Here is a 54758-nt window from a genome sequence, read left to right as displayed (position 1 = left end):
TTCATGTGCTTCGTGATTCGGTGTCGGTGGCAACGGATATCCATGCGTCCGTTGAGGCTGTCTGGCGGTTTTTGACCGCTGGCCGAGGCACATGGTGGCCTGAGATGCTTTTCGAGGCGTCCGTGGGCTCCCCGCTCGTTGAGACCTGGGTCGAGGAAGGCCACCAAGTAAGCGCGACGGGAAACGTCACGCGATGCGACGAGCCGCATCTTCTCGGATTCAGCTGGATCGAAGAAAGCTGGGATCATCCTCTCGACGTAGTGATCGACCTCGTCGCGCACGAGGAGTCGACTTTGGTCACGCTCACGGAGTCAGGATTCTTCCGCGCGCGGACTCCGCACTCGTTGCCGGCGGAACACGAAGAGGGCTGGCGATACCACTTGGCGCGCTTGAAGCGGGCCAGCGAGGGTGAAGCAGTCGACGTCGATGCTCAGTAAACGCCGCTGGAGAGCCAGTGGAGTGTTGCAGCGAGGCAGAGTCCGGCGTGGTAGTTGCGGGCGGTCTTGTCTGAGCGCATCGCGATTCCGCGCCACTGCTTCAGTTTGTTGAAGCACCGTTCGACGACGTTGCGACCGCGGTAGCGGGTCCGCTGCTGGCCACCGAAGTCGATCGGTCGCCCGCGACGCTTGCGGCGGTGAATGATCTGATCGTCACGCTCAGGGATCGTCGCGGCGATCCCGCGCTCGCGTAGCCAGGCCCGATTCGCCTTCGACGGATAGCCCTTGTCCGCCATCACCCGGTCCGGCCTCGACCGCGGCCTACCTCTCGCGCCTTGGACGCGGATCTCGCTCAGCGTCGCGGCCAGCATGCTGGTGTCCGCCGCCTGCCCAGGCGTGAGGATGAACGCGAGAGCACGTCCCTTTCCGTCGCAGACCAGGTGACTCTTCGTCGTCAGCCCGCCCCGGGAGCGGCCGATCGCATGATCAGGCGGCTCAGCCCCGAACTTCCTGTAGTTCGACAGAGCCCCCCGTGACCCGCGGAAGGGTGGCGCCGTGCTGATGCACGCGCACGATCGTCGAGTCGATCGACGCCACCCAGTCCAGGTCCCCCGCCTGCTGAGCAAGCGACTGCGTATTCTCCAGCACCCGAGCCCACACGCCCTGCTCAGACCACCGGTTGAAACCCTTGTAGATCGTGTTCCAGTTCCCGAACCGCTCCGGCACGTCCCGCCACGGCGCCCCGGTCCGGAACCGCCACGCCGTCGCCTCGACCACCATGCGCCGATCCGCCGGCCGCCGTCCCGTCGACTTCACCGTCGGGAACAACGGACTGATCACAGCCCACGCCTCATCAGAGATCACATCACGCGACACACGGTTAAGACTCGCCCACGAGGAACCCAAGGAGGTTTAGCAACACGGCCTAGCGGGCACCCCGGACCCACGCATAGAAAACCGATCCTGTCCTGCCAGAAACGATCGTTTGCGGGACGTGCACACGGCTCCTCATCGCGGCGTGCCGTAAACGGTTCCCGTATCGAAACCAGGTTGCGGGACAAGGCGTTTCGGCCCGGAGTTTTGGGACGCAATCAGCGAGGGTGGCGTCGCTCGACGAGGATCGTGTCGCGCCACTGCCCGGCCCAGGGGCCGTAGGTCATAAGGGCGATGCGTTCTCGGTGACCCACGCGGCGGAAGCCCGCTCTGTCGTGGAGGGCGAGGCTCGCGGGGTTCTCGGGGAAGATGCTCGACTGCACCGTCCAGACACCGGCGCTGTCGGCAGCTCGGAGGAAGGCGTCGAGGAGTGCGGCGCCAGCGCCGTGCCCGCGAGCCCGGTCCGCGACATAGACCGAGTGCTCGACCACGCCCCGGTAAGCCTCGCGAGACGACACGGGTGAGGCGGCGATCCATCCGACGACGGACCCGGCGGCGTGCTCGGCAACGAGTCGTCCCAGGGCGAGTTTCCCCGAGTCGAAGGCCGGCCAGATCGGCGGGTCCGGTTCGAACGTTGCGTTGCCGGTGGCGATGCCTTCGCGGTAGATGGATTCCACGGCTGGCCAGTCGGCGGCGGTCATCGCGCGTATAAGAACGCCGCTCATGGGCGCAGCGTGCGGGAGGCCTGTTCGAGGGCGTCGGTGACGACGCGATAGTAGGCCCACCGGCCGCGCTGTTCGCGGGTTGCTAGGCCCGCGTCGACGAGCAGTTTCATGTGGTGGGAGACGGTCGGCTGGGACAGTCCGACGGGCTCGGTGAGGTCGCAGATGCATGCTTCGCCGTCGACGGATGCGGCGATCAGCGAGAGAAGTCGCACACGGGTGGGGTCGCCCAGCGCCTTGAACGTGCGCGCGATCCGCTCGGCCTCGTCGGGCGTCAGCACCCTGCCGGTGACCGGCGAGCAGCACGCCGCCGCGTCGGGCGGGAGGAGGGGAAGCGTCGTGGGCATGGAACGATTCTGGCACGTCACATTGACATTCGTCGATACATCGACAATTCTCGATCTATCGAGTTCTGTCGATGCGTGAGGAGTGAGTGTGATGGAGAGGGCGTTGCCCGTGGTTGTCATCGGTGCCGGCCCGCAGGGGCTCGCCGCTGCTGCACACCTGGTCGAGCGAGACGTGCCAGTCGTTGTGCTGGAGGCTGGAACCGGCCCAGCATCGGCGGTTGCCGAGTGGGGACATGTGCGCCTGTTCTCGGAGTGGCCCGAGCTGATCGACACGGCCGGGGCGCGGATTCTCGAGCCCACCGGATGGGCAGCTCCGGCGACGGGGTACCCGACCGGCGCACAGTGGATCAGCAGCTACCTTGCCCCGCTCGCTACCGAGCTGGGCGACCGAGTGCGCTACGGCGCTCGGGTTGTCGGGGTGTCCCGCCTGGGCCGCGACCGCCTTGTTGACGCCGGCCGCGGCGATCAGCCGTTCATCGTGCACGTGCAGCCGAACGAGGGAGATGAGTACCGGTTGCAGGCGCGCGCGGTGATCGACGCCTCCGGTACGTGGTCCTCACCCAACCCCGCGGGCGCGGACGGTCTGCCCGCGCTGGGCGAGCGGGCCGCTGCCGGGTCGCTGTCGTACCGCATCCCCGACTTCCGCGACCGGGAAGGCTTCGAGGGCAAGCACACGGTCGTCATCGGCTCCGGGCATTCGGCGGTGACCGCGGTCCTCGCGCTGGCACGCATGGCGCGCCGTGACCCGAACACTACGGTGACGTGGGCGCTGCGCCGCGCCACCGCTGGGAACGCTTTCGGCGGCGGTGAGGCCGACGAGCTGCCGGCACGCGGGGCGCTGGGGATCAAGGCGAAGGAGTTCGTCGACGCCGGCCTGGTGTCGCTCGTGACCGGGTTCCGCGTCGAGCGTGTCACCATGGATGGAGACCGCCCGGTCCTGGTGGCAGAAGATGGCCGCACACTCACCGCAGATCGCGTCGTGGTGCTCACCGGGTTCCGTCCCGACCTGTCGTTCCTGTCGGAGCTGCGGTTGGAGCTGGACCCCACGTTGCAGGCCCCCGTCCGTATCGCTGCGGAGGTCGACCCGAACGTGCATTCCTGTGGTTCGGTCGCGGCGACCGGCGCGGCCGACCTCGCCCAGCCGGAACCTGACTTCTACCTTGTGGGCGCGAAGTCCTACGGGCGGGCACCGACTTTCCTCGCCCTCACCGGCTACGAACAGGTGCGCAGCGTCGTTGCGGAGCTCGCGGGCGACCACGAGGCCGCTCGCCGGGTGGAGCTGGTGCTGCCCGACACGGGCGTGTGCGGCGGCGCCGGCCTGTTCGATGCTTCCGGGGCATCCCTGGGCGGTGCCTGTTGTGCCCCGCCGGCTCAGGTGCTCCAGATCGGGCGCGCTCCAGCAACCGTCTGACCAGACACATGAGAGGGGGCGGGTCGCGTCAGCGATCCCGCCCCCTCTCGCGTTGCTCAGTGTGCGAGGAGCGTGGTCTGGATCTTGTCGGAGACTGCTTCGCGCAGTGGCCTCACGGCGTCGGCGTCCCAGGCCTCCGGGTTGGGGAAGGACCACTCCAGGACCTCGCCGCGGGGCGTGGTCGGCAGGGCGAGGCCGGGCTTCATCAGAACCACGACGTCGGCCTGATCGAGGTCGTCCGCGGTCACGGCGCGGGGCACCCGATCGGTGATGTCCATGCCCAGCTCAGCGACCGCGGCGGCAACGGCCGGGTTCACTTCGCCTGCGGGTGATAGTCCCGCCGACGTCGCGGTGAATCGGTCGCCGGCCAGGTGCTCTAGGAGCGCGGCGCCCAGCTGCGAGCGGCCAGCGTTGTGCTGGCAGATGAACAAGACGGTCGTCTTCATGTCGCGCCCCTCGGTGAGTGTTGCTTGCATCAATCAGGATTGCGGCCTGCATAGCCATCTGTCAATATAGATACATGTCGATTCAAGAGGTTGAGCTGGTAATCGTCGGGTCGGGCCCTTCGGGTTACACGGCCGCGGTGTACGCCGCACGGGCAGGGCTCGCTCCCGTCGTCATTGCGGGCTCTGTCACCGCTGGCGGCGCGCTCATGACGACCACGGAGGTGGAGAACTTCCCGGGGTTCGTCGACGGTGTTCAGGGGCCGGAGCTGATGGACACGATGCGCCGTCAAGCCGAGCGGTTCGGCGCCCGCATCCTTCTCGATGACGCGATCCGCGTCGACCTCGCACCTGAGATGAAGGTCATTGAGACAGGCGCGGGGGAGACGTTCCACGCCCGCGCCGTCATCCTCACCATGGGGTCGGCGTACCGGAAGCTCGGGCTTCCCGACGAGGAGCGCCTGTCGGGCCACGGGGTGTCGTGGTGCGCCACGTGCGATGGGTTCTTCTTCCGGGACCAGGACATTGTCGTGGTCGGTGGTGGGGATTCGGCTATGGAAGAAGCCCTGTTCCTGACGCGGTTCGCGCGGAAGGTCACCGTCGTTCACCGCCGTGACTCGTTCCGGGCATCGAGGATCATGGCCGAGCGTGTGCTCGAGCACCCGAAGATCGACGTCGCGTGGAACAGCGAGATCACGGCTTTGCAGGGAGAGGAGAAGGTGCAGGGGGTTCGCCTCCGCGACACTGCCACCGGTGCTGAGCGCGACCTTCCTGTGACGGGCGTGTTCGTCGCGATCGGTCACGACCCTCGCTCTGAGCTCGTTACCGGACAGGTCGCCACAGACGCCGATGGGTACGTGCTGGTGGACCACCCCTCCACCCGCACCTCACTCACCGGAGTGTTCGCTGCCGGTGACCTCGTTGATCACACATACCGGCAGGCGATCACGGCCGCCGGGACCGGATGCGCCGCAGCCCAAGACGCGCAGCATTACCTCGCCGCGCTCGATATGCCCGTCCTCGCCTCGGCGGAGGCTTTCGCGTGACCAACGCAGCGCCCGCAACCCGCCGCCTCTCGACCCTCGACCGGTGGCTGCCGCTGTGGATCGGGTTGGCCATGGCCGGCGGCATCCTCCTCGGCCGGTTCATCCCGGGCCTGTCCGAAGCGCTGTCACACCTCGAGGTGGGTGGGATCTCGATCCCGATCGCGCTCGGGCTGCTGGTCATGATGTACCCGGTGCTCGCGAAGGTCCGCTACGACAAGGTCGCCGCCGTCACCGGCGATAAAAGGCTGCTGATCTCGTCGCTGGCGTTGAACTGGGTTGCGGGTCCGGCGCTGATGTTCGCCCTCGCGTGGGTGTTCCTGCCGGACCTGCCCGAGTACCGGACGGGCCTGATCATCGTGGGCCTTGCCCGCTGTATCGCCATGGTCGTGATCTGGAACGACCTCGCCTGCGGCGACCGGGAAGCGGCGGCCGTGCTGGTCGCGATCAACTCGGTGTTCCAGGTCATCGCGTTCTCGCTCCTCGGCTGGTTCTACCTCACCGTCCTCCCTGGATGGCTGGGTCTCGACAGTCAGGGCTTGGACGTGTCGATCTGGCAGATCGCGCTCAACGTACTGGTGTTCCTCGGGGTACCCCTGATCGCCGGGTTCGCATCCCGTTTCATCGGGGAGCGCCGCAAGGGCCGCGCCTGGTACGAGAACTCGTTCCTGCCCAAGATCGGACCGTGGGCGTTGTACGGTCTGCTGTTCACGATCGTGCTGCTGTTCGCCCTGCAAGGCGAGCAGGTCACTTCACGGCCGCTGGATGTCGTCCGGATCGCGGTCCCACTGCTGGTGTACTTCGCCGTCATGTGGTTCGCCGGTCTCGTCACTGGCAAGGCCCTCGGCCTGGGCTACGCCCGTTCGTCGACGCTCGCGTTCACCGCGGCCGGCAACAACTTCGAACTCGCCATCGCGGTCGCGATCGGCACGTTCGGCGCCACGTCCGGGCAGGCCCTCGCCGGGGTGGTCGGTCCGCTGATCGAGGTGCCCGTGCTCGTGGGCCTGGTCTACGTCTCGCTGTGGGCGGCGCGAGCCTGGTTCCACACCGACCCCTACGCAACACCCGAACCCGTTCTGGAGAGGACTCGATGATGAGCGCCACCATCACCACCGCAGACGACACCTGCGCCGCGGCCCCCACGCACGCGATCGGGGATGAGGCGGCCACAGCAATCGCGACCACGTTGAAGGCACTGTCGGACCCGCTGCGGCTACGGATGCTGTCTGCGATCGCGACCGACGCGCGCGGGGAATCGTGCGTGTGCGACCTCGCGGAACTCGCCGACGTGTCACAGCCGACCGTGTCGCACCACCTCAAGGTGCTCCGCGACACCGGCGTGCTCACCTCTGAGCGCCGCGGCACCTGGGTGTGGTACCGAATCGCGCCCGCTCTCCGCCCAGCCGTGACGACGCTGCTGGACTCGTTCGCCCCCGCCGCGATCGCCCCGGTTCGCCCCGAGCATGCCGGGCTTGAGAACGTCGACGATGCTCTCACCCACCTTGGTGATGCTCTCGCTCAGGACTACCCGCAGCTCGACCGCAGTCTCGTGGCGACGATCGTCCGGGAGTCGTACACGTCCCTCGCCAGGAGCGCCCGGGTGAAGAATCACCTGCTGGCCCTCACCGAGCGGTTCGCCCGGCAACGACTCACCGACATCACCCGCGACCGCACACACGGGCAGCCGCAGGTCTTGTTCGTCTGCGTCGCGAATGCCGGCAGGTCGCAACTCGCAGCCGCGCTCGTGAATCAACGCTCCGGCGGCGCCGTCATCGCACGCTCGGCCGGATCGACCCCGGCCGCCGAGATCCACCCGCACGTACAGCCCCTCATCGACGAGCTAACTACGGGCAACGACGAGCCACGGTTCCCCAAGCCGCTGACCGACGACGCCGTGCGCGCGGCGGATGTCGTCATCACGATGGGATGCGGCGACGTGTGCCCGATCATCCCCGGTGTCCGCTACGAGGACTGGACCGTCGGTGACCCCGCCCTCGCCTCCGCAGAAGGCGTCGCAGCGATCCGCGACGACATCGCCCGACGCGTCGACGCCCTCCTCGCCACACTGACCCCCACCCGCTGACCGGAGCAACTATGACTGACACCACGCCCTCCGTCCTTTTCGTCTGCGTCCACAATGCAGGTCGCTCGCAAATGGCCGCCGGTTTCCTCCGCGACATCGCCGGCGACCGCATTGAGGTCCGCTCCGCCGGGTCGATGCCCGCCGACCAGATCAACCCCGTCGCCGTCGCGGCGATGGCCGAAGTCGGCATCGACATCACGGCGGAACAGCCGAAGGTGCTCACTACCGAGGCGGTGCAGGCCTCTGACGTCGTCATCACGATGGGATGCGGCGACGCGTGCCCCTTCTTCCCGGGCAAGCGCTACGAGGACTGGAAGCTCGACGACCCCGCCGGGCAGGGCATCGACGCCGTTCGCCCCATCCGCGACGACATCCGCGCGCGCATCGAGCAGCTCGTGAGCGAGCTCGTCTGACGTAGCAGCACGCCATACATGACGGAGGCCCGCACGTCTGAGCGTGCGGGCCTCCGAGCGTCATCAGACGCAGCGCGCTGAAACGACCGCCGGAAACGTGGTTCGGGACCTGGTTTCGGCGGGCGTTTTCGGGTTGGGTCAGTGGCTGCCGCCGAGGTTGCCGGTGAGGCGTCCGTGGAAGGCGGTGGCGGTGTCGTTGAGGCCTTCGATGTGGACGGTTTTGCCGAGGTGTTCGTATTTGGTGACGATCGCGTCGAGGGCGGCGACGGTGGAGGCGTCCCAGACGTGTGAGCGGGTCATGTCGATGATGACTCGTCCGGGGTCATCGTTGTATTCGAATTGGGTGGTCAGGTCGTTGCTGGACGCGAAGAACAGTTCCCCGTCGACCATGTAGTACGCGGTGGGGATCGCTGCGGTGTCGTCGACGGTGCGGGTGACGGTGACGAAGTGTGCGACGCGGCGGGCGAACATGATCATCGCGGCGATGACGCCGAGGATCACGCCGATGGCGAGGTTGTGCGTCCAGACGGTCGCGATCACGGTGATGAGCATGACCGCGGTCTCGCTCTTGGGCATTCGCTTGAGGGTGTTCAGGCGGATGCTGTGCCAGTCGAACGTGGCGATCGCGACGACGATCATCACCGCAACGAGGGCTGCCATCGGGATGATGGCGACGACGCCGCCGAGGGCGAGGACCAGGACGAGCAGGAACACGCCGGCGAGGAAGGTGGAGATCCGGGTGCGGGCACCGGATGCTTTCACGTTGATCATGGTCTGGCCGATCATGGCGCAACCGCCCATGCCGCCGAACGCTCCGGAGAGGACGTTCGCGACGCCCTGGCCCCATGCTTCGCGGGTTTTGCGGGAGTGGGTGTCGGTGATGTCGTCGACGAGCTTCGCGGTCATGAGGGACTCGAGGAGCCCGACGACGGCCATGGCCAGTGCGTACGGGCCGATGATCTGCAGCGTTTCCAGGTTCAGGGGGACGTTGGGAATGAACAGGGCCGGGAGGCTGTCGGGGAGCTGGCCCTGGTCGCCCACGTTGGGGACGAGCCACCCTGTAGTGACGACAACGGCGGTGAGCAGCACGATCGCGACCAGCGGTGCCGGGACGATCTTGGTGAACCGGGGCATCACGAACATGATCACCAGGCCGACGGCGACCAGTGGGTAGACCAGCCACGGAATATTCGCCCCGAACAGCTGGGGGAATTGCGAGGTGAAGATGAGGATCGCCAGCGCATTCACGAACCCGACCATCACCGACCGCGGGATGAACCTCATCAGCTTGGCCACGCCCAGAACGGCGAACACGATCTGGATGAGCCCGCCGAGGAGAACGGTCGCGATGAAGTAGTCCATCCCATGCTCACGAGCGACGGGAGCGATGACGAGCGCGATCGCGCCCGTAGCGGCGGTGATCATCGCGGGCCGGCCACCGAGGAACGCGATCGCCACGGCCATCACGAACGAGGAGAACAACCCGACGCGGGGGTCTACGCCCGCGATGATCGAGAACGCGATCGCCTCGGGGATCAGAGCCAGAGCCACAACGAGGCCGGCGAGGACTTCACGGGTGAGGAGCTTCGGGCTGCGCAGCGCTTGCAGCACAGTCGGTTCAATTCGGTACCGCGCTTTGTTATCGCGCGCAGGGCTGACAGCAGTCAACATGCCTCCATGGGTAGAGCTCTCCCCAGGAGAGCGGTCGATGAGGGTGCGCCCGTGAGCGCGGCGCCGGCTGCCCGACGCAGAAGAATGGGGAGGGGGAGGATCGCGCCCCGGGCCAAACGTCACGTTACGTGAGAGTTCAAATGTAACGTAACGTGAGGTTTGCTGTCGAATCAGGAAGGATGCGGCCGCGATGCACGAGGAAACCGCCCGCATCGGTGAGGTCACCGAGCGCACCGAGCTGTCCTCCCGGACCCTGCGTCACTATGACGAGATCGGGCTCGTCACCCCATCCGCCCGCACCGAGGGAGGGTTCCGGCTCTACACCGAGGCCGATATCGCGCGCATCCTGCTGATCCGCCGGATGAAGCCACTCGGGTTCACCCTCGATGAAATGCGTGAGCTACTGGACGTCGTTGACGCCCTCGCGGCGTCTCCGAACGACGTCGACCTTCGGAAACGACTCGACGCGATCCGTGATGAGACCGCGGAGCGGCGAGAAAAGCTCAGCAGACAAGTCGCCATGGCCGACGAGTTCATGGAGCAGCTTTCCCAAGTCTGATTCGAGACCCGCCGAGAACGATGGTTCTTGACGGGCGCGCCGTGGCTCGGGGAGCGGCCGTAGACGTGGCGGCGTTCGTAGTATCCGACGTCGAACAGGTGACTCAGTTATCGGCGCGGGATAGTGAAGCTGCACCGCAGGGGTAGCTCACAAAGTTCGATCGCGTTGCCGTGTCCGTGTCGCAGCCTGTGCATCCCTACGCGGCAGCTGCGAACTTGAGCTGTAGGTTCTCGTAACGGTCGGTGCCTTTGACCCAGCTGACACGCAGCAAGAAAACAAGCGCCCCCCGCGCAGCTTGCATCAGAGCTCGAAGCTGCTCGGCCTCTTCAGGCGTGCCGCGATCGGCGTGTTTGATCTTCTGTGCGGCCGACCTCACCTTGATGATGCTGCTCGCGAGGACATCGTTGAGCTGAGAACCTTCAGTGGGCGCCTGCCCGGCATGCGCGAAACAGAGAACCTCCGCCCTCTTAGCAGGCAGCACCTTCCCATCCTTCTGGTATGTCAGTGATGCGTCATCGGGCCGATGCGCCCGCACCCAAGCGAGTACCTCCGCGGTAGAGAAGGCGGTACGTAGAAGACGGTCGATGAGCTCAATGAGGCTAGTCGCGGCCTGGCCGACGCCGTCGTCGGAGTTGACGAGCGCCTGCTCAAATCCTCGGAACTTGCGACGCAGGATGTCGCTCAGTTCTGCAGCGTGCGTCTCCATATCGACGTCGAGAAGCTGTTGAAGCGAACGGATCAGGTCGCCGAGGCCGATATCGAGGATGTTGAGCTCAGTCGAGCGGGCGGGGTATCCAAGACCGGAGAAGTCCATCGAACGGTTCTCTAGGAAACCGTCGATCATGTCGTCGATCTTCAGCAGAGTCCGCAAGTAGGCCGCATCCTGCTGAGTGGAGGTCTTCGAAATGGGGAGACGTTCCTGAGCGCTAAGAGGAGCGAACGCGTCCTCAAGCGCCTGGGCGAAGGGAAGAGCGATCCGAAGGACTCTGCGCATGCCCAGGAGACAGAGGGCCCAGTCCCTCTCTGCTGCTTGCTTCAATCGCCGATAGCGGCCGGCGCCCAGAAGCCGCTCGAGAAACCGCGGCAAGCTACCGTTCTTGAACCGGCGCGCATATCGCTCAACCGTGGCCTTCAGCTGTTCCTGCCCGTCTGCATCAAGCCATCGAGCGATCGCTTCGAGGCGGGTCTCGAGGTTGCTTTCGAAGTCGGCGGTTTCGAAGTACTGCATCGCATCCGCGAGTCGTTGTTCCCATCGCCGCGGGTCCCCGTCCGCGAGGAGATCGTGGATGGTAGCCGTCACCGCGTCGAGCATCGGAATCAGATCCGTGGGGATCTTCAACAACTTCAGCACGCTAGGCGGGATGGCCCGGAGTTCCTCTGCCAAAGCGGAACGTTTGGCCTGTGGGATGTCGGTTCGCATGGCAGCTCCTGTCTCGGCTCGAGAAAGGGCTCGCACGCCGACTTAGTAAGTGAAGATCACGCTCCAAATTTTATGCGAGGGGCCCGACACTGCTTGGTCTCGGGCGGCGTGTCGGTCGCGCCTGCAGAGGAACCACCTAGCGGAACCGGCTGGCGGCCGGTTCGCCGAAAACGATCGTTTACGGCGGGCTCGTCGACGTCGACGAGCAGCGGCGCGACATGTGGAGTTGCTCGCTTGATGGCGGTGTTCTGTGATCGTTCGGTGGCGCCGGTCAGCTCCCGATGACGAGTACGCTGGCGGCGGCTTCGACGACGTCGTCGGTGATTGTCTCGAGTTCGTTGATCTTGAGGATGCGGTTGATCTGGGGGAACAAGCGCTCGAGGAGGCGGAAGTTTCCGCGGGTGATGCGTTCGATGGCGGCGACGGCTTGGGCGTCGGTGAAGTCGTCTGGGTTGAGGGTGCGTCCGAGGCGTGTCCAGTGTCGGTCGAGGACGAAGAGGAGTTCGTCTCGGCCAAGGGCGCGGTAGCGGTGGGAGAACCCGAGGCGGCTGTAGAGCTGGGGGTAGTGGCGGAAGCGTTGGTCGATGCCGGGCATGCCGATCAAGATGATCGCGAGATGGGTACGGTCGTGTTCGTCGCGAAGCAGCTCGAGCGCGGTGGGCGTGAGGCGCTCGGCTTCGTCGACGATGAGCAGTTCGACCCACCGTGTGGTGTCGGCGGTGTTCACTCCGGTGACTTTCCCGATGGTGCGGAGGTGCTCGTCGATACAGATGCCGACTTTGACACGCCATCTGCTGATGTCTCCCATGAGGTCTCTGGGTCGCGGGAGGACCTCGGGTGTGTAGAACACGGTGCGGGAGCGATGCGCGAGCGCGTAGTGTTTCGCGTCGTCCTCGCTCCTCGGGCCCCACGCGGTGATGAAAGGCTGGAGGGTGTCCCAGTTGGCGTAGCGGCGGGCGGAGTTGGTCTTTCCGACTCCAGCGTCACCGTGGCAGATGCCGATGGTGCGTTCCTTCTTCACCGCGTTCGCGAACTCGGTGAAGCGGCGGTGTTCCTTCGTGACGATGAAGCTCTGGGTCATCACTCCTCCTCGTAGGTGCGGAGTCGTTTCTTGGGCGGGGTCGAGTCCGCGAGGTGGGGTTCTTCGCGGTGGGCGATGGTGGGGATGCGGTCGTTGATGGTGCGGCGGAGTTCGTGGCGGCGGGCGCGGCGGGCGGCTTCGATGTCTCGGAGGCTGAGGCGGGTGTTGGGGTGGGCTTCGTCGACGGCGACGCAGATGAAGGTGCCGTGGTCGTAGACGCGGATCTCGGAGAGGTCGCGGGGGTCGTAGCGGATGGTGACTGCGTGTCCGACGAACGGTGCGAGGGTGGTCGCGAGATAGCGCTGGCCTTGGAAGTGGATGCCGTCTCGTTGCACGGTCCGATGCGTGGGCACGGTGAGCAGCAGGCCGTCGAGCTCGTTGAGGGTGTCGGGCATGCGGGGTATCCAGCCGTCCGCGACCCATGCGTCGCGTGGGGAGATGCCGAGCGCCTGATGGGTGCGCTGGTTGTAGGTCGCGATGAAGGCGCCGATCGCTCGGTCCAGGCCCGGGAGGTCGAGCACGGGCTGCGGGTTGCGGTTCCCGGGGCCGAGGTGGCCGGGGAGGGTTGGGAGGACTTCGGTGTTGATGGTGCCGAAGAATCGCTCGATTTTGCCGCGCCCCTGGGGCCTGCCGACGGTCGAGAAGATGAGCCGTAGGTGCAGCTCGATGGCGGTGCGTTCGAGGTGGTGGCTGGTGAAGTCGGAGCCGTGGTCGACGTGCAGCACATCGGGGATTCCGCACATCGCCCACGCGGGGTCGGTCTTTCGCCAGATCGCCTGCCGCAACGCGAGCGCGGTGTTCAGTGACGAGGGCGCTCCGGTGAAGACCATGTATCCGCAGATCGCGCGGGAGTGATCATCCATGACGGTTGTCAGCCAGGGCCGGTCGGGCTTCCCGTTCGCGCCGATGATGAGGATGTCGAGTTCGGTATGGTCGGCCTGCCAGATCTGGTTCGGCCGTTGTGCGCGACGGCGGAACACCAGCTCGTGACGATCGCGGTAGGACGCGGGACCCTCCAACGCGAGGGTGACGAGTGCGGGGTCGAGGGCCTGCACGATTTCTCGGACGGTCGCGTAGCTCGGCGCCGGCCTACTCTCGCGTAGGCACTCTTCGACGATGAGTCGATGCAGCGTCGCGATTGACGGACGAGGCCGGGTCAGGGCGAGCCGCTCGATGGCGGCGACGGTTGCGGGGTCAGTGCGTCGGCTGCCCTTGTCTCTTCGTGCGGTGTCGTCGAGTCCTGCGAGCCCGTGTTTCTCGTAGAGCTGATGCCAGCGTTGGAGCGTCCGCGTGCCGATGCCGCTCTCGCGGGCGAGGGCCGCGAGGGGGATCTGATCTTCGACGTGAAGTCGGAGGATCCGCCACCGCTCGAGGCCGTCCATGAGCCGCTACATCGCTGCGCTCTCGCGGGCCGCATGGACCTGCTGATGGCGGTAGAGCGTCGCGCGACTCCACCCGACGAGACGAGCGGCGTCCTCGGCGGTGCGGCCGCGCGCTCGCGCATCCGCGGCAATCGCGAGCTTGTCCGCGATCACGACCGGGTCCGACAGAGGCCGGCCAAACCGGGTCCCGTTCGCTCGGGCGGCTGCGATGCCGGCGTTGACCCGTTCGACGATGAGCTCCCGCTCGTACTCCGCGAGCGTGGCCAACATGTTCAACATCAGCCGGCCCGTCGACGTCGACGGATCGATGCCATCCGAGATCGACCGCACCTGCACGCCGCGCTCGCGCAGCAGATTCACGGTGTTCAGCACGTCGATCAGGGAGCGGCCGAGGCGGTCGACTCGCCAGACGACGACGGTGTCGCCGTCTTCGGCGTACTCGAGGAGCTTCTTCATCCCGGTCCGCTCGATCGCGGTCTTGCTCCCCGAGGTGACATCCGCGAAGACGTCGCGCTTTTGCACCCCGGCAGCAACGAGCGCGTCGAGCTGCAGCTGCGCGTCCTGACTCGACGTACTCACGCGCGTGTATCCGAGAAGCCTCACGAGCCCATTCTGACTCGGAAACACCCTTTATGACCCCTGCTGAGACGAATTATGGCGAGACGCCTTTCTGAGACGACGCGCATCCCGAGATTTCGGGCAAAGGGGCGCTGTCGAGGGCCACTTGGTCCGGCGTCTCAGAAAGCTACTGGTTTTTGAGGCGCGCGCCGATCCTCCGCTGTTGGAGCGTGGGTGAAGGGTTCAATCGGTCTGAACGACCGGTAGCCCCGTCGCGGCTGCGGCGTCTGCGAGCGAGCCGAGGTTGCGTACTTGGGTGAAGCCTGCGTCCTCCATGAGGTCGACGGCGGCTGCGGCGCGTTGACCTGAACGGCAGTAGACGACGTAGTCGGCGTGGGGGTCCAGGTCAGGGATTGCCGTTTGCAGCTCGCCGGCGGTGACGTCGAGCAGGAGTGCCCCATCGAGATGCCCTTCGGCGTGTTCGGCGGGTGTGCGGACGTCGATGACGATCGCATCCGAGCTAACCGCAGGTTGGGCGGTGGTCGGCGCGGTGCAACTCGTGAGCGCGAAGGCGGCGACGAGTGCGGTGACTGTAACGAGGGCGAAGCGACGCATGGGGTCCTTTCGGGGGTTTGGGGTTAGAGGTTGCAGGAGCGGTCGGCGCAGTGATGTGTGGGGTGTCGGCTGAGACGGCGGTGGAGGTGGCAGCCCGCGCACCAGCCGAAGATCGCTTCCAGGGCTAGGAGGATGAAGCAGACACCGCACAGGGCGAGTACCCCCTGGAGGGGGATAGCGCCGGAGCCCAGCGCGACGCATGAGACTGTGGCGATGCCGACGGCTAGCCACCACGCGAAGGCCTTCTGCGGGGCGCCGACCCAGCGCGGGAAGTGGGAGCGGCTCGCGAGTCGTCCCAACGCCAGGGTGATCGACAACCGATCACTGACGAGGAGACGGGTCAGCATGTCGAGCAGGAAGAACATTCCGAACATCTGCAGCGGGCGAGTCGTCCCGAACGCGAGTGCGGCGGTGGCGGCGAGAAGTCCGAGCGTCAGCAGGAGACCGGCCGCGATCCGGACCGCACGTTCATCGATGACAGGCCCCTGGTAGCCCTCGATGAGGGCACCAACGCGCGGGAGGACGACAGCGGGGGTGACGGACATGAGCGATTCCCGGAGGGTCATAGAAGAGGTGCGAGGCGCAGGATCGTCGCTGTGAGCATGATGATGCCCACGCCCAGGACGAAGAAGCCGAAGCTTTTGCGGAGCGTGGGGGCGGACAACTTTCTGGCGAGCAGCATCCCGGCGACGGAGCCGACAACGGCGAAGGCGGTGAAAGGAAGAACGGTTTCCCATGGGATCGCGGTGGCGAACACCTGTGCGGCGAGTCCTGCGGTGGAGTTCAGTGCGATGACGAGGAGTGATGTGCTGGTGGCCGCGGCGATGGGCAGACCGAAGATCAGCAGCGCGGGGACGATGAGGAAACCACCTCCCGCCCCGAGCAGCCCCGTGAGGAACCCCACAGACACCCCCATGATCACGACGCGCAGGACATGAGAGCTGCGCGCGCGAGGTCGCTCGGGTGGGGCGGGTGTGCGACGGCCGCGGATCATCGCGAGTGCCGTGGCGATCATGATGCCGCTGAAGAGAATGGCGAGGAGGGAGTCGGGCACGAACCGCCCCAGAGATGCACCGCCGAGCCCGCCGAGCATCCCTGTCGCCCCGAACGCGACACCGACCCCCCATTTCACGGTCCCCGTTCGCGCGCGTATCAGGACGGCGATGGCGCTGGTCACTGCGACCACGAAGAGCGAAGACGCGATCGCCTCTCGCGTTCCCATGCCCAATATCAGGGTGAGGACGGGGACGGCGAGGATTGAGCCGCCTCCGCCGAGGAGCCCGAGCGCGACGCCGACCACGGTCGCGAGGATCATCGCGGTGATGATGGGCAAGGTCAGTCGGGCTCCTCGAGGGGTCAGGCGGCGTTCGCGGCGGGCTGCGCCGTTGCGGCGAGCCAGGCGCGGTAGCTGCCGTCGATCTCGATGACGTCGTGACCGGCTCGACGCAGGGCGCTGGCGACGACGCTGTTGCGGACGCCGCTCTGGCAGTAAGTGAGGATGACGCCCGAGCTGGGGAGCTCATCGGTGTGCCAGAGAGCGCGACCGCCGGAGAGTTGGGCGGCACCGGGGATGTGTCCCGCGTTGTATTCGGTGCGGTTGCGCACATCGAGCAAGAGGGCGTGCTCCACCTGGTCGATGTCCGTGGGGGCGATGGTCTTCGGCTGAACGAGCCGCAGTCCGTCGAGGGTGTCGGTGAAGCCGTGGACAGCGTCGATCCCCACCCGCAGCAGGTGGTCGCGGAACCGCCCGGCCGCGTCAGTCGAGTCGGCCAGAATGACGAGGGGGCGTGTTTCCGTCTCAGGGTCGTAGACCCAGGCGGCGTAGCTGGCGGCTTTCGCTTCGCCGGGGACGTTGAGCGCGCCGGGCACGGTGCCCTGGTGTACCTGCGCGTGGTGGCGGGTGTCGATGAGGATGACGCTGTCTTCCTCCAGCGCAGCGGACAGGTCGGAGGCGTCGATTTGCGGCAGCGGTGCGAGCTTGCCCAGCAGAGCGGGCCCGGTGCGGTTCTGCCGCTTCATCCGGGCGAAGTAGGCGTGCGCATCAGGTTGATCATCGAGGAGGGAGTTGATGAAGCCCTGCTCGTCGCCGGCGGCCAGGTACGGTGCCCACCAGGCAAAGCGTCGCTCGTATCCGACCGTGGAGGTGGGGACAGCGCCGAGGGCCTTGCCGCAGGCCGAGCCGGACCCGTGTGCGGGGAGCACCTGGACGTAGTCCGGGAGGGTGAGGAAACGGTCGCGAAGGCTGGCGAACAGATCGCGCGCGCCCTGGAAGCGGGTGTCGATACCGCCGGCGGCTTCATCCAGCAGGTCGGGGCGGCCGATGTCGCCGACGAAGACGAAGTCGCCGCTGAGGAAGTAGCCCGGGTCGGAGGTGGCGGCTCCATCGGTGACGAGGAAGGAAAGGTGCTCGGGGGTGTGGCCGGGGGTGTGCACTGCTTCGAGGGCGATGTTGCCGAGGGTGATGCGCTGACCGTGCACCATCCGGGTGGCGTCATCGAATCCGGAACCGTACTGCCAGTCGGGCCCGCCCTCGGCGGAGACGTACATCGTCGCTCCCGTGCGGGCAGCGAGTTCGCGGGTGCCGGAGAGGTAGTCGGCGTGGATGTGAGTCTCGGTGACGGCAGTGATGGTCATGCCATGCTTCGCGGCGAGGTCGAGATAGACCTGCACGTCGCGGCGGGGATCGACCACAATCGCTTCACCGTTCCGCTGGCAACCGATCAGGTAGCTGGCGTGCGCGAGGTCGTCGTCATACAAGCGTTCGAGGAGCACGGGGATCTGCTTTCGCGGGGTCAGTGCGCGCAGGTGCAGCGCTGGTCTTCGGGAACGTCGGCGAGGGCGTCGTCGATGTGTTGGCCGCAGCCGGCCCACGTGGGCTTGCCGCAGGAGGGGCAGGTGATTTGAGCGCACACGGTCAGGCAGCCGTCTCGGCAGCCGCGATCTGGCGGCGGACATCATCCATGTCCAGCTCGCGGGCTTTGGTGATCAGTTGCTCGAGCTGCGGGGCAGGCAGAGCACCGGGCTGCTTGTACACCAGCACGCCATCGCGGATCACCATCAGCGTCGGGATCGAGGTGATGCGGTGAGCCGAGGACAACTCAGCTTCCGCTTCGGTGTCCACTTTCGCGAACACGATGTCGGGGTGCTTCTCCGACGCCGCCTCGAATACCGGAGCGAACGAGCGGCACGGGCCGCACCAGGCCGCCCAGAAGTCGATGAGGACGATCCCGTCTGCCTGGACGGCCGGGCCGAAGGTCTCGTTCGTGAGCTCAGTGGTGGCCATCGTCGGTCACCGCCCGAACAGGCGCGAGAAGAACCCGCCCTGCTTCGACTGTGCAGCCTGCACCTCACCGCGCGTGTGGTTGCCATTGCACCACTGCGACGCGGGCACCGACGCGCGTACCGAAGACACGTGCTGGCCGCAGCCCGCCCACGTCGTCTTCCCACAGGTCCGGCACTTCGTAGCTCGACACATGTTCTCTCCCTTTCCGGTGATACCCCAGGGGGTATATCTGAACCTGGACGCCCAGGATACTCCGGGGGGTATAGTTGTTGTCAACTCGACGGAAGGAACCGCTCATGGGCAGTGACCCGCAAGGCCCTGACTCGCTGCTGCACGATCAGGAGGCGAAGCGAAAGGTGCTCAACCGTCTGAAGCGTGCGCAAGGACAGCTCGCCGCGGTGATCGGCGCCGTTGAAAACGACGCACACTGCCGCGACGTCGTTCAGCAGCTCTCCGCCGTCTCTAAAGCTCTGGATCGGGCCGGCTTCCTCGTCATCTCCACCGCTCTTCGCGACTGCATGACCACGCCGGAGGCGGATAACGTCACCAACCCCGACGAGCTGGAAAAGCTCTTCCTCTCCCTCGCCTGATGACCACGCGAAACACGCTCGTCATCCACGTCTTCGCCGAGGACGCCGCGGTTCTCACCGCCGCGCTGCGCGTTGCCCGAAACGCCGTTGACGATCTCAGTCCCGACGGCATCGTGCAGCTCGTCGTCCAGGGCGGCGCGGTGCGGGGCCTGGTCGCGGACGGTGCCTATCGAGACGATCTCGTCGCAACGATCCGCAGTGCGGGCGTACAGGTGCTGGCGTGTCAGAACAGCATGAGCCGAGAAGACGTGGACGCTGATTCTTTGCTCGAGGGGGTGTCAACCGTTGCCGCGGCCGTGGGCTACCTCGCTCAACAACAATGGGCAGGCGCCGCCTACGTACGACTGTGATGCATCCAGCACCTGTCACGCCATCCGCACGCACCGGTATCGCAGCTGTGACCTCTTCTGCGTGATGGCAACTAGTCCGAGAGCGACATTTCTGCGCAAAACTCTGAAGTCCCACCGACGAGCATCCCTCCAGCAAGGCGGCCCAGCCCCGACCTGAGCCCTGCGAGAACCGAGCTGCTGTAGACACGTCACGTAGCGAAGTCAGAACGCCGCCACGGAGCGCTGTTATTCACAGGCGCGACACGCCGAAGATGGATCCGCCGAAACCCCCTGCCGAAACCTAATCGCGCCGGAACCTCGGCAGTACCGTTTTCGGCATGGCACATGAAGTCGGATACGCCCGAGTCTCGAAGCGGGAGCAGAACCCAGACGCTCAGGCCGCCGAGCTCCGCGCCGCTGGCTGCGAGAGGGTCTTCGTCGACCACGGCGAATCGAGCCGCGTCACCGATCGCCCGCAGTGGGTTGCGTGCCTCGACTATCTGCGGCCGGGGGACACGTTGAAAGTGCGCCGGCTCGATCGTCTCGCCGGCAGTGAGCGCATCCTGATCGAGACGCTGCAGGACCTCGACGCGCGCCAGGTGAACATCGTGAGCCTCACAGAGCCGATGATCGACACGACGTCGCCTATGGGCCGCGCATTGTTCGGGATCGTGGCCGTGTTCGCGCAGCTGCGCGTCGACACGATCCGCGACAACACCCAACGCGGCCTCGAGTACGCGCGCGCGCAGGGGAGGGTTGGTGGCCGGCCAAGCGTGATGACACCGGAGCGCATCGCGACGGCTCGCCAGCTGCGCGCCGAACGACATAGCTGGGAGAGCATCGGCCGAGTGCTCGGTGTGGGGGCGTCGAGCGTACGCCGTGCCCTGTCCGGGGATGCCTAAGAGGCGCTGATTCCGGGCCTAGTTCCTGAACCCCACCTGCATAACGACGTCGAGCGCGAAGGTGGCCATCGCCGCCACTACGAGGGCGGCCGCCCCAACCGCGAACGCCGGAATGCTGGCGAGCAGCAGTCGTCTAGGGGCAAAGGGGTTGCCCGCGTTCTCAGGCGAGGGACGCACGTGTCGCACCTCAATGTCGATGAGGGGGGCGCGATCCTCGATGACGATTCTGGGTTTGCCGGCGCTCACGAATGTGATGGACCCGGATGCTCGCTTCTTGATCAGTTGGGGAGTGATGGGGAACGTCGCCCATTCGAAACCGTGTCCTGAGGAACCTCCGAAGCGGATGCCATCGTCCGTCTCCGAGAGCAGTAGAGCACCACCGGGCTCCACACGGAACACCAGCGGCCGTCCATCGTCAAACGATCCGGACGGGATATCAGCCCGACTGTTTGAGAACAGGCGCAGCGTGACCAGATGAGGATCCTGAATCTGTAACCCGTTCACTCGAACGTCGAGGTTTTCGATCGCGGTCGGCGCCGCCACTAAGCGCACCACCTCGACCGCGTACTCGAGGCGCCTCTTAGGGTTGGCTCGGTAGTAGGTGATCACGGTGTAGAAACCGACAATCACCGTGACCGCGACGCCGACTATCGCCCAAACAACCCCAGGTTCCATGAGCGCAACCGTAGTGCTGGTGTGGGCGGGCGAGGCGCAGCGAAGCACCTGTCCGACGTTCGATTGGTCAGTTGCGAGAGATCTCGCGCGGCCCTTCAGTGGGCGAGTCGAGCAGCTGCCGCGGCTGCACATGCAGCGCTGTCCCCGCGATCCGACAGCGCGCCCGTCATTTGCGGCCCCCTTTTTGTGTCCCATTTTTATGGTAGAGTCGACACATGACGCCGCGATGGGAGCCCTCGACTGAGAAGCACGGGGTTCCCCGGGGTGATGCGATATACGCGATGCTGAACGCCACCTTCACGGCGCTGCTCACGGACCGGGGGGATGGCAGCGTTGACCGGCTGTTCATTGGGCCGGCACATGCGCAGACGGCACGCGAGATCGAAGTGATTGTGCAGGTCTGGGAAGACGGTTCTGGGCGAGAGGCGAAGGTGTTCCACGTGATGCCGCTTGGCCCGAAGTTCCGCAAGCTGCGAGAGGAAAACCAATCATGAGCACCCGTGACTACGAAGCGGCCAGCGCGGCATACGCCGACCCCGCGCAGCCCGTGTCTGTCGTCGGACCAATCCATACCGGCGCCGCTGCGGCCCAGATTGGGCGGGACTTCCTGGTCGAGCAGTATGGCTCTCTGGAGAAGGTCAACGCCGAGATCAAGCGGGGGCGTCCGCGTGTCGGTGAGAAGCGCACCCCAACGAAGATCGTCAAGGGCCGGGTTCCCGAAGCCGACGCGCATGAGCTCGAGGCGATCGAGGAAGAGACAGGGCTGACGGAATCCGAGCTCGTCCGGCGGGGCATCGCTCTCCTCATTAAGAGCCACCGGGAATCACGCCGGCCAGTCCGCGCGTCATAGAACGCTGGACGCCCGACTCGGTCGGTGGGCGGCCGATCTGCCCGACTGCCGTCCGCGACCTCACCGCGTCACCGGAACAGCAAGATGCAACCGATGATGACAACCCGCCAGGACGGCGAGGGCAGGAACCGTCCACCGCCGGGTCACGCGGTCAAAGAAGCGCCCTCCACCTCAGCCGCCGCGGGCGTGAGAGGACCTGATCACGCCGATCACCATCAACACTGCGCTGACGAGGAGAAGTCCGAGCAGCATTGATGGTGCTCGCCTACGGCTATGCAGGCGTGATGTCGCATCACACTTGGGGGCGGGTACGTCGTCCGCCATCCGGGGCACTGTCCGCTTGCGATAGTGGTGCACCGTACTGATCGTCGACGGATTGCACCAAGCGGTCGGCCTCTTTCATCGAGTTGACGAGAGCCTTATCTAGCGATCGCGCGAGATGGCGCAGCCGCCGCACGTGTGCGATCCGGTAGATACGCGCGCGGCCTTGGATCTTGTCAATCTGGAACAGCCGGTAGACCTGGCGGGCGTGATACTCACGCCAAACCGCGCACGCATCCGCCGCCGCCGCAAGGTCCTCCGCACGAGTGGCCCCGTTCAAACTCTTCACGACGATGTCGCGCTGCTGATCGAACGCGTACAGGGCCTCGGCCAGCTTCCCCGTCGTGTAGAACTGCGCCTCGGCGAGGACCGAACGCCACTCGTCAGTAAGCAGCTCTATCTGCTTGGAGCGCACGGGGTCTAAGCCGAGCATCACAGTGACAGGACGGCCGTCCGCAGCAGCGGCGATCTTCTGCCCCCGCTGTTGAAGATCCTCAATGAGGTGGTGGGTCGCGATTCCGAGGTTCGTGACGATGGCCACAGCCCGGATGCCGAACGCGCGTTCCGACGCTGCCTCCGCGCCGTTTAGATCCATGAGTCGGCTTCGGAGGGCGCTGCGTGCCGCTATCCAAGCACCGATGGCCACTCCGATGATTCCCAGGAGGGCAAGAATCAACGGCACGACATAGACCGTGACTGGATCGCTGATCCTGTTGGTGGGAATCGTCATCAACGCGAGCACGGCCGCATCTTCCCACGCGTGAGGTACGCCTGGGGCTCATTCGACCCATCGTAAGGTTTCGTCCTCGATCCAGGCATCGTCGCCGCCGGGGGTGATCGTCACCTCCGCCTCGAGGGCGACCGTGGAGGTGAAGTCCACACCGATCATCGGGTCGGAGTACTCACCCTGCATCCACTCCACGGCGTCGGAGTACTCCTGCAGGTACTCATCGGTGCGCATGAATCCAGAGATGGTGATCTCCGCCGTCGCCTCCACCGTTTCTGGCGGAACCCCGACCGTCCTTTCGATGTTGATCGAGTCGACAGCGACGACCAAGCCCTCTTGCACCCCGTACTTCATCGGCGCCTCGTTCGACGCATCCACGTACGCCCAGGTCTTTCCCTCGAAGTCCGCTAGGTGGTCGATGACGGCTTGTATCGCGATGCGTTCCTGGCGCGTCAACAAGTCGCGACGCTCCTCCACCTCCGCGATCGCTTTCTCAAGGCGGTCGACGACTCGTAGTTGCCCGGGGTCGACCCAGTGCTGCTCGAGCTCCTCAACAAGGGAGGGGGCAAGATTACCGTCTGAAAGAAAGCCTCCGTCCGCGCAGATGAACAGCACCTCGTCGTCGTCGCTGAGCGTCTGCATCAGGTCGACTAGGCCGTGCCAGATGATGGTGTCCCGAAGGCCCACGGTTTGCGCGCCCTTCAGTGAGGTCGGCGCTCTTCGTTCGAGTTCGCGCCGCACTAGCTCCTCACTCGATGTCAGCGGCCAGGGACGCACGTGGCATGCGGAGTGCTCGAGCAGCGGGCCGAGCGCGCGCGATGATGCCTGCAGCACGTAGGTAGACAGGGCATCCACGGTGGCCACGTAATCGTCTGTCGGTACGTGATTGCCATACTTTCGCGGTAGGTCTCGGAGGGGGGCTTGAAGTGCTCGAACCGTGTCCTGTCCAAACTCCCTCGCTTGCCGCTCTGCCTCAGCAATAACAACGGGTGACAGAGCGACCTCGACCTGTCCTGGCAACAGCGCGTTGATCAGCTTGCGGCTCGTGGGGCGCAGTATGAGCAGATCTGCGTGGAAAGCGTTGGTGTCCGGGTAGAGGATCAGCACGACGCCAGTATGTCGCTGTTCTTGTCGCTCAGTTCGGCACACCGCATCCGTTTTTTTCGTTTCTCACCGGCGGCTCGGAAGAGCGCCATGGTTCGAAACTGACATAACGTAGATTATCGGTATAAATCCCAGGTCAGAGTATGTTTCGCAAGCGGTGCGCGGCAGCGTGGGCGGACAACCCCGGATGGGCAGCTAGCGCCTCTGAGCGATCGAGAACCCGGCCTAGCGATCGCCGCGGCCGCGGCGCAGCTCGACGATCTTGTCGATGCGCAGACCTGTCCACCTGTCGCCGTTGTCTGTGACAACTAGCGGCAGCTCACAAATGCCGGCGGCTCGCAGCTCGTCGACCAGGCCCGCGGCGTTGACGTCGATGAGATCGAAGGCAATACCGGCCAGGCGCAGCGCCGTGTATGTATTCGCGCAGCTCCCGCAGCCCTCGGCCCCGTACACCGTGACGTGAATGCTCATCGCTCGTGATCCTCTCTGCGGTCCTCGGCCTGTCAGCCGATGCCTCGCCATCGGCTGACACTTGCCGCCCGCACGTCGGGTCGGAGCGGGTCAAGGGCCGGCATCGCCGGGATTCCGCAGGAATCTGCGCAGCACCCTTGATGCGTTCTGAGCCGACGTGCTCCCCCGGTGCCGCCGGCGCCGGCAGCTTGAGCAGTTGACACGTACGTGTCAGTAGTGGTGTTAACAGCACTTCGTTCGGCGTGTTCGCTGACACGTGGTGTTGACACCGCTATCGTCGCCGGTATGACCAGACGGCAGATCCCCCGAGGCACGCGCGTAGCGTCGGCCCGGTTGTCACTGATCGTGGAGGAAGAGCGCAAGCGCCGCTTCGATCAGATCGCCGCGCAGGCGGGTATGTCCTCCGCGGGATTCTTCGAGGCGGTCGTCGCTCATCTTGAGGAAGATCTGAGCGACCGTGGCGTGCCGAACTGGCTACCTCAGCCCGAACCACACGACGGGGAGCTGCCTATCAGCGACGTCGCATAAAAGACTTCGCCCCCCGCAGATGCGAGGGGCGAAAGAGTCAAGTCCGATCCGATGAGTTTGGCGACCTAGCGGATCGATAGTCCCAAACACCTGCCACGAGTGGCGGGCCTTTGGCGTACCTACCTGACGGGAGGAAGGTATGTGCACACCTTAACGCACAGCGACCCAACTAGCCATAGCGCGAGAGCTATTGAGACGGGCGTGTCGCACGAGTCCACGCGGTCGTGGGCTCTGCCGGCGCCCTCTGGGGCCTACGCGCCGCTGCGGGCTTGGGTATCGGGTAACGCGTGGTTTGACGCCGTGATGGACGCTCTGGCCACGCCCGAGGGCGAGGCGCTGCGGCGTGCCGCTCGGGTGGCTCCGGGCACGCTGCTGCGGGTCGCGTACGACGATCGCATGTCGGCCGATCGGTCGACGGGCCGGGACGTCACGACGGCTCACGAGACGGTCGCAGAGCGGCTGGGCATGAGCGCCAAGACGGTGCAGCGGGCGCGGCTGCTGCTGGAGGCGATGGGGCTCGCGGTGACGGTTGTGGGCGGCCGGTATCTGACGAACGAGGAGCGTGAGCGGGCCCGGCGCGCTCACGGCGGCGACCAGGTGCGCGCGGCCTCGACGCGGGCGCTGGTGATGCCCTCCACTCCCCCGCCTGCGCGCTCGACGTCGACGCCGGCGAAACCCGAATCTGTGGAGAATGTCCACCTACCTGTCTCTCCGTCAGGAGAGCAGGTAAGTCACCTTCCTGAATCATCACCAACGCGCGCGATGCGCGCTCGGAAGGGCACCGCTCCGCGGCGCCCCGCAATGACGAGAAGAACCATCGAGGGGACGCCTCGGAGCTTGGCCGTGCAACAGCTCGCAGCTCGTCTCGTGCAGCGGATGCCGTGGCTCGGAGAGCAGCAGCACATCGGCCGGCTGTGCCGTCTCGTCGACCGATTGAAGCTGGTCGAGCGAGGCTGGACCGCGCAGCAGATCGTCGATCAGATCGAGCGGCACAGCCGCTCGGCGGGGCTGCACGTGGCGTCGAGCGGCGCCCAGCGGAACCCGCTGGGCTACTTCGCTTGGCTCGTGGATCGAGCGATCTCCGCCGATGAGCTGGCACCGTTCGAGCAGGTCGCTCAGGAGCGTCAGCAGCGGATCGCGGCCGCTCAGGAACGAGCTGCCGCAGAGCAGGCGCGCCGCCAGCAGATCGCCGCCGAGGCGGCCGAGATCGACGCCGTGATCGCGGCGATGCGTCAGCAGTTCCCGAAGCGAACGAGCACCCCACGCCTATTCGTCTGAGTATTCACTCAGAGCGAATAGGTAAACGAACCAATTCGGTTTGTTTGCCCTTGTCCTGCCGTCCCCGCCACGCTTCGCGCTTCCCAACCTCCGGCCCTCAGCAGATACTCTGTTCGGGACGGAGGTTGGCAAGTTCTGGCGGGGACGGCAGGACAAGGGCAGTTCCAAAGATGGAAGGGATTGTGTGGTGGTGAGGGTGGGTGTGCGGTGCAGATAACGGCTCGGGATGAGCGGCTGTTCGAGTGGCTGCGAGAGGTGCGGCTGGCAGATGCGGAAGCGCTGCGGTGGGCTCTGGCTGCTGCTGATGGACGGAGCGAGCCGGTGACTGCACGGCGGGCTCAGCAGTGGATCGCGCGCGGCGTCGAGGCCGGCGTGATCGAGAAGGCTCGGCCGATCTTTCGCGATGGCTCGGTCGTCTGGCTCTCTCACGCGATGTCGGGTCGAGCTGCACCGAACCTGTTCCGTGCGACGACCCGTCACGAGGTCGCGGTGGCCGCGATCTCAGCACGCTTCATGGCTGCCGGCTATGCGTGGAGCCGGGACCGCCAACCCGCATCGACGAGGGAACACGCGGCCGACGGAATCGCCCGCCGCGGGGAGCGCGTCGAACGGGTCGAAGTGGAGCTGACAGCGAAGACGCTGGCGCGGTACCAGAGCATCCTCCTCGGTCACGCTCGGTGGCTCACCGGGGGTGTCGAGCGGGTCGTGTACGTCGGCACGTCAGCAGCGATGCGGGCCGTCTCCCGGGAGGCGGACAAGTGGGTTCACCCGGCGGTCCGCGACCGCCTGGTAACCGTGGCCGCGCTCGACGAGCGGGGCCACATCATGGAAGATCTCGATGCCCTCTGGGCATCGTCGAACACCGCCCCGACCGAGGGTCGGGGCATCGAGGACGGAGCCGCAGAGGCGCCGCCGGCACTGCCGGCGCCGACCCTGCCGGTATGGGGAGGTCGCGACTGATGAGCCAGCAGAACGCCCAACAACCGCAGTCCACAGACGCGCTGACCGAGGCGCTGTTCGCCATTATCAAGATCGGCCTGGGGGCCGTTCTGGTGTTGGTCTTCCTTCCCCTCGCCGTGCCTCTCCTCGCTGTCGCGGTAACGGGTAACCGGGTAGCTAAGCGTCATTGGTTCTGGGTCACTCACCGCTGGCACCCGTGGGTGAACACGGCGGCGATCGTGATCGTCGCCGTCGCGTTGACGTGGGAGGGAATCGCCCTGACGGGGTGGATCGTCAGCGGCGAGGCTCGCGCCTTCGTGCAGAACGAGGGATGGCCGGCTGCCCTGCTCGGGCAGTGGTGGCCGATCCTGCTGGTGAACCTGCTGCTGGGCGCGCTACTGCTGCCGGTCGCGTGGGCCTGGCGCCGCCGCCAGCTCGCGGAGCTGGTGCGCGCACGCAAGATCCCCGATGTGCTCACCCAGGAGCACATCGAGAGCGCCCGCAAACGGGCGGCCGATATCGTCACCGCCCGCAAGCTCGGTCTGAGGCTGGACTCACACACGGGAGCGCTGACGGCGCTGCCCGGTGGGACCACGATCGTCGCCCCGCATCCCGTGCCGTCGACGCGACCGCGCAACGGCGGCGGCCGGGAGAAGGTGACCTTGCAGGGCATCGGAATGATCGAGCGCCCCACCATCCGCACCTTCGGTGACCGGATGCAGGACACCCGCCGCGTTCCCGACTGGACCGACCCCGCCGGCCGCTACGTGGTGCTGCCTGAGAGTGCCGGCGCTCAGCGGGTGCTGCTGTTCGCGGAGAGCGGTTCGGGTAAGTCCGTGCTGCTGCACGATGCGATCTTGGCCGTGCTCGAGGTGGGGTGGCCGGTGTTCTTCATCGATGCGAAGGGCGACCCCGACGATGCCGAGAAGCTCGCCGCCGTCGCGGCGTCTCGTGGGCACTCCGTGCTCGTCGGTGAACCGTGGAATCTGTTCACCGGGACCGCGGCCGAGATCACCACGAAGCTGATGCGCACCCTTCCTCAGTCTTCGGGCGATGGCCAGTTCTACAACGACGAGGTGGAATCGGTGCTTAACGCGATTCAGAGCCTCCGCCCGCTCACGGGCATGCGCGACCTGTTCACCCGGCTCAGCAGCATCACGCCCGAGGACGTGCGCGACGGGGCTCAGTTCGCGATGCTCACCGCGCCCGTCGACAAGCAGGGCACGCCCCGCGTGTTCCGGGTGCGGGACCGGCTGCTGCTGGCCCTCGGCCCGCTGGAGCCGCACCTGGCGGCGTCGGGGTGGAGCTTCGAGAACCGCACCGCGGATCTCACCATCGTTCCCCTCGCCCCCTCCGACCGAGCCCAGGCCACCGTGGGCGACCTGATGCTCGTCGACCTCCGCCGTTACATGAGCGCAAGGCTCGCCCGCAGAGACAAGACACCCGCTGTGGTGTTCGTCGACGAGTTCCCCCAGCTCGTCACCGACGACAGCGACCCCGGCGACATTGCCGCATCGATGTTCGAAACTGCGCGGTCCGCGGGCCTCGGGCTGTGGCTCGCGGCGCAGTCCGTCGCCGGTGTCTCGCAGGACGAGACGCGGCGACGGCGCGCGCTCGCAAGCGGTGCCGCCCTGATCGTGGGCCGCTCGAAAGACCCCGAGGACATTGTGACCTTCGCCGGTACGGCGATGCGGCTGGAATCGTCGGGCGCGGCGACCGGTGAGGAGCTGCGATCGGCGCGAGCTCAACACACCTACGTCATTCCACCCGATGACGTGCGTCGAGCGGCCGTGGGGCAGTTCTGGATTGTCCAGGGCGGCGCGATCGCGCCGTTCCGGGCGCTCCCCTCCCCCACGATCCCTGCCGGCGCTCAGGCGGCGCCGGCAGCGAGTGAGCCGGAGCCCGCGGCCCCGGCCGAAGATGTGCCAGCCGAAACCGGCGGCTCGCAGACCTGAGCCAGCGCCCGGGGCGCTGGGCGGGCTTCGCCCGTAGCCGACGGCCGCGATGCGGCCGCAGCCCAGCGCCCTCCGGGCGCACCCTTTTCTGCCGTGAAGCCTTCGGCAGCATACGGTCGGCCAGCCTGAGCGCAAGCGACTCCCCCGAGATTTTCGGCACGCGGTCGCTGCGCTCCCTTATTTCGCGCCGAAATTCTCTCCTCCGCTGCTTGCGCTCAGGCCGTCCTCCCTAGCGGCGACAAGTCGCCTTCACGGCAAAAAAACGTGAGGGGGAGGAGAGAAGATCATGGGCGCAACAACCACAGGCCGGGTCACGGTGTTCAGCCGTGAGGGGTGCGTGCAGTGCAACGCCACATATCGAGCCCTCGACGATCACGGCATCGACTACCGGATCGTTGACGTCGACGAGCTGCGCGAGGGCGCGGCCGAGGAGCTGCGAGCCCTCGGGTTCACCCGCCTCCCCGTGGTGAAGGTCCCCGGCACTTCGGCATGGTCCGGGTTCCGCCCTGACCTCATCGCGGAGATCGACCCCGAGGCGGTGAACGCATGAGCGCCACCGTCGCCGCTCCCCTGGTCGCCGCAATCGAGCAGGCGTGGGCCGATATCCGCGAACGTCACCCCGAGGTTCCCGAGGTCGTCGTCACGATCGGCAGCGGGAGCGAGGCAAAGGGGATGAAGCTCGGACACTTTGCCGCAGCGCGATGGGTGCGCGGTGAGGACGAGCTGCACGAGCTGTTCGTCGGCGGTGAGGGCCTGGCCGGGGGCGCCGCGTCCGTGCTCGCGACGCTGCTGCACGAGGCCGCACACGCGGCCGCACAGCCCCGCGGCATCCAGGACACCAGCCGTCAGGGCCGCTACCACAACCAGCGATTCAAGAGCATTGCCGAAGGCCTCGGGCTCACCATCGAGCACGATCAGAGCATCGGATGGAGCGTGACGACACTCCCCCGTCACACCGAAGCCGAATACGCCGAGACGATCGCGACCCTGCACACCGCGATCACCGCTCACCGCCGCGCCGAAGCGATCGCCACCGGCGGAGGACGCAAGAGCAACAACAACGGCGCCGCCGTCGTCTGCGGATGCGGGCGGAAGATCCGCGCCTCTCTCACCGTCATCGAGGCAGGCCCCATCATCTGCGGCATCTGCGGCACCCCGTTCGAATCCGAAGAAATCAGCTAGCCCCCCTTGCATTGCGGTGCTAGGGGGACTAGCATAGTCTTATGACCAAGCGACAGAAGCACCGGGACGTAGCGAAGTTCCTGCGCTCGAAGGGCTGGGAGCACGTGCGAACCAAAGGCAGTCACGAGACGTGGAAATCGCCAGACGGCGCTATGACGCTAGTGGTTGCCGCCCACGGCGGCGAGGTATCGGCGGGCATCGTGCGACAGATTCAGAACGTCTTCGACGACACCCCGAGCAGCTGGAACTGAGAGGAGCCCCCATGACCACCGCAGTCACCATCGACGAGTTCGGCCTGTCACTCAGCGTCGACGACGCGGAAGCTCTCGCAGTGCTCCGCGAGGCTGTGCACAACTTCGCGATCCACGAGGGCAACCGCGTTCAGGACGTGGGCGAGGCAGGGATCGAGGCCTACGGCAACGACGCCTTCGACATGATCGCCGCGCACATGCGTCGCGAAGAGATCGCCCGCACCATCCTGGCCAGCATCAAAGCCGCAACCGTCGAGAACCGAGAGAGGGAGAACGCATGACGCGCCAGCTCGCCGCACGCGCCTTCCGAGACGAAGACGGGTGGTGGACGATCGAGATCCCCGAACTCACAAGCCCCTCCCCCGCAGGCGGAACGATCATCGCGACCGGCGCGGCAACAACCTTCCGAGGCATCGAGAAGGCCGCTCACGAACTCGCAGCAGCCTGGCTCGATGACGACTCGGTAACCGTCGAGGTCGACGTCGTGATCCCCGAAGACGTCGCCCAGCTCTGGAAAGACAGCACGGCCGCCGAGGAGGCCGCCCGCGAACAGCAGGCACGAGCTGCCACACTCCGCCGTGACGCCGTTCGAGCGCTCCGCGCCCAGGGCTACCCCGCCGAGGCCGCAGCGGCAGCGCTCGGCGTCAGCCGCCAACGCATCGACCAGCTCGGCAAGTCCGCGCCCGTGCGGACCAGCAAACTCGCGTCGTAAGAACCCCAGGCGAGGCGCCACGAAGCAAGAGCGGTAGCTAGCTTTCGTTCTAGAAAGCTAGCTAGTCAGATAGGCAGAAAGAAAGCTAGCTGGAAGGCTAGCTAGAAGGTAGGATGGAAGCATGCAAACCGTGATGGTCTACAGCGAGGCGGGCGGAGTCAGCAAGACGACCGCGGCGGTATCGGTGGCGATGACCTCGGCCGAAGCCGGACATCGCACGGTGCTCATCGACCTCGACCCCCGTGCGGCATCGACGAAGTGGACGCGCACCGAGCCGGTGGGGGAGGGGCTGCACGTCGGAGCGATCCTCGGCGCCAAGGAAGAGCCCACCGGTTGGGCGCAGGATCTCGCCGTGCCGAGCCGTTGGCACGAGCTGCTGCGCGTGATCCCCTCCGCTCGCGACCTCAGCAACCGCGAGAGCGAGCGCGACGACTACGCCGAGCTACGGCTCAAGGCGTCGCTGGTCGACCTCGACGCCGACGTCGTGGTGATCGACTGCGCGAACCGCCAAGGCGGCCCCCTCACCCTCTCCGCTCTGCACGCCTCGGATCGGGTGCTGTACGCCGCTACGGCGTCCGATTCGGGCATCGATGGAGTGACTGGTGCGAAGCGCACCGTAGAGGCGTTCAGGCGCAGCATGGCGCGGCTGGGAGCGGCGACCGGGATCGAAGAGGCCGGCGTCACGATGACTCGTGACGGGACGGGCTTTCTCTCCTACGCCGAACAGGATGCGATCGACCAGGTGCGCGAGCTCGCGCCGATCATCGAGCCGATCGTGCCGCACCTGGCGATCGTCCCCGAGGTTCGCATGGCGGGGGAGTGGTACGGCGCCTACCGCAAGGGGACGCCGGTACGAGAGGCATACAGCGAAGTGATGCGAAAGGTGATCCGATGACCGCGAACCAGCCCGACCGGCCCGCCCGCTCCCGCCCGCGTCCCGCTCCCGATGCTGGGGTCGACCCGATCGATTACAAACCCAGCCCCGCGCCGGCGACAGCGCCCGCTACCGCACCTCACAGGCCCGTCGAGGGCAAGGGCGCCGAGGCGCCCGCGGCAGCTCCGTCGCCGGCTACGACAGCGAACACGCGCCTCAACGCGCCGACCGCGCCGGCCCCCCTCGCTGGGGGTGCGGAAGTGACCGTGCAGCTCGCGACACGCATCAGCCCCGACGTGGCGGCCGTGCTCGATGCAGCGGTCACGCGCGAGAAGGCAAGGCGCGGAAGCAAAGCGTCAAAGCGCGTCCTCATCGAGGAAGCGATTCTTGCGCTCTGGAGCCAGTAACCCGCAGCCCCGACGCTCATCGCCCATATGGATGAAATTTCGGGCCTAACGTCCCGACCGCGAGAGCTTCTCGCTGCGCCCGGTTGACACGTACGTGTCAACCTCGAGCCCCATGTCGGCGGGCGTGACTACCTGAGGACCCAGCTCACGAACGCGAGAAGTTCGGTCGTGACACGTTCCCTGTTCGCCTTGTACTGCGGGCGCCTGCCGGCGCGCGAATGCGCGGGCATGTTGGGGTCCGTCACGTAACCGCGCTCTTCCAGCTCTGCGAGAGCTTCGACAGTCGTGGTCACTGCAAGGCCGGTGGCTTGCGTGATCTCGGCGCGGGATGCGGACTCGACGCTGAGGAGATACCGCAGGCAGATCAGGCGCGATTCGTTCTGAATGACCCGATGCGCGTTCAGCGGTTCCCCCGTCAGGTCGGGTATCGGGGTGCGAATCGGCATGGCTTCATTGTGCCAGCAACGGCCTGACCCGGATTGTTAAAGCACTCTCATCCAACATCTCGGGTAACGCGTTACCGTTGATTCGAGGGCGAGTTTTCGCTTCCCGTGGGGAGCGCGTGATCGCCCGTCGTTAGCATGGTGCACGCAGGGGGTGCGAAGTGACTGAAAAGGTCGAAAATACAAGCTTCCGAGGCGCGTCACGCGCCGAGGGCTATGTCGAGTCGGTCGAGTTGTCGACATCGCCGCGAGAGGGTGAATCTGTCCCCCAAATGGGGGACAAGACGCATAAGGCGCAAGCTTCATCATCGGATGATCTGCTTAACCGGTTCCGCAACGATGTTGCACCGGCCGAGCCTCCGGCGGTGATCGACGATATTCCCCTGCCGGATGAAGCGCAGGGTGAGCCCGAGGCGGCCGGCGGCGTCCCGTCGGTAGATCTCCGCATCAACCGACGCGAACGTGCCGCAGAGGCGCCGTCGCTGGGCTGGCGGGCCGTCGCACGAAACCTGGGCTTCAAGGTGAAGCAGGGCCCCGCGGAACTTGCCGCAGCCGAGCTGGGAAGCGCTCGATCGCTCATCCGACTGTCGCGCTGGCAGCGCAGCGTCGGGATCCTCGTCGCCAATCCCAAAGGCGGCGTGGGGAAGACACCCCTCTCACTCGCGATCGGTGGCTGCTTTGCCACCACCCGCGGGGGAGGGGCTGTGGTTGTCGAGGTAGCGGACGACCCCGGCGCACTGTCGGTGCGTTCCGAAGGCCGCGCGAGCGTCGGCGTCGCCGAGCTGCTGCGCGACCTCGACCAGATCCGCGGCGCCGGCCACCTCGCCGGCTACGTCTCGCAGCAAACCAGCTACGCATCCGTGATCGGCACCGTGGGCGACCGCGAGCCCCTAAGCGGCGAGGACGTGAAGCGGATCACCAGCAAGATCGACGAGTTCTTTCCCGTCCGCGTCATGGACACCGGCAACCAGCCCAGCTCGAGCGCGTTCCACGGGGCACTCGACGTCACCGACGTTCTCGTGATCCCCGTGCTGGACGCTCTCGACGCGCTGCAAGGCGCAATGCAGCTCCTCCGGCACCTCCACCAGGTCGGCGGCCACGCCGCGCATCTGGCACGAAACGCGATCGTCGTCCGTACCCACGACGGCCGGCCCGAGGATGCCGAGGTCAGCGCTTACGCAGACGAGCTGATCGAGAAGGCCGGCATCCGAGCGGTCTACCACCTGCCGATGGATCACCACATCGCTGAGCGCACAACGCTCGTCTACGGCCAGCTCGCGCCTGCCACGAAGGACGCAATCACCCGACTGACAGCCGGCGTGGTCGAGCAACTCAACACCGAACTACGAAAGGCGCAGTGACATGCAGAATCCGCTTGACGGGATCATCCCCGACTTCACGATCTTTGGAGCGCAGTTCACCGAGCTGTGGCAGAAGATCCTCGCCGGTGTCTGGGCGATCGCAATCGTCATCAGCATCGTCTTCCTCATCCAGGCGATCGTGAAGGTTGGCCAGAACGGCGAGAGCAACCCCGCCGCCGTCGCAGAGGGCAAGAAGCAGGTGCTGTGGGCCAGCATCTCTCTCGGCGTCTTGGTCGCCCTCGCCGTCGTTGTCGGCGCCATCATCGCGATCTTCGCCTGACCATGAGCACGCCGACGACAGCACCGCGCCGCCGCTGGGTATGGGTCGCGGTCATCGTGGCCGCCGCGCTCCTCGTCGCCGGCGGCATCGGGCTCGGCGTATTCCTCGGCAGCCGCGGGGACGACACCGCGGCGCCCGCTCAGCCCACAACCCCACAAACCCCGTCGACGCCCGCCACGACCTCCCCCCCTGCCGTGGCGGGCGTCGACGGCTGCCTCGGAGGCGACTCCCGCGGGCCGCAGGCCGTGCTCGACGCGCAGGCCGCAGCACCGCAGACGCCCGAGGGCGCCGTCTCCTTCGCGATCGCGTTTACGCGGTGGATCGGGCAGAAGCCGGTCGTACCCGCCGAAGAGGTTGCGCTCATCGACGGTGTTGCGTCTGTCGCGCCGAACCTCGCGCAGTCGGCTGCATCTGCCGAGAAGGTCGATGCGTCGCAGTTCTACCTCACCAGCCTGAACGGCTACTACCGGGTGGACAGCTTCACGGATCAGCGCGTGGATCTCACGCTGATGATGCCGCTGGTGCTCCAGGGCGCGATCAATCCGACGCTCAACTTCATGCCTTCCTATGGCGTCGTCTGGACCGATAACGGGTGGGCGATCGAAGACGGTGAGTTCAAGGACGATGCGAACACACTTCGCACCACAGGAACGGTCATCCCGGGGGGCTGCTGATGCGCCGCATCGACCTTTGGGGTGACTTCACGGACGGTGTGTCCGGTGCTGTCGACGCTGTGGGCGGGGTCGTCAACTTCTGGTCCGACCCGTTCGGGAACATGTACAAGTCGGGCCGTGACGCGACGATCAGCCTCAGCCGGGACGTCATTCCGGCGATCACCGAGTCGACTCTCCCGGATCTCACGTTGCAGTCGTTCCTGAGCACCTACGCCGTGTCGTTCGCGCTCGCGTTGATGCTCGCCGTTCTGCTGCTGTTCCCGCAGTTCGTGCGCGTCGCGAAGGGCGACCAGAGCGGGCAGGAGCTTTTCGAGTCGATCGGGCTCTACTTCCCCGGTTTCATCATGGGCGCGATGTTCGGCCCTCTCATTGGGCTGTCGATCATCGAGCTGCTGCGACTGCTGACCCGCAGCATCATCGATTGGGCCTATGGCGGATCGATCGATCAGATGGTCGAGACGTTCTCGACCATCGCCCCGGACGACCCCGCGAAGATGACCGGCGCGGCCGTCGTGGGCATGATCGTCATCTGGGCGATGACGCTGGGCATGCTCATCATCCCGTTCATCTTCATCTTCCAGCTCGTCGTCCAGTACTTCACCGGCGCGCTCATCCCCATCGCTATTGCATGGATGGTCGACCCGCGTCGCCGTGCTGCCGCGTCGCGAGCCGTTGGCCTGTGGGTGGGGATGCTCCTTGTGCAGCCTCTGCTCTTCCTCGCACTCGGATTCGCGTTCCGGTTGCCGATCGACTCGGTGGCCGCATGGGGTAACGACGGGTTCAAGAACCTCGCCCGCGTCATCATCGCCGTCATGGCGATCGTGCTGGCCGTCTTCCTGCCGTTCGTGCTGATCACGTGGGCTCGAAAGAGCATCGCCGCGGCGCCGACGTCGGACTCGACGCCGACGACACCGATCGGGCCGACGTCGCCCGGCCGGTCGCACCGCGCTCCCAGCCGTGAGGCGCCCGCAGCGCCCACGCGTCAGACCGTTCGCACATCTGCGCGACCGAGCGACGCTGCGGGCTCCATTGCCCCCAAGCTCGGCGCACAGAACGCGGGGAAGGTACGCGCGAAGCAGCCCACCGGCGCCGGCTCGCCCTCCCTGGCCAGTGCGGGCACCAAGGCGTCAACGGCAATTAGCGCGGGGACCGCCGTGGCCGCGAAGGGTGCGCAGACCGTCGCGAGGAAGGCAAGCGAGACAGCACACGAATCCGTCACACCCCCGCCCGTTCAAGGTAAGGAGCGCCCGCAGTGAGCGAGTCACAGTACGAATCCGAGCGCGGCATCTACATCCTCGGCGGCGAGGGCCGCCACCGCGGATTCTGGGGCACCCAGAGCAAGTCCCGCGGATGGGGCACGGTGGCGATTATCGGTGTCGGCATGGTCTTCACGCCGGCCCTCGGGTGGGTCGCGATCGTCTCCGCTTTGGTGGGCGTGACGGTCCTCGTCATCCTCACGAGCGGCACCCATAACGGGAGCATCATCGAACGTCGGCGCCGCTCGCGACGGCACCAGCTCGCGCAGCGCACGCACGCGGATGAGTTCATTCCGTACGACGCCGATCGTGCGGCGCTGCTGACCACCGCGCTTGAGCAGACGAGCAAGACCAAGGACAAGGCTGACCGGGCCGGCCGCATCGAATGGGCGCGTGAGCTGAACGCGATGCGAGCGAACCCGGACGGCTGCGACGGGATGGGCTGGTTGCAGTCCGGCCGTGGCGTCCCCGGGATCGCCTGGCACGGCCCGACCGGGGAAGAGCCCTACCTGAGCGTCGCGTTTTCGGTGAGCGGCCAGTTGCGCGGCATGGAGTCGTCCGAGAACGTCGTACGCGGCGCCGAAGCGTTCGGCGCCTTCCAGGCCAGCAAGGCCGCTCCGGGCTCGCTGATGCGCATGATGCAGTCGGTCACCCGGGTTCTGCCGGCAGACACCGCTTTGCAGGAGTTCTGGGTGCTCAACAACATCGACGAGGACGCACCCGATTGGGCGAAAAAGTCCTATGAAGAGGTGCTGATCGAGTCGTCTCGTGGCGCCATGGTGCAGCGTCACTACGTCGTGGGCCGCTGGCCCGTGAACGCCCGGTTTGTCGAACAGGCACGCAAGTACGGCACCGGTCGTGAGGGGTGGCGCAAGCTCATGGCAGCCGAGATCGAGTCGTTCCGCCGCGGGCTGCTCGACTCCCGACACTCGTGGGCGGAACCGCTCACCGCTCGCGGAACTGTGGCGGTGATCCGCCACATGCAGAATCCCTCACGGCCCCTCGACCTGGTGCGAGACATGGAACCCACGAGCACCGGAGAACGAGCCCGGGGCGGGGAGTACTCCGCTCACGTCGTGGAGGGCATCGACCCGGAATCGGGCGAGCACGTTGAGTGGTGGCACCGCACGGCGGTGATCCGCGCGGAATCACTCACCGTCGCGCAGCGGCGCCCGCTGTGGCTGCTCGAGCTGCTGGTCGGCCGCGAGCTGGACATGATCCGCACCGTCAGTTTCCACGTCGAGCTGATCCCCGCGGGGGAAGCCCGCCACGCCGCCCGCCGTGACCTCGTGTCGGACATGGCCGCGGAGATCTCCGAGACCTCGAACGGGAAGATCCCGCTGGACGAGGGCAAGGTGAAGATCCTCGCCGCTCAGCGTCGACGCAGCGACCTCGCGGAAGGCAGCGGACACCACGGCGCGAACTGGGTCGGTTTCATCACCATCACCACCGACAGCCGCGACCGGCTCGCCTCAGCGAGCCGGGAGCTCGCGGAGGTCTGCGCCAACGAAGTCGGCATCCAGCGGTTGGAGTGGCTGGACTCGTACCAGGCCGCAGCAAGCGGCACGACCTGGCCCATCGCGCGCGGGCTGCGCCCGCACGTACCCACCTTCGGTGCACGAGCTATGCGCGTCATCGCGGGCGGGGGAGACAAGGAGGCGATCGCGTGAGCGAGAGCACGACGCCCCGCCGGTCGCGGCGGAGCAAGAAGCAGTCCGACGTTGCCGTTGCGGAGATCACCGCCGACGTCGACGAGACGCACGGCGAGATCTCGCCCTATGAGCTGCCCGGGCGTAACCGGCGTGTGAACACTCGAAAGGCGGGACGTGGGTACTACGCGCCGGTGTTCGAGGGAGCCCCCTCGACGACCCGGCAGACCTCCGTGCTGAACACCGCGCTCATCGGCCCGGTCACGGGAACCGCCGGCGTCGCGAACGGCCGCGACATGCTCTCGCACACCCTCATCGCCCATGATCCGATCACCGCATACAACTCAAATCCCCGTCTGATCTCCTCCCCGAACACCGTCGTTGCTGGCGGTGTCGGCGGAGGTAAATCGTCGTTCGTGAAGACGGTCTATGTCATCCGTCCGCTGCTGATCCGCCGCCGGCGCGCGGTGATCTTCGATAAGAAGAACCGCGGCGGTGAAGGCGAGTACGCCGAGCTGGTGCGCGAGTGGGGGACTGGTGAACCGATCCGGTTCACCACGGACGGTTCCGGGTCGCGGCTGAACCTGCTCGATCCGCTCATCGTGAACCAGATCGGCTCTGCCGGCACCTACCGGCTGCTGCACGCGATCCTCCGTATTGCTCGTGACGGTGAGCGCATCGACGAGTGGGAGGAGAAGGCGGCGCGCTCGGCCCTCACCCGTGCTCTCGTGCAGTTCGAGGACGCGCGGCGGGTGCCGACTATGAGCGACCTGCTGCCGCTGCTGGGCGACGTTGATGCCGAAGAGCTGAACGGCAGCGAGCAAGCCCGCGACCGGCTGCATCAGGCGGGCCTTGGGGTCCGGTTCACCCTCGAAGGGCTGTTGGAGGAGTACGGCGGCCTGCTCGACGGCGACACCAGCAAAGAGGTGGCGCTGACAGGGAAGCTGACCAGCTTCGATATCTCACAGCTTCCTGGCGAGGGGCCGTCGTCGCACGTGGTCCGCGCGATCGGCAACCAGTGGATGCTGGGCCGGCTCCGCGCCGATCCCGGATGGCAGACGACGTGCATCAACGAGGAGGGGTGGGACATGGTGCAGGGCCCCACGGCTCACCTGTTGAAGTCCAACCAGAAGCTCTCCCGCGGGCTCGGCCTGAGCAACGTCTTCGTGTTCCACAAGGGCGCCGATATCCCCGCTGATTCCCCCGGCCGCACTGTCATCAGCGAAGCTCAGAGCATCTACATCTTCCGGCAGGACCGTCAGGAAGATGCCAATTGGGCGGTGCAGACGTTCGGGTTCGACCCGTCGACCGCTGAGACGTTGCAGAACCTTGCCCCCGGACACTTCGTCTTCAAGTACGGCAGCGTTCCCGAGACGCACGTGCAGCACGTGCGCTCATCGATCGAAATCGGGTTGACCGACACCGACGAGGGCATGCGAGGCGACGGCCAGGCCGAAACCGCCGAGGAGACGCGAGGGGACGGCCAGGCTGACGCATGAAGATCAAGCTGGTTGCGATCGTCGCGGTGGTCGGGTTCGTCCTGACCTTCGGGGTGGCGTTCATCCTCGCATCGGTGCAGCGCGCCGATGCCGCCGGCATGTGTATGGCCGACACCGGCTCACTGCCGGCCGAGGTCAACGGCTACAAGCGTGACCAGCTCACCAACGCCGCGGCGATCGTCCGCGCCGGCATGGATCTCGGCATCGACCAGCACGGCCAGATCCTCGCGGTGATGACCGCGATGGGGGAGTCGTCACTGCGGAACGTCACCTATGGAGACTGGGAGACGTCGGGGGTGACGAACCCGGACGGGTCGCGTACGACGTCGATCGGATTGTTCCAGCAGCAGGATTCGTGGGGCACCGTCCAGGAGCGAATGGACCCCTCGCGCTCGGCCGCGCTGTTCTACGGTCGGCTGACGAGCGTGGATGGGTGGCAGACGATGCCCGCGACCCTCGCGATCCACGCCGTGCAGGTCAACGACAATCCTCAGCACTACGCCCCGTTCGAGGCCGACGCGAAAGCGATCGTTACGGCGTTGACCACGGCGTGCAGCGCAGGCACGGGGGAGTGGGTCGTTCCCGCCCGGGGGAAGATGACCGACCGATTCGGCTCGTGCGAAATCGACCGCCCAGGCGAAAGCTGCCACAAGGGGACCGACTTGGCCACCGGGTCATGCGGAAGCCCGATCTGGGCCGCTGGCAGCGGCACCGTGACCTTCGCCGGTGTGCAGCCCTACCGCGGAAACGTCGTGTGGATCGACCACGGCAACGGCATCGAGTCCGGGTACTTCCACATGGAAGACGGCAGCCTGCGGGTCACCAAGGGGACCCAGGTCACCGCGGGAACCCAGATCGGCACGATGGGCGAGACAGGGTTCTCGTTCGGGTGCCACCTTCACTTTGAGATCCACAACAACGGCAAGCCGATCAACCCCGAGCCGTTCATGCAGAACGCCGGCGCGCCACTGCCGCGCTGACCACCGAGAGAGAGGAACCCCCATGTCCGTACGATTCGTCACCGGCCGGCTCTCCGCTGACCCCGAGGTGCAGCAGGCAGGCCGCATCCAGATCACCAAGTTCACGGTGCTCGAGAACACTTACGAGTACCGCGGCGACGAGCGAATCGAGGGGCACCAGCCCCTGGCTCACTACGTCGAGGCGAAGTTCGAGCTCGGCGCGAACGCCGCGAGCTCGCTGCGCAAGGGTGACGCGGTGATCGTCGTCGGTGCCGAGCGGGATGCGTCGTTCGAGGGCCGCGAAGGCACCGTGTACCGGCGCATCATCGACGCCTCCGCGATCGGTCCCGACCTCGCCCACGCGACAGCCACCGTCGAGCCCGTTCGGCGTGGCCCTGCTACAGCAGAGCCAGCGCCGGCGGGGAACTGACCCGCGATGGTTCCGCAGTCCGGCATGCCCGACATAAAGCCGCAGATCCCACCCATCCCCGGACTTATCCAAGCGCTCACAGGTTTCGCGACCGTCGCCGCAGGCGTCGCATTCATTGCGGTCGTCCTCGCCGCGCTGTTCGCCGCCCTGGGCGGCTACACGCAGTGGGCGATCCGAACCGGCTTCGTGGCCTTCTTCGCTGCCCTAATAACGCTGCTGACGTGCGCGATCGCGGGGGAGTGGCGCCCCGCGATCGCTCTCCTCGGCGGGGTCGTCCTTGCCGCTTTCATCGCGCTGGCCGCGCGCTGGCAGCGCAGCCGGGTTTGACCACGATGAGCCCGCGACGCCAGATACTCGCCCCGATCCTGCTCGGGGCGAGTATCTGCGTCAGCGCATGCGTGCCACTCAGCGGCGCTGACGCCGGCAGCTCGTCGACGAGCGGCGTCGTGGTCGCAGTCGTCGACGGCGACACGATCGACGTCGACACCGGCGCCGGCGCGCAGCGGGTGCGGATCATCGGGATAGACACCTCTGAGATCGGCCGGGGTGGGAAGACAGACGAGTGTTTCGCGCAGGAGGCGCGGGCGATGCTCGACGAGCTGATCTATCGCAGCGACGTCGAGCTGATCGCGGACCCCACCCAGGCCGACGTCGACCGGTACGGCCGGCTACTGCGGCACGTCCACCACGAGGGTCACAGCGTCGCCCTGACCCTCATCAAAACCGGCGCCGGGTACGAATACACCTACGGCGCCGCCTATGACGGCCAGGACGCTCACAGAACCGCCCAGGACGCCGCCGAGCGCGACCGCCGCGGCCTATGGGCAGCGTGCGCGACGGGCGGCGTCAGATGAGCGCATTCGCACTCACCCGGCCGGCGGCTTCGCGCTGATAGGCGTCACCGCGGAGGCCCACACCCAGCCCTGCTGGAAGTAGGCCTCCCACGCGCTCGTGATGTTGCTGCACCATTCGACTTGCTCGGGCGCATAGTCCTGCCAGTCGGGCTTGGTGGCCGCAGAGGCCGAGGCAGCCGCGGGAGCGGCCTTCAGGTTGCCGACCATTCCGCGGCAGGTGCCGTTCGCAGCGGCCAACTCCGAATCAACGATCCGGCCGCCGTAGGTCACGGCGACCGAGGACGGCGAGCCGTCGTATAGGTCGTCGGCGCGGGTGGCGAGATCGATCGAGCGCTCAGCGGCGTTGTCCTCGAAGTAGGCGACCCAGGCGGCGTCGATCAACATGCAGCGGTAGATACCGTCCACGCGCTGAGCGGCGATCGGCTGTAATGCGAGAGGGAGGTCGGCACGTGGGACGTAGGGCGGCGCGATCCGGTCAAGCCACACCTGAGTCAGTTCTCGTCGTTCACCGCGCTGGACGCCATGTCCACTGCGCCGAGCAACTGCTCGATAGCCTCGTCGATGTCAAACGAGACGTCTGCACTCTGCTGCGCGAAACCAAGGATGGTCCGTAGCGGCATGGAACCAAAGAGTGGCAGCGATTCCTCGTTGGTCAGAGCGTCGGCAGACTGGCCCAAGTTGGTCATCGCCTCCTGAAGGACGCGAAGACCGACAGGGTGGTCTGCCCACTCTTGCAAGGTGGAATAAGAGTTCAGCGGAACGGTCGGCACCTCGGTATTGAGAGTGATGACTTCCTGCAATGGGAGATGCTGCGAGTGGGAGCCGACGTGCACGGTGAATTCGCCCGGTTCCACTGTCCAGCCCGTCAAACCCCAGAAAGCGAACGAGCGCTCGTCGAGGGAGAATGTCACGACCCGCTCTTCGCCTGGCTCGAGCCAGATCTTCTCGAACGCTTTGAGCTCACGCAGGGGTCGAGCAACGGACGCGGCGTTATCGGTGATGTACACCTGGACCACCTCGGACCCAGCGCGACGGCCGGTGTTCGCGACAGTCACCGTCACGGTTGCTTGTGCGACGCCGGCGTCCGGGACATCCACGGTCAGGCCGTCATACGAGAAGGTCGTGTACCCAAGGCCGTAACCGAAGGGGAAGGCAACCGGGCGGTCTGTTGCGTCATACCACCGGTAGCCGACGTGCAGGCCTTCGCCGTAGCGGACGATTCCATTTTCTCCAGGCCAGTTCACGTGTGCGGGCGTGTGCGCGAGGTCGAGCGGAATGGTTTCGGCCAGTCGTCCGCCGGGCTCGACGATGCCGAAGATCACGTCCGCGGCGGCGCCTCCGGATGCCTGGCCTGCCAGCCACATCTCGAGGATTGCGGGGGCGACCCCGGCAACGCCATCGAGCGTGACGACTCCGCCATTGCTGAGGACGACGATCACGTTCGTGTTGACGGCGGCCACTTTCGACAGCAGCTCTCGTTGCGTTTCGGGGAGGAGGAGGTGCGTGCGGTCGAAGCCCTCGGACTCGTCCCGGTCGGGCAGACCAAGGAAGAGGACCACGACCTCAGACTTCGAGGCAAGATCGACGGCCTCAAAGTGCATCAGCTCGTCGCTGGTTCCGTCGAAGGTGAAGCCCGGCGCGAACTCCACGGTCCTCGTGGTCAGCGCACTGATCTCGGTGAGCGCGTCGTCCAGGCGGGTGGGGTTGACGTGTGAGCTACCGGCACCTTGGTAGCGCGGAGTCCGGGCGAACTCTCCGATGACGGCGATCTGCCCACCGTCCGCAGCGGACAGCGGAAGGATGCCGCCGTTGTTGGAGAGGAGGACTGCGCCTTCGGCGGCAATCTTGCGAGCAAGGGCGTGATGTCCGTCGATGTCGAGCGGCGCGGACTGCTCCCGCGCGCGGGCTAGCCGCTCGTGAACATCAAGCACGCGGGACACCGCCTTATCGAGCAGTTCCTCGTCGAGTTCGCCCGCTCGGACGGCGGCGACGATGGCGTTTGGGCTCCGGTCACCCGTGCTGGGCATCTCGAGGTCGAGGCCTGCGGCAACCGCGGCAACCGGGTCGACGACCGCGCCCCAGTCGGACACGACGTATCCTTCGTAGCCCCAGTCGCCGCGGAGCACGTCGGTCAGCAGCCAGCGGTTCTGCGATGCATAGATGCCGTTGACCTTGTTGTACGAGCACATGACGGTGGCCGGGTTCGACTCGCGCACGATGCGTTCGAATGCGGGAAAGTAGATCTCGCGCAGGGAGCGTTCGTCGACCTGCGCATCGACTCGCATACGGTCTGTCTCCTGGTTGTTCGCTGCGAAGTGCTTGACCGACGTGCCCACACCTCGAGATTGCACGCCCTGCACGAATGCTGATCCCAACACGCCCGCATGGAAGGGGTCCTCGCTGAGGTACTCGAAGTTCCGTCCGCAGAGCGGGGAGCGTTTGATATTCACGCCAGGTCCGAGGAGGAGGTCCACCCCTAGTGCACGACTCTCATCCCCGAGTGCGGCTCCCATCTGACGGAGGAGGTCCGGGTTCCAAGTCGACCCGGTAGAGCTCGCAGTCGGGAAACAGGTTGCAGGCTCGCTCGCATTGATACCGAGGTGGTCTTCGCCCTTGCGCTGCATCCGGACACCATGCGGGCCGTCGGTCATGGTGACGGTCGGGATGCCGACACGGTCGACTGTTCGGGTCGTCCAGAACTTCTCGCCGGAGACGAGCCCGGCTTTCTCTTCGAGAGTCAGCTGTGGGATCAGCGGGTTCATGGGGTTCCTTTCTGCCGACGCGGGTGCGCGGGTGAATGGGTTACGGGACGGCGACCGGTTCTTCCCGCGCTTCAACATCGAATTCGTTGTGCTCGTCGCGGGTTCGGAAGACCAGCCATCCGATGCCGCAGCCGACGAACAGGATGACAGCGAGGAACAGGTAGAACATGTTCGGGCTCCACGCGACCAGCAGCGGTGTGACCGTCGCGAGCGCTGCCGCGAACAGTCGAGCGACCGAGATGATGGCCCCCTGTGCGGTGGTGCGCAGGAGCGTCGGGAACTGCTCCTGGGTCCAGATCTTCATGATGCCCTCGGAGGCGAAGGCGGTGCCCATGATTCCGATAAGGCCGGCGACGATGGCCGTGGTGACGCTGATGCCGAAGAACACGTAGACGAGTTGAGCGACCACCCAGCACACCGAGCCAATGATGAAGTACGTCATCCGCTTCGGAGAATCAGCGATCTTCATGAACCACAGGGCTGCCACGATTCCCAGAGGGATGAAGGGGAGGCCGATGAGGGTCGCGGTCTGCAGGTCCACCCCACCAGCGTTGACCAGGAGGTAGTTGCCGAACTGCCCGCCGGTGTTCGCCGCCATGTTCGTAAGCGCATAGAAGGCGAGGAGTCCGAGGAACGGCGTCCGGTACGACCCACGGAGCAGATCCAGCACCGACGCGCGGTCGGCGCGAACGGTGGAGATGCCACGGCGGCGCTCGTCACGCGCCCGTACCCAACTGTCGGACTCGGGAATCGTCAGCCGGCTGATGAGAACGATGAGTGCGACGACAGCGATGTGCAGGAACAGAAGCTGCGCGCCGAGGCGACCGAGGCTGGCAACCCCCGCGCCGAGGAAGGAACTCACGATGATCCCCACAGCCCACAGCAGCTGGGTGAAGCCGATGAGTCGGCCGCGGTTGTGGTCAGCTGCGGCCTCGGCAATGGTCGAGATCGACACCGGGAGGTCGGCGCCGGTCGCGAACCCGAGAACGACAGCAGCCGCCATGATCACCGGGAAGGAGTCCGCGAAAGCGAGACCGGCAGCGGAGATGACGATGAGGAGCATCGTGATGGTGAAGATCGGCCGACGTCCGAATCTGTCGCCCAGTCGGCCGCCGACGACCGCGCCGATTGCGATGCCGAAGGTAAGGCCACCCGATGCGAGCCCGATCTCTGCGGGCGTAAGGCCGATGGTCGCTTGCAAGAGGACCATCGCCGTCCCGAAGCTGACGATGGCGGCGGCATCGATGTATGACGCCATTCCGGAAACGACCGCGACCCACCAAGGACGCACGGTGCGAGTATGAGACACGATGGCTTCTCCTTCGAAGGGGTGACCGGCGAACCGCCCGAGCGCTCGTCCACTTGCGACGACACGCTACGAGGAGACTGTACATCCTGATTGTCTTGACGACAATCAGATCCGATGCGCTTCTTGGGCCTGTGCATACTGTTGGGTATGGCACGACGACCGCAGCAGAGCATCGACCTCCGCGAAGTCGAGGTGAGCTCCGCGCCGCTCTTCCATGGGCGGGGCGCAAACTTCTCGCTCGCGCTGCAAGCACTTCTGACGTCGATGAATTCGACCGCTGTGCGTGAGTCGATCCTCGAGGCGAGTGCTTTCCCGCTCCCGGGTGACATGCCGGCATTCCTGCTGTTGAATCAGTTGATTTACCGCACGACCGCACGCCCGACGGATGTCGCTGATGCCATCGGGACTGGCCGCTCGAATGTCAGCAAGATTGTCCGACGCCTGGAGGGGGCCGGCCTCGTCGGCCGAATGCCCGACCCCAAAGACGGACGCCAGAGTGTCATCGGTCTTACCCCGGCAGGTCGAGAGGTCGCGGAGCGGATCGTCGCCGTCTCCAGCAATGCATATGAGCTCATTTTCGACGACTGGAGCGACGACGATTTCACCCAGCTAGAGACACTGGTGGTCCGCCTGGTCGCGAGCATGGACGACCGCCTGGACCATCAGATCGAAAAGACCTCTGGCGTGTCCGTCACGCAGCTCGCCGCGCCATCCGACGCCGCCCAACGCGCGTCCGCGATGGCAAGCGGGGCGTAGCAGCCACCTCACCTCGGGCGCACCTGGCCGCGAAAACCGGCGCCCACGCGTCGGGGTCGCTTCTGCGCGTTCGATACACCGGAGTGCATTCGTTTCATGTCTGAGATTGTCTTCAGGACAATCCGGATGTACGGTGGCTGAGCCGTCGATGATTCGTTTCAATCGGCTTGCGTCCCACACCTGTGTCAGAACGAAGGAGTTCAGTCGATGCCTACCCGTATCCACACCGGCGCCGCAGTCGCAGCTGTCGCTGTAGCCGCGCTCGCACTGTCGGGCTGCAGCCCGACAACGCAGCAGGCCGAGCAGACGAGCACACTGAGACTGGGACTCGCGAATGCACCGCAGTCGTTCGATCCGGCGCAGATGGGCGACGCCGGAAACCAGCTGCAGTACGCACAGGCTGTCTACGACTCGCTGTTGCACAAAGCTCCGGACGGCACGATTGAGCCGTGGCTGGCGACGGCCTGGGAGTACAACACCGACAACACCCAACTCACCCTCACTCTTCGCGACGACGTGACCTTCTCCAATGGGGAGGAGTTCACCCCGGAGGTCGCGGTCGCTAACCTCGAGCACTTCAAGGCGGGTGGCGGACCTCAGGGGTCGATGCTCGCTGAGCTCGAGTCGGTCGCGGTCGGCGAAGGCAGCTCCATCGTGCTGAATCTTTCCGCCCCGAACCCGTCGCTGATCTCGTACCTCACAACGGTCGCCGGTCTTCAGGTCAGCATGGAGGGCCTCGCCGACCCCGACCTGGCCACGGTTCCCTCCGGCTCAGGGCCGTATGAGTACGACGCAAGCGGCAGCACCTCGGGAAGCGTCTACGCGTTCGAGGCGCGTGAGGACTACTGGAACGAAGAGATCGTCGACTTCGACAACGTCGAGATCCGGGTGCTTCAGGACCCGGCGGCCATCGCAAACGCGTTCGCGTCCGGTCAGGTCGACGCCGTCCCGGCTTCGGTCGAGACCCTCGCCCAGTTCGAAAGCGCCGGGGCGAAGATCGACACCGTCGAGGGCGACTGGTCCGGGTTCATGATGTTCGACCGCACTGGCCAACTCGCTGAGCCCCTCGGGGACGTGCGTGTGCGTCAGGCTTTCAACTACGCAATCGACCGTGACCAGGTCCTAGAGACCGTGGTCCGCGGGTACGGCACAGTGACGACGCAGATTTTCAGCCCGGAGGACCCCGGGTACGTGCCCGAACTCGACGACGCCTACGACTATGACCCGGAAAAGGCGAAGGATCTTCTCGCTGAAGCCGGTTACCCGGATGGCTTCGACGTCACGATGATTGTGTATTCGGCGACCCCGGCAGACACCCTCGCCGTGTACGCCCAGCAGCTCGCTGAGGTCGGAATCCGCGTCACGTGGGAGACCCAGGACCTGAACACGTTCCTCGTCTCGATGACCACTGGCAAGACGGGTATCAACCCGATGCAGTTCGGCGCGAAGGGCGGCTGGGAGATGATCAACCAGCTCATCGCACCGACGGCACCGTGGAATCCTCTGCAGGATCAGACCGAGGAACTCACCGCACTCATCGAAGAAGTCCGGACGGCCACCGACGATGCCGCTCAGGCCGATGCTGTCCAGGCCGTGAACACTTACGTGGTCGACAACGCCTGGTTCGCTCCCTGGTTCCGCGTGGCGTCTCCGTACGCGACCAACCCGGAGAAGGTCTCGGTGGAGATGCAGTACCAGCAGACGATCCCCAGCCTGTACAACTTCTCGCCCGCTAAGTGACGAGGTCAGCCGGGCGGCATCAGCCGCCCGGCCGACTGAGCCTGAGGTAACCCATGATCACGTACTTCGCCAAGCGCCTCGGCTCCAGCATCGTTCTGCTGGTCGTCGTTTCTCTCCTCACCTTCGCGCTCCTCAACCTCACGGGTGGCACCGCCGTCGCTCGCGGAATCCTCGGCCCGTTGGCCTCTGACGAGCAGGTTCAGCAGAGAGCGGAAGATCTCGGTCTCCTGCAGCCGTTCTTCATTCGATTCGGGTCATGGCTACTCAGCGCCGCCCAGGGAGATCTCGGACGCTCATGGTTCACAAGCGAGAGTGTCACCACGGTCCTCGCCGCACGGTTGCCCGTGACGCTCACGATTGCGGTGACCACCGTCATCGTCACAGCCGTGCTCTCAACCGTGCTCGGCGTTGCTGCGGCCGTATACCGAGGGTGGGTTGACCGTGCCGTGCAGATCATCGCCGTGGTCGGCTTCGCGCTCCCCGGATTCTGGGTCGCCCTCGTCCTCGTGTCGACCTTGGCCGTCGGACTGGGGATCTTCCCTGCTACGGGATACATCGACTTCACAACGTCACCGGCAGGATGGCTCTCCACCATCACCCTTCCCGTCACCTCGCTCGCCATCGGCTCCATCGCGGCGACCGCACAGATTCTTCGCGGCTCGCTGATTGACGTGCTCGGGTCAGACTTCGTCCGCACGCTACGCGCCGCGGGCATCCCGGAGAGCCGCGTCCTGTTCGTCCATGCGTTGCGCAACGCTGCGCCGCCGTCCCTGACCGTGCTTTCGCTGCAGTTCATCGGCCTGCTCGGCGGAACGGTGATCATCGAGAAAGTCTTCGCGCTTCCCGGGATCGGGTCGGTGGCGGAAACCGCCACCGCGACCGGTGATCTCCCCCTCGTGCTGGGGGTGGTCGTGCTCTCGGTCGCCATCGTCATCATCGTCAACCTCGTCATCGACTTGGTCAATGGCTTCCTCAACCCGAAGGTGCGTCTCTCGTGACCTCTCTCACCGTGGCCAACGCTGTCGTTGCCCCTCGGAAGCGCCGCAACGCCTTCCAGCGCTTCCTGCGCGAACCGTTGGGCGTCATCGCGTCCATCGTCCTGCTGCTCATCGTCGCGGTGAGCGTGCTCGCTCCGTTCCTCGTCCCGTACAACCCCAACGAGACTTCGTTGAGTCTCGCCTTCGCCGCACCAAGCCCTGAACATCTTCTCGGCGCCGACGGAGTTGGCCGGGACGTCCTCGCGCGGCTTTTCTACGGAGGGCAGGCCAGTCTGCTGTCCGGGCTCATCGTGCTCGTTGTATCCAGCGTCCTCGGAGTCACCACTGGGCTCCTCGCCGGCTACTTCGGCGGTTGGTTCGACACCATCGGCGAATGGGTCTCCAACCTTCTGATGTCGCTTCCCGGCATCATCATCCTGATGGCCTCCGCCGCAGCTCTCGGTCGGTCAATCTGGATCTCCATGACGATCTTCGGCATCCTCGTGTCGCCCGGTTTCTTCCGTATGACCAGAGCCAACGTCCGTGCCGTACGCAACGACGCGTACGTGGATGCCGCCCGCGTCTTCGGACTCGGAACCGGACGGATCCTCTTCCGGCACATCCTCATCGTCGTCCGCGGTCCGCTCCTCATCCAGATCACCGGCGCGGTCGGCCTCGCCGTCGTTATCCAGGCGGGTCTGGACTTCCTCGGTCTCGGCGACCCGTCCCTCCCCAGCTGGGGCGTGATGCTCGCCGACGCTTTTCGAACCATCTACACCGCCCCTCTGCTCGTGCTGTGGCCGGGGCTCATGATCGGCCTCACCGCTGGGGCCTCGTCACTCATCGGAAACGCTCTCCGGGACGCGTTGGAGGAAGGAAACACCACGCGGGTGTCGCCGGCTGCGGCAGCGAAAAGCCGCCGCACACGTGCGGCGGCGGACAGCGCGCTGGAAACAGACGCAGAAACCGGAATCCTGCGCGTGCGGGACCTGCGAGTCGCGTACCAGACCACTCGTACACAGTCCGTCGAGGTGGTGCATGGAGTGTCCCTCACCATCCGAGAGGGAGAGGTGCTCGGGTTGGTCGGAGAGTCCGGCAGCGGCAAGACCCAGACGTCGCTGGCCATCCTCGGCCTCCTCAGCCCCGGCGGAATCGTCACAGATGGACACATCGTGTTCGACGGGCAGCGGCTGGATACGACATCCCCGCAGGAAATGCGGAAACTCCTCGGCCGACGCATCGCGTACATTCCGCAGGAACCGATGACAAACCTCGACCCGATGTTCACAATCGGCAGCCAGCTCACAGAGCGGCTTCGCGCCAACACCCGCATGTCGAAGAAGGACGCTCAGAAAATGGTGCGAACCATGCTCGACCGGGTTGGAATCGTCGATTCGCAGAAGGTCATGGCGTCGTACCCGCACCAGATCTCCGGCGGCATGGCACAGCGCGCTCTCATCGCCGGCGCACTGTCCACGAAACCAGATCTACTCATCGCAGACGAGCCATCCACAGCGCTCGATGTCACCGTGCAAGCCGAGGTGTTGGACCTGCTGCGCGAGCTGCAGAAGGAGACCGGAACAGCGATGCTGCTCGTCACCCACAATTTCGGAGTCGTCGCAGATATCTGCGACCGAGTCGCAGTCATGCAGCAGGGAGAGATCGTTGAGGAGGCGTCGGTCGCCGAGGTTCTGATCGAGCCCCAGCACCCCTATACCCGCGCCCTGCTCGCAGCCAACCTCGAGAATCGTCCATCACGCTCAGCACGGGAGCTGAACGCATGAGCACCACCGCGCTTCTGAGTGTGAAAGACCTCGTCGTCCAGTACGCCGGGCGTGGATGGCGAGCAAAGCCGACGCAGGTCTTGCACGGCGTCTCCGCCGACCTTCACGCCGGAAAGACATTAGGGCTTGTCGGAGAATCCGGATCAGGGAAGACGACCCTCGGGCGGGCAATCGTGGGACTGGTGACACCGACGTCGGGCCAGATCGAATACGAAGGCTCCCCCGTCTCTCGTCAGAGCCGTGCGCAACAGAAGCGGCTGTCGAGCGAAATCCAAGTGGTGTTCCAGGACCCGTATTCGTCCCTGAACCCATCGATGACCATCGCCGACATCCTCTCAGAGCCGCTCGTCACCGATGGGCGGAGCAAGGCGAGCGCCCGGCTCAGGGTGCGGGAGCTGCTCGACCATGTGGGACTCCCAACCGACGCGTCCGACCGACTCCCTCGAGAGTTCTCTGGCGGACAGCGACAGAGGGTTGCCATCGCGCGAGCTCTTGCAGTTGACCCGAAGGTGATCGTCTGCGATGAACCCGTCTCGGCTCTCGATTTGTCGACGCAACTGCGAATCCTCGATCTCCTCATCGACATACAGCAGGAGATGGGCGTCTCCTACCTGTTCATCACCCACGACATCGGTGCCGTCCGGTACATCAGCCACGATGTCTCAGTGATGTATCGCGGAGAGATCCTCGAATCCGGTCCTGTTGACACGGTGACCGAGGATCCGTCGCACGACTACACCAAGAAGCTCATGCTTGCCGCACCCGTCGCAGATCCCGTCGAGCAGGCGGAGCGCCGCCGCCTGCGCCGCCTCATGAGTGACTCCGACGGTCTTCCCGCATCCCACTGACAGCTTTGGCTCGCGTCAATGAGGCGAGTTCACTCGAAAGGACCATCCGTTCATGGCAACGTCTCCTCTCTTCATCAGCGCGACCGGCACTGCTGACGTCGCGGATCCTGCACCGTACTTCCGCCGCGAGTTCATCGTCGAAGAAGGACTCGTCCGGGCCACACTGTCGGTGACGGCCCTGGGAGTCGTCACGTCCTATTTGAACGGGCAACAGGTCGGGCAGGATGAGGTGCTGGTCCCGGGGTGGACCTCTTACCAGCACCGTCTCAATGTGTCTACGTATGAAGTGTCCGAGCTGCTGTGCGAAGGCGCCAACGCTTTCGGTGCCATCGTGGGCGAGGGGTGGGCGGTCGGGCGACTGGGCTGGGAAGGCGCCCGACAGGTCTACGCCGAGCGCCCCGCGCTCTATGCGAAGCTCGAGCTGCACTACGGCGACCGCGTCGAGACCATCGCGTCCGACGACTCGTTCCGTGTCGGGACCGGGGCGGTCATCACCCACAGCCTCTATGACGGCGAGCACTTCGACGCCAGGCTCGATCCGACCGGATGGAACGCCCCCGAATTCGACGACTCGGAGTGGTCCGCCGCGCAGCCATATGAGTGGGACCCGAACACGCTCGTCGACCCCGTCGGCCCGCCGATCCGACGCATCGAGGAACTCGCTCCCGTCTCCGTTGCCTCGGCCGCGTCGGGCGGATACGTCGTCGACTTCGGACAGAACATCGCGGGCTGGGTGCGCCTCACCGTTAACGGTGACGCTGGCACGACCGTCGAGGTCCGGCATGCGGAGCTGTTGAATCCCGCCGGCGAGTTGGACGTCGAATCCAACAGGACCGCTGCTGCCACGGACCGATACACGCTCGGCGGGGACGGCATCGAAACGTGGGAGCCCAGCTTCACCTTCCATGGTTTTCGATATGCGGAGATCACGGGCTGGCCCGGCGAACTCGACCCCGACGCCATTCGCGCCATAGTCGTGCACAGCGATATGACCCGCACAGGGTGGTTTGAGACGTCGAATCCCCTGGTCACCAAGCTCCACGAGAACGTCGTGTGGTCCATGCGCGGGAACTTCGTCGGACTTCCGACCGACTGCCCGCAGCGCGACGAACGTCTCGGCTGGACCGGCGACATCAATGCGTTCGGCCCCACCGCCGCCTATCTCTACGATGTTCGCGGTGTGCTCGGATCGTGGCTGAAGGACCTCGCCGCGGAGCAGTTCGCCACTGGCGAGGTTCCCTGGGTCGTGCCCGGCGCGCTGCCTCAGTGGGCCGGCGCGGTCGCTCTGTGGAGCGACGTCGCGGTCAGCCTTCCGTGGACGCTCTACCAGGAGTACGGCGATACGGGAGTTCTCTCTGACGCCTACGAATCGATGACGACGTACGTCCGTCAGGTCGCGGGCCTCCTCGACGAACGCGACCTGTGGAGCAGCGGGTTCCAGTTCGGAGACTGGCTGGACCCCGACGCGCCGGCCAACAACCCCATGGCTGCAAAGACCAACCGATACTTCGTGGCGTCCGCGTTCTTCTGCCGGGTGACTAGGGAGATGGCGCGCACTTCTCAGCTCCTCCGACACGCCGACGACGCGGCGGAGTTCGCCGCGCTCGACGAACGAGTCCGCGCCGCGTTCCGACGCGAGTACGTCGCCGAGTCAGGACGCCTCGTCGGAGAATCTGTCACGGGCTACGCCCTGGCTATTGCTTTCGACCTGCTGGATGAGGCGCAGCGCTTGCGGGCTGGCGAGCGTCTCGCGGCGCTTGTCGCGGAGCGTGGGTACCGTATCTCCACGGGCTTCGCCGGCACCCCACTCGTCACCGACGCACTCAGCGAAACTGGGCAGCTGGACGCCGCATACAAGCTGCTTCTGGAGACCGAGTGCCCGTCCTTCCTCTACCCCGTCACCATGGGAGCGACAACGGTCTGGGAGCGCTGGGATGCAGTCCTTCCTGACGGGACGTTCAACTCCACCGGCATGACGTCCCTGAATCACTATGCCCTCGGCGCCGTATGCGACTGGCTGCACCGAGTCGTCGGAGGCATTCAACGAACCGAGCCGGGCTACGCCAGCGTCCGGATCGCCCCTCAGCCAGGTGGCGGGCTCACTTCGGCGCGCACAGTCCACGACACGGTCCGCGGTCAGATCGCCGTCGACTGGTCCGTCACCGACGGGCGGGCTCGCGTCGAGGTCACCATCCCGGAAGGAACGAAAGCCACCGTGGTCCTTCCGGGACACCCGAGCGCCGATCCTTTCGAGGTCGCCTCCGGAGAGCACCAGTGGGAGTACGAGGTCTCCGAAGGATACGGACAGCCCGCTCCGCTGTCGTTCCAGTCGTCGATCCTGGATATCTCTCGAGTACCCGATGTCTGGGACAGCGTCGCCAAGTCGTTCACGCGACACTTCCCCGGCTTGCCGCTTGACACCACGTCGCCGCTCGCGACGATGCCCCTCTCCTCGCTATTGGAAGCGATCCCGGGCGTATCGGATGAGTTTCGTGCGGACCTCGCTGTGGCGTTGCAGTGAGGTCGAGAATCTCTGGCCTGTAGGAGATGGCGTGCTCGCGCGCGACCTCTCCGCTGCATCACACTCGTGACCGCGCGCCATGACCGGGGCGCGATGCTTCGGATCACCTCAACGAGAGCTTGGGACGCGCTCCGCTCAGCGCGCTGCCGCTCCGGTGCCCCAAGCGCCCTAGCCCGCTCGGGGGGGGGGGGGGGGGGGGGGGGGGGGGGTCGCGGGTGGT

Annotated in this window: 61 protein-coding genes and 1 pseudogene; 40 read left to right on the top strand and 22 right to left on the bottom strand. The window is 65.9% G+C overall.

Annotation, left to right across the window (positions count from 1 at the left end; translation table 11 throughout):
* The first annotated feature begins 5 nt into the window (after window positions 1-5).
* On the top strand, window positions 6-437 hold the full coding sequence (locus tag ACLBWJ_RS15670) for an SRPBCC family protein (protein ID WP_447660715.1): 432 nt from the start codon (window positions 6-8) through the stop codon (window positions 435-437).
* Here ACLBWJ_RS15670 and ACLBWJ_RS15665 read toward each other — a convergent pair.
* From ACLBWJ_RS15665 to ACLBWJ_RS15655, 3 genes and pseudogenes are all read right to left on the bottom strand, one after another.
* Window positions 431-1313 (bottom strand): annotated as a pseudogene (locus tag ACLBWJ_RS15665) (IS5 family transposase). The gene ACLBWJ_RS15670 and the pseudogene ACLBWJ_RS15665 overlap by 7 nt on opposite strands.
* Window positions 1314-1528: 215 nt before the next feature.
* On the bottom strand, window positions 1529-2035 hold the full coding sequence (locus ACLBWJ_RS15660; RefSeq protein ID WP_447660714.1) for an N-acetyltransferase family protein: 507 nt from the start codon (window positions 2033-2035) through the stop codon (window positions 1529-1531).
* On the bottom strand, window positions 2032-2379 hold the full coding sequence (locus tag ACLBWJ_RS15655) for an ArsR/SmtB family transcription factor (protein ID WP_447660713.1): 348 nt from the start codon (window positions 2377-2379) through the stop codon (window positions 2032-2034). The genes ACLBWJ_RS15660 and ACLBWJ_RS15655 overlap by 4 nt, the downstream gene beginning before the upstream one ends.
* Window positions 2380-2470: 91 nt before the next feature.
* Here ACLBWJ_RS15655 and ACLBWJ_RS15650 point away from each other — a divergent pair, with 91 nt between their 5' ends.
* Complete coding sequence (locus ACLBWJ_RS15650; protein ID WP_447660717.1) at window positions 2471-3790, top strand: FAD-dependent oxidoreductase; 1320 nt, start codon at window positions 2471-2473, stop codon at window positions 3788-3790.
* 56 nt (window positions 3791-3846) lie between these two features.
* On the opposite strand, the gene ACLBWJ_RS15645 is transcribed toward ACLBWJ_RS15650, so the two are convergent.
* A complete protein-coding gene (locus ACLBWJ_RS15645; protein WP_447660712.1) occupies window positions 3847-4236 on the bottom strand; it encodes an arsenate-mycothiol transferase ArsC in 390 nt (129 codons plus the stop codon).
* 74 nt (window positions 4237-4310) lie between these two features.
* Here ACLBWJ_RS15645 and trxB point away from each other — a divergent pair, with 74 nt between their 5' ends.
* The 4 genes from trxB to ACLBWJ_RS15625 are packed head-to-tail and all read left to right on the top strand — an operon-like array spanning window position 4311 to window position 7772.
* Window positions 4311-5279, top strand: a complete 969-nt coding sequence (gene trxB / locus ACLBWJ_RS15640; RefSeq protein ID WP_447660711.1) for a thioredoxin-disulfide reductase — start codon at window positions 4311-4313, stop codon at window positions 5277-5279.
* Window positions 5276-6370: an ACR3 family arsenite efflux transporter gene (gene arsB / locus ACLBWJ_RS15635; RefSeq protein ID WP_447660710.1), complete on the top strand. Its 1095-nt coding sequence runs from the start codon at window positions 5276-5278 to the stop codon at window positions 6368-6370. The genes trxB and arsB overlap by 4 nt, the downstream gene beginning before the upstream one ends.
* Window positions 6370-7359, top strand: a complete 990-nt coding sequence (locus ACLBWJ_RS15630) for a metalloregulator ArsR/SmtB family transcription factor (protein ID WP_447660709.1) — start codon at window positions 6370-6372, stop codon at window positions 7357-7359. The genes arsB and ACLBWJ_RS15630 overlap by 1 nt, the downstream gene beginning before the upstream one ends.
* An 11-nt stretch (window positions 7360-7370) precedes the next feature.
* Window positions 7371-7772, top strand: a complete 402-nt coding sequence (locus tag ACLBWJ_RS15625) for an arsenate reductase ArsC (protein ID WP_447660708.1) — start codon at window positions 7371-7373, stop codon at window positions 7770-7772.
* A gap of 138 nt (window positions 7773-7910) precedes the next feature.
* Here ACLBWJ_RS15625 and ACLBWJ_RS15620 read toward each other — a convergent pair whose 3' ends face one another.
* A complete protein-coding gene (locus tag ACLBWJ_RS15620) occupies window positions 7911-9443 on the bottom strand; it encodes a SulP family inorganic anion transporter (RefSeq protein ID WP_447660707.1) in 1533 nt (510 codons plus the stop codon).
* A 190-nt stretch (window positions 9444-9633) separates the two neighbouring features.
* On the opposite strand from ACLBWJ_RS15620, the gene ACLBWJ_RS15615 reads away from it, so the two are divergent.
* Complete coding sequence (locus ACLBWJ_RS15615) at window positions 9634-10002, top strand: MerR family transcriptional regulator (RefSeq protein WP_447660706.1); 369 nt, start codon at window positions 9634-9636, stop codon at window positions 10000-10002.
* Window positions 10003-10198: 196 nt separating this feature from the next.
* On the opposite strand, the gene ACLBWJ_RS15610 is transcribed toward ACLBWJ_RS15615, so the two are convergent.
* From ACLBWJ_RS15610 to ACLBWJ_RS15575, 8 genes are all read right to left on the bottom strand, one after another.
* Window positions 10199-11422: a hypothetical protein gene (locus ACLBWJ_RS15610; RefSeq protein WP_447660705.1), complete on the bottom strand. Its 1224-nt coding sequence runs from the start codon at window positions 11420-11422 to the stop codon at window positions 10199-10201.
* 271 nt (window positions 11423-11693) lie between these two features.
* The gene (locus tag ACLBWJ_RS15605; RefSeq protein WP_016463902.1) at window positions 11694-12503 is read right to left on the bottom strand and encodes an AAA family ATPase; all 810 of its coding nucleotides are present in this window, start codon (window positions 12501-12503) and stop codon (window positions 11694-11696) included.
* Window positions 12503-13885 carry a Mu transposase C-terminal domain-containing protein gene (locus ACLBWJ_RS15600; RefSeq protein ID WP_164515510.1) on the bottom strand — a complete coding sequence of 461 codons (1383 nt, stop codon included), beginning with the start codon at window positions 13883-13885 and terminating at the stop codon, window positions 12503-12505. The genes ACLBWJ_RS15605 and ACLBWJ_RS15600 overlap by 1 nt, the downstream gene beginning before the upstream one ends.
* 6 nt (window positions 13886-13891) lie before the next feature.
* Window positions 13892-14488: a recombinase family protein gene (locus ACLBWJ_RS15595; protein WP_036282733.1), complete on the bottom strand. Its 597-nt coding sequence runs from the start codon at window positions 14486-14488 to the stop codon at window positions 13892-13894.
* Between the two features lie 198 nt (window positions 14489-14686).
* A complete protein-coding gene (locus ACLBWJ_RS15590) occupies window positions 14687-15058 on the bottom strand; it encodes a rhodanese-like domain-containing protein (protein WP_016463905.1) in 372 nt (123 codons plus the stop codon).
* 23 nt (window positions 15059-15081) lie between these two features.
* Window positions 15082-15603: a DUF4395 family protein gene (locus ACLBWJ_RS15585; protein ID WP_036282995.1), complete on the bottom strand. Its 522-nt coding sequence runs from the start codon at window positions 15601-15603 to the stop codon at window positions 15082-15084.
* Between the two features lie 17 nt (window positions 15604-15620).
* Complete coding sequence (locus ACLBWJ_RS15580; protein ID WP_016463907.1) at window positions 15621-16391, bottom strand: sulfite exporter TauE/SafE family protein; 771 nt, start codon at window positions 16389-16391, stop codon at window positions 15621-15623.
* 23 nt (window positions 16392-16414) lie between these two features.
* Window positions 16415-17815 (bottom strand): MBL fold metallo-hydrolase, encoded by a 1401-nt coding sequence (locus ACLBWJ_RS15575; protein WP_232212098.1) that lies wholly within the window; start codon window positions 17813-17815, stop codon window positions 16415-16417.
* Between ACLBWJ_RS15575 and ACLBWJ_RS15570 the strand changes: the two genes are divergently transcribed.
* Window positions 17696-17962 carry a hypothetical protein gene (locus ACLBWJ_RS15570; protein ID WP_232212106.1) on the top strand — a complete coding sequence of 89 codons (267 nt, stop codon included), beginning with the start codon at window positions 17696-17698 and terminating at the stop codon, window positions 17960-17962. The two genes, ACLBWJ_RS15575 and ACLBWJ_RS15570, sit on opposite strands and share 120 nt — an antisense overlap.
* 10 nt (window positions 17963-17972) lie before the next feature.
* Here the strand turns inward: ACLBWJ_RS15570 and trxA are convergent, their stop codons facing one another.
* The gene (gene trxA, locus ACLBWJ_RS15565; RefSeq protein ID WP_016463909.1) at window positions 17973-18341 is read right to left on the bottom strand and encodes a thioredoxin; all 369 of its coding nucleotides are present in this window, start codon (window positions 18339-18341) and stop codon (window positions 17973-17975) included.
* Between the two features lie 296 nt (window positions 18342-18637).
* Between trxA and ACLBWJ_RS15560 the strand changes: the two genes are divergently transcribed.
* The 3 genes from ACLBWJ_RS15560 (at window position 18638) to ACLBWJ_RS15550 (ending at window position 20162) form a co-directional block, all read left to right on the top strand.
* Entirely contained in the window at window positions 18638-18931 is a 294-nt protein-coding gene (locus tag ACLBWJ_RS15560) for a metal-sensitive transcriptional regulator (protein ID WP_016463910.1), read from the top strand.
* Window positions 18931-19281 (top strand): DsrE family protein, encoded by a 351-nt coding sequence (locus tag ACLBWJ_RS15555; protein WP_016463911.1) that lies wholly within the window; start codon window positions 18931-18933, stop codon window positions 19279-19281. The genes ACLBWJ_RS15560 and ACLBWJ_RS15555 overlap by 1 nt, the downstream gene beginning before the upstream one ends.
* 317 nt (window positions 19282-19598) lie before the next feature.
* Window positions 19599-20162 (top strand): recombinase family protein, encoded by a 564-nt coding sequence (locus ACLBWJ_RS15550; protein ID WP_447660704.1) that lies wholly within the window; start codon window positions 19599-19601, stop codon window positions 20160-20162.
* A gap of 18 nt (window positions 20163-20180) precedes the next feature.
* Here ACLBWJ_RS15550 and ACLBWJ_RS15545 read toward each other — a convergent pair whose 3' ends face one another.
* Window positions 20181-20837, bottom strand: a complete 657-nt coding sequence (locus ACLBWJ_RS15545) for a hypothetical protein (RefSeq protein WP_447660703.1) — start codon at window positions 20835-20837, stop codon at window positions 20181-20183.
* Between the two features lie 215 nt (window positions 20838-21052).
* Between ACLBWJ_RS15545 and ACLBWJ_RS15540 the strand changes: the two genes are divergently transcribed.
* Together ACLBWJ_RS15540 and ACLBWJ_RS15535 are read left to right on the top strand one after the other, a co-directional pair.
* Window positions 21053-21331, top strand: a complete 279-nt coding sequence (locus ACLBWJ_RS15540; protein ID WP_447660702.1) for a hypothetical protein — start codon at window positions 21053-21055, stop codon at window positions 21329-21331.
* A complete protein-coding gene (locus tag ACLBWJ_RS15535) occupies window positions 21328-21687 on the top strand; it encodes a hypothetical protein (RefSeq protein ID WP_447660701.1) in 360 nt (119 codons plus the stop codon). Before ACLBWJ_RS15540 ends, ACLBWJ_RS15535 begins: the two co-directional genes overlap by 4 nt.
* Before the next feature lie 292 nt (window positions 21688-21979).
* Here the strand turns inward: ACLBWJ_RS15535 and ACLBWJ_RS15530 are convergent, their stop codons facing one another.
* The 3 genes from ACLBWJ_RS15530 to ACLBWJ_RS15520 form a co-directional block, all read right to left on the bottom strand.
* Window positions 21980-22750: a hypothetical protein gene (locus tag ACLBWJ_RS15530; protein ID WP_447660700.1), complete on the bottom strand. Its 771-nt coding sequence runs from the start codon at window positions 22748-22750 to the stop codon at window positions 21980-21982.
* A gap of 36 nt (window positions 22751-22786) precedes the next feature.
* Entirely contained in the window at window positions 22787-23842 is a 1056-nt protein-coding gene (locus ACLBWJ_RS15525; RefSeq protein WP_447660699.1) for a PIN domain-containing protein, read from the bottom strand.
* Between the two features lie 222 nt (window positions 23843-24064).
* Window positions 24065-24310: a glutaredoxin family protein gene (locus tag ACLBWJ_RS15520; protein ID WP_447660698.1), complete on the bottom strand. Its 246-nt coding sequence runs from the start codon at window positions 24308-24310 to the stop codon at window positions 24065-24067.
* A gap of 285 nt (window positions 24311-24595) precedes the next feature.
* Between ACLBWJ_RS15520 and ACLBWJ_RS15515 the strand changes: the two genes are divergently transcribed.
* From ACLBWJ_RS15515 to ACLBWJ_RS15465, 11 genes are all read left to right on the top strand, one after another.
* The gene (locus tag ACLBWJ_RS15515) at window positions 24596-24838 is read left to right on the top strand and encodes a hypothetical protein (RefSeq protein ID WP_162815385.1); all 243 of its coding nucleotides are present in this window, start codon (window positions 24596-24598) and stop codon (window positions 24836-24838) included.
* A 300-nt stretch (window positions 24839-25138) separates the two neighbouring features.
* Complete coding sequence (locus ACLBWJ_RS15510; RefSeq protein WP_447660697.1) at window positions 25139-26116, top strand: hypothetical protein; 978 nt, start codon at window positions 25139-25141, stop codon at window positions 26114-26116.
* Window positions 26117-26323: 207 nt separating this feature from the next.
* Entirely contained in the window at window positions 26324-27076 is a 753-nt protein-coding gene (locus ACLBWJ_RS15505) for a hypothetical protein (protein WP_447660696.1), read from the top strand.
* Window positions 27076-29010: a hypothetical protein gene (locus tag ACLBWJ_RS15500; RefSeq protein WP_447660695.1), complete on the top strand. Its 1935-nt coding sequence runs from the start codon at window positions 27076-27078 to the stop codon at window positions 29008-29010. The genes ACLBWJ_RS15505 and ACLBWJ_RS15500 overlap by 1 nt, the downstream gene beginning before the upstream one ends.
* 286 nt (window positions 29011-29296) lie before the next feature.
* Window positions 29297-29560, top strand: coding sequence for a glutaredoxin-like protein NrdH (nrdH, locus tag ACLBWJ_RS15495; protein ID WP_447660694.1), 264 nt, complete (start codon window positions 29297-29299; stop codon window positions 29558-29560).
* Entirely contained in the window at window positions 29557-30192 is a 636-nt protein-coding gene (locus ACLBWJ_RS15490) for a hypothetical protein (protein WP_447660693.1), read from the top strand. Before nrdH ends, ACLBWJ_RS15490 begins: the two co-directional genes overlap by 4 nt.
* A 41-nt stretch (window positions 30193-30233) precedes the next feature.
* Window positions 30234-30443: a type II toxin-antitoxin system HicA family toxin gene (locus ACLBWJ_RS15485; RefSeq protein WP_447660692.1), complete on the top strand. Its 210-nt coding sequence runs from the start codon at window positions 30234-30236 to the stop codon at window positions 30441-30443.
* Window positions 30444-30454: 11 nt separating this feature from the next.
* Window positions 30455-30724 carry a hypothetical protein gene (locus tag ACLBWJ_RS15480; protein ID WP_447660691.1) on the top strand — a complete coding sequence of 90 codons (270 nt, stop codon included), beginning with the start codon at window positions 30455-30457 and terminating at the stop codon, window positions 30722-30724.
* Window positions 30721-31155: a hypothetical protein gene (locus ACLBWJ_RS15475; protein ID WP_447660690.1), complete on the top strand. Its 435-nt coding sequence runs from the start codon at window positions 30721-30723 to the stop codon at window positions 31153-31155. The genes ACLBWJ_RS15480 and ACLBWJ_RS15475 overlap by 4 nt, the downstream gene beginning before the upstream one ends.
* 121 nt (window positions 31156-31276) lie before the next feature.
* Entirely contained in the window at window positions 31277-32050 is a 774-nt protein-coding gene (locus ACLBWJ_RS15470; protein ID WP_114587667.1) for a ParA family protein, read from the top strand.
* A 239-nt stretch (window positions 32051-32289) separates the two neighbouring features.
* Window positions 32290-32436: a hypothetical protein gene (locus tag ACLBWJ_RS15465; RefSeq protein ID WP_447660689.1), complete on the top strand. Its 147-nt coding sequence runs from the start codon at window positions 32290-32292 to the stop codon at window positions 32434-32436.
* Between the two features lie 128 nt (window positions 32437-32564).
* Here the strand turns inward: ACLBWJ_RS15465 and ACLBWJ_RS15460 are convergent, their stop codons facing one another.
* Entirely contained in the window at window positions 32565-32882 is a 318-nt protein-coding gene (locus ACLBWJ_RS15460; protein WP_114587665.1) for a hypothetical protein, read from the bottom strand.
* A gap of 230 nt (window positions 32883-33112) precedes the next feature.
* Between ACLBWJ_RS15460 and ACLBWJ_RS15455 the strand changes: the two genes are divergently transcribed.
* The 10 genes from ACLBWJ_RS15455 (at window position 33113) to ACLBWJ_RS15410 (ending at window position 41841) form a co-directional block, all read left to right on the top strand.
* Window positions 33113-34240: a MinD/ParA family ATP-binding protein gene (locus ACLBWJ_RS15455; protein WP_447660688.1), complete on the top strand. Its 1128-nt coding sequence runs from the start codon at window positions 33113-33115 to the stop codon at window positions 34238-34240.
* Between the two features lies 1 nt (window position 34241).
* Window positions 34242-34520, top strand: coding sequence for a hypothetical protein (locus tag ACLBWJ_RS15450; protein ID WP_269268735.1), 279 nt, complete (start codon window positions 34242-34244; stop codon window positions 34518-34520).
* 56 nt (window positions 34521-34576) lie between these two features.
* Entirely contained in the window at window positions 34577-35194 is a 618-nt protein-coding gene (locus ACLBWJ_RS15445) for a hypothetical protein (protein ID WP_447660687.1), read from the top strand.
* A complete protein-coding gene (locus ACLBWJ_RS15440; RefSeq protein ID WP_447660686.1) occupies window positions 35194-36450 on the top strand; it encodes a hypothetical protein in 1257 nt (418 codons plus the stop codon). The genes ACLBWJ_RS15445 and ACLBWJ_RS15440 overlap by 1 nt, the downstream gene beginning before the upstream one ends.
* Window positions 36447-38120, top strand: coding sequence for an SCO6880 family protein (locus ACLBWJ_RS15435; protein ID WP_447660685.1), 1674 nt, complete (start codon window positions 36447-36449; stop codon window positions 38118-38120). The genes ACLBWJ_RS15440 and ACLBWJ_RS15435 overlap by 4 nt, the downstream gene beginning before the upstream one ends.
* A gap of 275 nt (window positions 38121-38395) precedes the next feature.
* The gene (locus ACLBWJ_RS15430) at window positions 38396-39598 is read left to right on the top strand and encodes an ATP/GTP-binding protein (protein ID WP_447660684.1); all 1203 of its coding nucleotides are present in this window, start codon (window positions 38396-38398) and stop codon (window positions 39596-39598) included.
* Window positions 39595-40578, top strand: coding sequence for a M23 family metallopeptidase (locus ACLBWJ_RS15425; protein WP_447660683.1), 984 nt, complete (start codon window positions 39595-39597; stop codon window positions 40576-40578). The genes ACLBWJ_RS15430 and ACLBWJ_RS15425 overlap by 4 nt, the downstream gene beginning before the upstream one ends.
* 22 nt (window positions 40579-40600) lie before the next feature.
* Window positions 40601-40987: a single-stranded DNA-binding protein gene (locus ACLBWJ_RS15420; protein WP_447660682.1), complete on the top strand. Its 387-nt coding sequence runs from the start codon at window positions 40601-40603 to the stop codon at window positions 40985-40987.
* Between the two features lie 24 nt (window positions 40988-41011).
* Window positions 41012-41314 (top strand): hypothetical protein, encoded by a 303-nt coding sequence (locus ACLBWJ_RS15415; RefSeq protein WP_447660681.1) that lies wholly within the window; start codon window positions 41012-41014, stop codon window positions 41312-41314.
* A 119-nt stretch (window positions 41315-41433) separates the two neighbouring features.
* Entirely contained in the window at window positions 41434-41841 is a 408-nt protein-coding gene (locus tag ACLBWJ_RS15410) for a thermonuclease family protein (RefSeq protein ID WP_447660680.1), read from the top strand.
* 12 nt (window positions 41842-41853) lie between these two features.
* Here ACLBWJ_RS15410 and ACLBWJ_RS15405 read toward each other — a convergent pair whose 3' ends face one another.
* From ACLBWJ_RS15405 to ACLBWJ_RS15395, 3 genes are all read right to left on the bottom strand, one after another.
* Window positions 41854-42225, bottom strand: coding sequence for a hypothetical protein (locus tag ACLBWJ_RS15405; RefSeq protein WP_447660679.1), 372 nt, complete (start codon window positions 42223-42225; stop codon window positions 41854-41856).
* A gap of 107 nt (window positions 42226-42332) precedes the next feature.
* Window positions 42333-44603: a glycoside hydrolase family 3 C-terminal domain-containing protein gene (locus tag ACLBWJ_RS15400; RefSeq protein WP_447660678.1), complete on the bottom strand. Its 2271-nt coding sequence runs from the start codon at window positions 44601-44603 to the stop codon at window positions 42333-42335.
* 40 nt (window positions 44604-44643) lie between these two features.
* Window positions 44644-45861 (bottom strand): MFS transporter, encoded by a 1218-nt coding sequence (locus tag ACLBWJ_RS15395; RefSeq protein ID WP_447660677.1) that lies wholly within the window; start codon window positions 45859-45861, stop codon window positions 44644-44646.
* Between the two features lie 198 nt (window positions 45862-46059).
* Between ACLBWJ_RS15395 and ACLBWJ_RS15390 the strand changes: the two genes are divergently transcribed.
* The 6 genes from ACLBWJ_RS15390 to ACLBWJ_RS15365 all read left to right on the top strand — a co-directional run bounded on the left by ACLBWJ_RS15390 (window position 46060) and on the right by ACLBWJ_RS15365 (window position 54538).
* Entirely contained in the window at window positions 46060-46668 is a 609-nt protein-coding gene (locus ACLBWJ_RS15390; protein ID WP_447660676.1) for a MarR family winged helix-turn-helix transcriptional regulator, read from the top strand.
* 207 nt (window positions 46669-46875) lie between these two features.
* Complete coding sequence (locus ACLBWJ_RS15385; protein ID WP_447660675.1) at window positions 46876-48408, top strand: ABC transporter substrate-binding protein; 1533 nt, start codon at window positions 46876-46878, stop codon at window positions 48406-48408.
* Between the two features lie 53 nt (window positions 48409-48461).
* On the top strand, window positions 48462-49406 hold the full coding sequence (locus tag ACLBWJ_RS15380) for an ABC transporter permease (RefSeq protein WP_447660674.1): 945 nt from the start codon (window positions 48462-48464) through the stop codon (window positions 49404-49406).
* Window positions 49403-51169 (top strand): dipeptide/oligopeptide/nickel ABC transporter permease/ATP-binding protein, encoded by a 1767-nt coding sequence (locus ACLBWJ_RS15375; RefSeq protein ID WP_447660673.1) that lies wholly within the window; start codon window positions 49403-49405, stop codon window positions 51167-51169. The genes ACLBWJ_RS15380 and ACLBWJ_RS15375 overlap by 4 nt, the downstream gene beginning before the upstream one ends.
* On the top strand, window positions 51166-52017 hold the full coding sequence (locus ACLBWJ_RS15370; RefSeq protein ID WP_447660672.1) for an ATP-binding cassette domain-containing protein: 852 nt from the start codon (window positions 51166-51168) through the stop codon (window positions 52015-52017). Before ACLBWJ_RS15375 ends, ACLBWJ_RS15370 begins: the two co-directional genes overlap by 4 nt.
* A 52-nt stretch (window positions 52018-52069) precedes the next feature.
* Window positions 52070-54538, top strand: coding sequence for a glycoside hydrolase family 78 protein (locus ACLBWJ_RS15365; protein ID WP_447660671.1), 2469 nt, complete (start codon window positions 52070-52072; stop codon window positions 54536-54538).
* Window positions 54539-54758: the final 220 nt, after the last annotated feature.

Source organism: Microbacterium sp. M4A5_1d, assembly GCF_053345465.1.
Note: the sequence above shows the minus strand (reverse complement) of the source record. Positions and strands in the feature narration are given on the sequence as shown.

Bases quoted from the DNA above. Each gene is read 5' to 3' on its own strand.
- ACLBWJ_RS15395 (WP_447660677.1), bottom strand. From the start codon at position 45,861: ATGGCGTCATACATCGATGCCGCCGCCATCGTCAGCTTCGGGACGGCG.
- ACLBWJ_RS15415 (WP_447660681.1), top strand. From the start codon at position 41,012: ATGCCCGACATAAAGCCGCAGATCCCACCCATCCCCGGACTTATCCAA.
- ACLBWJ_RS15430 (WP_447660684.1), top strand. From the start codon at position 38,396: ATGCTCTCGCACACCCTCATCGCCCATGATCCGATCACCGCATACAAC.
- ACLBWJ_RS15610 (WP_447660705.1), bottom strand. From the start codon at position 11,422: ATGCGAACCGACATCCCACAGGCCAAACGTTCCGCTTTGGCAGAGGAA.
- ACLBWJ_RS15425 (WP_447660683.1), top strand. From the start codon at position 39,595: ATGAAGATCAAGCTGGTTGCGATCGTCGCGGTGGTCGGGTTCGTCCTG.
- nrdH (WP_447660694.1), top strand. From the start codon at position 29,297: ATGGGCGCAACAACCACAGGCCGGGTCACGGTGTTCAGCCGTGAGGGG.
- trxA (WP_016463909.1), bottom strand. From the start codon at position 18,341: ATGGCCACCACTGAGCTCACGAACGAGACCTTCGGCCCGGCCGTCCAG.
- ACLBWJ_RS15365 (WP_447660671.1), top strand. From the start codon at position 52,070: ATGGCAACGTCTCCTCTCTTCATCAGCGCGACCGGCACTGCTGACGTC.
- ACLBWJ_RS15655 (WP_447660713.1), bottom strand. From the start codon at position 2,379: ATGCCCACGACGCTTCCCCTCCTCCCGCCCGACGCGGCGGCGTGCTGC.
- ACLBWJ_RS15385 (WP_447660675.1), top strand. From the start codon at position 46,876: ATGCCTACCCGTATCCACACCGGCGCCGCAGTCGCAGCTGTCGCTGTA.
- ACLBWJ_RS15490 (WP_447660693.1), top strand. From the start codon at position 29,557: ATGAGCGCCACCGTCGCCGCTCCCCTGGTCGCCGCAATCGAGCAGGCG.
- ACLBWJ_RS15515 (WP_162815385.1), top strand. From the start codon at position 24,596: ATGACCAGACGGCAGATCCCCCGAGGCACGCGCGTAGCGTCGGCCCGG.
- ACLBWJ_RS15520 (WP_447660698.1), bottom strand. From the start codon at position 24,310: ATGAGCATTCACGTCACGGTGTACGGGGCCGAGGGCTGCGGGAGCTGC.
- ACLBWJ_RS15625 (WP_447660708.1), top strand. From the start codon at position 7,371: ATGACTGACACCACGCCCTCCGTCCTTTTCGTCTGCGTCCACAATGCA.
- ACLBWJ_RS15560 (WP_016463910.1), top strand. From the start codon at position 18,638: ATGGGCAGTGACCCGCAAGGCCCTGACTCGCTGCTGCACGATCAGGAG.
- ACLBWJ_RS15590 (WP_016463905.1), bottom strand. From the start codon at position 15,058: ATGCGTCGCTTCGCCCTCGTTACAGTCACCGCACTCGTCGCCGCCTTC.
- ACLBWJ_RS15645 (WP_447660712.1), bottom strand. From the start codon at position 4,236: ATGAAGACGACCGTCTTGTTCATCTGCCAGCACAACGCTGGCCGCTCG.
- trxB (WP_447660711.1), top strand. From the start codon at position 4,311: ATGTCGATTCAAGAGGTTGAGCTGGTAATCGTCGGGTCGGGCCCTTCG.
- ACLBWJ_RS15570 (WP_232212106.1), top strand. From the start codon at position 17,696: ATGCTTCGCGGCGAGGTCGAGATAGACCTGCACGTCGCGGCGGGGATC.
- ACLBWJ_RS15535 (WP_447660701.1), top strand. From the start codon at position 21,328: ATGAGCACCCGTGACTACGAAGCGGCCAGCGCGGCATACGCCGACCCC.
- ACLBWJ_RS15500 (WP_447660695.1), top strand. From the start codon at position 27,076: ATGAGCCAGCAGAACGCCCAACAACCGCAGTCCACAGACGCGCTGACC.
- ACLBWJ_RS15540 (WP_447660702.1), top strand. From the start codon at position 21,053: ATGACGCCGCGATGGGAGCCCTCGACTGAGAAGCACGGGGTTCCCCGG.
- ACLBWJ_RS15660 (WP_447660714.1), bottom strand. From the start codon at position 2,035: ATGAGCGGCGTTCTTATACGCGCGATGACCGCCGCCGACTGGCCAGCC.
- ACLBWJ_RS15550 (WP_447660704.1), top strand. From the start codon at position 19,599: ATGGCACATGAAGTCGGATACGCCCGAGTCTCGAAGCGGGAGCAGAAC.
- ACLBWJ_RS15470 (WP_114587667.1), top strand. From the start codon at position 31,277: ATGCAAACCGTGATGGTCTACAGCGAGGCGGGCGGAGTCAGCAAGACG.
- ACLBWJ_RS15620 (WP_447660707.1), bottom strand. From the start codon at position 9,443: ATGTTGACTGCTGTCAGCCCTGCGCGCGATAACAAAGCGCGGTACCGA.
- ACLBWJ_RS15475 (WP_447660690.1), top strand. From the start codon at position 30,721: ATGACGCGCCAGCTCGCCGCACGCGCCTTCCGAGACGAAGACGGGTGG.
- ACLBWJ_RS15480 (WP_447660691.1), top strand. From the start codon at position 30,455: ATGACCACCGCAGTCACCATCGACGAGTTCGGCCTGTCACTCAGCGTC.
- ACLBWJ_RS15600 (WP_164515510.1), bottom strand. From the start codon at position 13,885: ATGGACGGCCTCGAGCGGTGGCGGATCCTCCGACTTCACGTCGAAGAT.
- ACLBWJ_RS15630 (WP_447660709.1), top strand. From the start codon at position 6,370: ATGAGCGCCACCATCACCACCGCAGACGACACCTGCGCCGCGGCCCCC.
- ACLBWJ_RS15605 (WP_016463902.1), bottom strand. From the start codon at position 12,503: ATGACCCAGAGCTTCATCGTCACGAAGGAACACCGCCGCTTCACCGAG.
- ACLBWJ_RS15650 (WP_447660717.1), top strand. From the start codon at position 2,471: ATGGAGAGGGCGTTGCCCGTGGTTGTCATCGGTGCCGGCCCGCAGGGG.
- ACLBWJ_RS15380 (WP_447660674.1), top strand. From the start codon at position 48,462: ATGATCACGTACTTCGCCAAGCGCCTCGGCTCCAGCATCGTTCTGCTG.
- ACLBWJ_RS15555 (WP_016463911.1), top strand. From the start codon at position 18,931: ATGACCACGCGAAACACGCTCGTCATCCACGTCTTCGCCGAGGACGCC.
- ACLBWJ_RS15405 (WP_447660679.1), bottom strand. From the start codon at position 42,225: ATGTTGATCGACGCCGCCTGGGTCGCCTACTTCGAGGACAACGCCGCT.
- ACLBWJ_RS15420 (WP_447660682.1), top strand. From the start codon at position 40,601: ATGTCCGTACGATTCGTCACCGGCCGGCTCTCCGCTGACCCCGAGGTG.
- ACLBWJ_RS15440 (WP_447660686.1), top strand. From the start codon at position 35,194: ATGCGCCGCATCGACCTTTGGGGTGACTTCACGGACGGTGTGTCCGGT.
- ACLBWJ_RS15450 (WP_269268735.1), top strand. From the start codon at position 34,242: ATGCAGAATCCGCTTGACGGGATCATCCCCGACTTCACGATCTTTGGA.
- ACLBWJ_RS15485 (WP_447660692.1), top strand. From the start codon at position 30,234: ATGACCAAGCGACAGAAGCACCGGGACGTAGCGAAGTTCCTGCGCTCG.
- ACLBWJ_RS15615 (WP_447660706.1), top strand. From the start codon at position 9,634: ATGCACGAGGAAACCGCCCGCATCGGTGAGGTCACCGAGCGCACCGAG.
- ACLBWJ_RS15585 (WP_036282995.1), bottom strand. From the start codon at position 15,603: ATGTCCGTCACCCCCGCTGTCGTCCTCCCGCGCGTTGGTGCCCTCATC.
- ACLBWJ_RS15545 (WP_447660703.1), bottom strand. From the start codon at position 20,837: ATGGAACCTGGGGTTGTTTGGGCGATAGTCGGCGTCGCGGTCACGGTG.
- ACLBWJ_RS15370 (WP_447660672.1), top strand. From the start codon at position 51,166: ATGAGCACCACCGCGCTTCTGAGTGTGAAAGACCTCGTCGTCCAGTAC.
- ACLBWJ_RS15460 (WP_114587665.1), bottom strand. From the start codon at position 32,882: ATGCCGATTCGCACCCCGATACCCGACCTGACGGGGGAACCGCTGAAC.
- ACLBWJ_RS15390 (WP_447660676.1), top strand. From the start codon at position 46,060: ATGGCACGACGACCGCAGCAGAGCATCGACCTCCGCGAAGTCGAGGTG.
- ACLBWJ_RS15400 (WP_447660678.1), bottom strand. From the start codon at position 44,603: ATGAACCCGCTGATCCCACAGCTGACTCTCGAAGAGAAAGCCGGGCTC.